This window comes from Kitasatospora sp. DSM 101779, from assembly GCF_025655475.1.
In the GTDB taxonomy this organism is placed as follows: Bacteria; Actinomycetota; Actinomycetes; order Streptomycetales; family Streptomycetaceae; genus Kitasatospora.
The window spans coordinates 3,251,490-3,297,568 of the sequence record NZ_JAHTIK010000001.1 but is presented as its reverse complement, the minus strand read 5'-3'; the positions used below and the strand labels follow the sequence as shown (position 1 = coordinate 3,297,568).

At 71.9% G+C, this 46,079-nt stretch carries 38 protein-coding genes; 12 read left to right on the top strand and 26 right to left on the bottom strand.

Annotated features, from left to right (window positions below; all coding sequences use genetic code 11):
* Positions 1 to 47 precede the first annotated feature (47 nt).
* The 7 genes from mctP to KSNIM_RS14960 form a co-directional block, all read right to left on the bottom strand.
* Complete coding sequence (gene mctP / locus KSNIM_RS14990) at positions 48 to 1,673, bottom strand: monocarboxylate uptake permease MctP (RefSeq protein ID WP_263103714.1); 1,626 nt, start codon at positions 1,671 to 1,673, stop codon at positions 48 to 50.
* The gene (locus KSNIM_RS14985; RefSeq protein WP_263103713.1) at positions 1,673 to 1,945 is read right to left on the bottom strand and encodes a DUF3311 domain-containing protein; all 273 of its coding nucleotides are present in this window, start codon (positions 1,943 to 1,945) and stop codon (positions 1,673 to 1,675) included. Before KSNIM_RS14985 ends, mctP begins: the two co-directional genes overlap by 1 nt.
* 279 nt (positions 1,946 to 2,224) lie before the next feature.
* Complete coding sequence (locus tag KSNIM_RS14980) at positions 2,225 to 3,028, bottom strand: GntR family transcriptional regulator (protein ID WP_263103712.1); 804 nt, start codon at positions 3,026 to 3,028, stop codon at positions 2,225 to 2,227.
* Positions 3,029 to 3,379: 351 nt separating this feature from the next.
* Positions 3,380 to 4,957 carry a glycoside hydrolase family 3 protein gene (locus KSNIM_RS14975; protein WP_263103711.1) on the bottom strand — a complete coding sequence of 526 codons (1,578 nt, stop codon included), beginning with the start codon at positions 4,955 to 4,957 and terminating at the stop codon, positions 3,380 to 3,382.
* A gap of 63 nt (positions 4,958 to 5,020) precedes the next feature.
* On the bottom strand, positions 5,021 to 5,932 hold the full coding sequence (locus tag KSNIM_RS14970) for a carbohydrate ABC transporter permease (RefSeq protein ID WP_263103710.1): 912 nt from the start codon (positions 5,930 to 5,932) through the stop codon (positions 5,021 to 5,023).
* On the bottom strand, positions 5,929 to 6,918 hold the full coding sequence (locus tag KSNIM_RS14965) for a carbohydrate ABC transporter permease (RefSeq protein ID WP_411543713.1): 990 nt from the start codon (positions 6,916 to 6,918) through the stop codon (positions 5,929 to 5,931). The genes KSNIM_RS14970 and KSNIM_RS14965 overlap by 4 nt, the downstream gene beginning before the upstream one ends.
* Before the next feature lie 92 nt (positions 6,919 to 7,010).
* Positions 7,011 to 8,324 (bottom strand): extracellular solute-binding protein, encoded by a 1,314-nt coding sequence (locus KSNIM_RS14960; protein ID WP_263103708.1) that lies wholly within the window; start codon positions 8,322 to 8,324, stop codon positions 7,011 to 7,013.
* A 555-nt stretch (positions 8,325 to 8,879) separates the two neighbouring features.
* Between KSNIM_RS14960 and KSNIM_RS14955 the strand changes: the two genes are divergently transcribed.
* The 3 genes from KSNIM_RS14955 (at position 8,880) to KSNIM_RS14945 (ending at position 13,368) form a co-directional block, all read left to right on the top strand.
* A complete protein-coding gene (locus KSNIM_RS14955) occupies positions 8,880 to 10,181 on the top strand; it encodes an extracellular solute-binding protein (RefSeq protein ID WP_263103707.1) in 1,302 nt (433 codons plus the stop codon).
* A 154-nt stretch (positions 10,182 to 10,335) separates the two neighbouring features.
* Complete coding sequence (locus tag KSNIM_RS14950) at positions 10,336 to 11,388, top strand: SIS domain-containing protein (RefSeq protein ID WP_263103706.1); 1,053 nt, start codon at positions 10,336 to 10,338, stop codon at positions 11,386 to 11,388.
* A 462-nt stretch (positions 11,389 to 11,850) separates the two neighbouring features.
* Positions 11,851 to 13,368: a sensor histidine kinase gene (locus KSNIM_RS14945; protein ID WP_263103705.1), complete on the top strand. Its 1,518-nt coding sequence runs from the start codon at positions 11,851 to 11,853 to the stop codon at positions 13,366 to 13,368.
* Between the two features lie 324 nt (positions 13,369 to 13,692).
* On the opposite strand, the gene KSNIM_RS14940 is transcribed toward KSNIM_RS14945, so the two are convergent.
* Both KSNIM_RS14940 and KSNIM_RS14935 read right to left on the bottom strand, forming a co-directional pair.
* On the bottom strand, positions 13,693 to 13,944 hold the full coding sequence (locus KSNIM_RS14940) for a WhiB family transcriptional regulator (RefSeq protein ID WP_030267905.1): 252 nt from the start codon (positions 13,942 to 13,944) through the stop codon (positions 13,693 to 13,695).
* Between the two features lie 345 nt (positions 13,945 to 14,289).
* Positions 14,290 to 15,261: a diacylglycerol/lipid kinase family protein gene (locus tag KSNIM_RS14935; RefSeq protein WP_263103704.1), complete on the bottom strand. Its 972-nt coding sequence runs from the start codon at positions 15,259 to 15,261 to the stop codon at positions 14,290 to 14,292.
* 51 nt (positions 15,262 to 15,312) lie between these two features.
* Between KSNIM_RS14935 and KSNIM_RS14930 the strand changes: the two genes are divergently transcribed.
* Entirely contained in the window at positions 15,313 to 15,768 is a 456-nt protein-coding gene (locus KSNIM_RS14930) for a hypothetical protein (protein ID WP_263103703.1), read from the top strand.
* Positions 15,769 to 15,864: 96 nt separating this feature from the next.
* On the opposite strand, the gene KSNIM_RS14925 is transcribed toward KSNIM_RS14930, so the two are convergent.
* The 4 genes from KSNIM_RS14925 to sodN form a co-directional block, all read right to left on the bottom strand.
* Positions 15,865 to 16,884 (bottom strand): RNA polymerase sigma factor SigF, encoded by a 1,020-nt coding sequence (locus tag KSNIM_RS14925; protein WP_263103702.1) that lies wholly within the window; start codon positions 16,882 to 16,884, stop codon positions 15,865 to 15,867.
* Positions 16,885 to 17,018: 134 nt separating this feature from the next.
* A complete protein-coding gene (locus KSNIM_RS14920) occupies positions 17,019 to 17,432 on the bottom strand; it encodes an anti-sigma regulatory factor (RefSeq protein WP_030267909.1) in 414 nt (137 codons plus the stop codon).
* 231 nt (positions 17,433 to 17,663) lie between these two features.
* A complete protein-coding gene (locus KSNIM_RS14915; RefSeq protein ID WP_263103701.1) occupies positions 17,664 to 18,146 on the bottom strand; it encodes a GNAT family N-acetyltransferase in 483 nt (160 codons plus the stop codon).
* A 344-nt stretch (positions 18,147 to 18,490) separates the two neighbouring features.
* On the bottom strand, positions 18,491 to 18,889 hold the full coding sequence (sodN, locus tag KSNIM_RS14910; RefSeq protein ID WP_030267960.1) for a superoxide dismutase, Ni: 399 nt from the start codon (positions 18,887 to 18,889) through the stop codon (positions 18,491 to 18,493).
* 178 nt (positions 18,890 to 19,067) lie between these two features.
* On the opposite strand from sodN, the gene sodX reads away from it, so the two are divergent.
* Positions 19,068 to 19,511: a nickel-type superoxide dismutase maturation protease gene (gene sodX / locus KSNIM_RS14905; RefSeq protein ID WP_263103700.1), complete on the top strand. Its 444-nt coding sequence runs from the start codon at positions 19,068 to 19,070 to the stop codon at positions 19,509 to 19,511.
* 187 nt (positions 19,512 to 19,698) lie between these two features.
* Here the strand turns inward: sodX and KSNIM_RS14900 are convergent, their stop codons facing one another.
* The 5 genes from KSNIM_RS14900 to KSNIM_RS14880 all read right to left on the bottom strand — a co-directional run bounded on the left by KSNIM_RS14900 (position 19,699) and on the right by KSNIM_RS14880 (position 24,452).
* Entirely contained in the window at positions 19,699 to 20,289 is a 591-nt protein-coding gene (locus KSNIM_RS14900) for a CGNR zinc finger domain-containing protein (protein WP_263103699.1), read from the bottom strand.
* A gap of 115 nt (positions 20,290 to 20,404) precedes the next feature.
* A complete protein-coding gene (locus KSNIM_RS14895) occupies positions 20,405 to 21,157 on the bottom strand; it encodes an amino acid ABC transporter ATP-binding protein (RefSeq protein WP_263107964.1) in 753 nt (250 codons plus the stop codon).
* 38 nt (positions 21,158 to 21,195) lie between these two features.
* Entirely contained in the window at positions 21,196 to 22,170 is a 975-nt protein-coding gene (locus KSNIM_RS14890; RefSeq protein WP_263103698.1) for an amino acid ABC transporter permease, read from the bottom strand.
* A gap of 33 nt (positions 22,171 to 22,203) precedes the next feature.
* Positions 22,204 to 23,133 carry an ABC transporter substrate-binding protein gene (locus KSNIM_RS14885; RefSeq protein WP_263103697.1) on the bottom strand — a complete coding sequence of 310 codons (930 nt, stop codon included), beginning with the start codon at positions 23,131 to 23,133 and terminating at the stop codon, positions 22,204 to 22,206.
* A 395-nt stretch (positions 23,134 to 23,528) separates the two neighbouring features.
* A complete protein-coding gene (locus tag KSNIM_RS14880) occupies positions 23,529 to 24,452 on the bottom strand; it encodes an ABC transporter substrate-binding protein (RefSeq protein ID WP_263103696.1) in 924 nt (307 codons plus the stop codon).
* 687 nt (positions 24,453 to 25,139) lie between these two features.
* Here KSNIM_RS14880 and KSNIM_RS14875 point away from each other — a divergent pair.
* Positions 25,140 to 26,336 carry an NADP-dependent malic enzyme gene (locus KSNIM_RS14875; RefSeq protein WP_317634019.1) on the top strand — a complete coding sequence of 399 codons (1,197 nt, stop codon included), beginning with the start codon at positions 25,140 to 25,142 and terminating at the stop codon, positions 26,334 to 26,336.
* 139 nt (positions 26,337 to 26,475) lie between these two features.
* Positions 26,476 to 27,438 (top strand): zinc-binding dehydrogenase, encoded by a 963-nt coding sequence (locus KSNIM_RS14870; protein WP_263103695.1) that lies wholly within the window; start codon positions 26,476 to 26,478, stop codon positions 27,436 to 27,438.
* A gap of 116 nt (positions 27,439 to 27,554) precedes the next feature.
* Here the strand turns inward: KSNIM_RS14870 and KSNIM_RS14865 are convergent, their stop codons facing one another.
* The 7 genes from KSNIM_RS14865 to KSNIM_RS14835 form a co-directional block, all read right to left on the bottom strand.
* Positions 27,555 to 28,565 carry a PadR family transcriptional regulator gene (locus KSNIM_RS14865; RefSeq protein WP_263103694.1) on the bottom strand — a complete coding sequence of 337 codons (1,011 nt, stop codon included), beginning with the start codon at positions 28,563 to 28,565 and terminating at the stop codon, positions 27,555 to 27,557.
* Positions 28,566 to 28,568: 3 nt separating this feature from the next.
* Positions 28,569 to 29,474: a DUF4097 family beta strand repeat-containing protein gene (locus KSNIM_RS14860; RefSeq protein ID WP_263103693.1), complete on the bottom strand. Its 906-nt coding sequence runs from the start codon at positions 29,472 to 29,474 to the stop codon at positions 28,569 to 28,571.
* 188 nt (positions 29,475 to 29,662) lie between these two features.
* Complete coding sequence (locus tag KSNIM_RS14855; protein WP_030267971.1) at positions 29,663 to 29,842, bottom strand: DUF6104 family protein; 180 nt, start codon at positions 29,840 to 29,842, stop codon at positions 29,663 to 29,665.
* 52 nt (positions 29,843 to 29,894) lie between these two features.
* Entirely contained in the window at positions 29,895 to 31,715 is a 1,821-nt protein-coding gene (locus tag KSNIM_RS14850; RefSeq protein ID WP_263103692.1) for a serine/threonine-protein kinase, read from the bottom strand.
* Positions 31,716 to 31,884: 169 nt separating this feature from the next.
* On the bottom strand, positions 31,885 to 35,613 hold the full coding sequence (locus KSNIM_RS14845) for a multifunctional oxoglutarate decarboxylase/oxoglutarate dehydrogenase thiamine pyrophosphate-binding subunit/dihydrolipoyllysine-residue succinyltransferase subunit (RefSeq protein WP_263103691.1): 3,729 nt from the start codon (positions 35,611 to 35,613) through the stop codon (positions 31,885 to 31,887).
* A 304-nt stretch (positions 35,614 to 35,917) separates the two neighbouring features.
* Positions 35,918 to 37,063 carry an ATP-binding protein gene (locus KSNIM_RS14840; protein WP_263103690.1) on the bottom strand — a complete coding sequence of 382 codons (1,146 nt, stop codon included), beginning with the start codon at positions 37,061 to 37,063 and terminating at the stop codon, positions 35,918 to 35,920.
* A 75-nt stretch (positions 37,064 to 37,138) separates the two neighbouring features.
* On the bottom strand, positions 37,139 to 37,870 hold the full coding sequence (locus tag KSNIM_RS14835) for a response regulator transcription factor (RefSeq protein ID WP_030267975.1): 732 nt from the start codon (positions 37,868 to 37,870) through the stop codon (positions 37,139 to 37,141).
* Between the two features lie 587 nt (positions 37,871 to 38,457).
* Between KSNIM_RS14835 and KSNIM_RS14830 the strand changes: the two genes are divergently transcribed.
* From KSNIM_RS14830 to KSNIM_RS14820, 3 genes are all read left to right on the top strand, one after another.
* Complete coding sequence (locus KSNIM_RS14830) at positions 38,458 to 39,186, top strand: rhomboid-like protein (protein WP_263103689.1); 729 nt, start codon at positions 38,458 to 38,460, stop codon at positions 39,184 to 39,186.
* Between the two features lie 116 nt (positions 39,187 to 39,302).
* On the top strand, positions 39,303 to 41,696 hold the full coding sequence (gene lon / locus KSNIM_RS14825) for an endopeptidase La (RefSeq protein ID WP_263103688.1): 2,394 nt from the start codon (positions 39,303 to 39,305) through the stop codon (positions 41,694 to 41,696).
* A gap of 155 nt (positions 41,697 to 41,851) precedes the next feature.
* Positions 41,852 to 42,346, top strand: coding sequence for a GtrA family protein (locus KSNIM_RS14820; protein ID WP_263103687.1), 495 nt, complete (start codon positions 41,852 to 41,854; stop codon positions 42,344 to 42,346).
* Positions 42,347 to 42,413: 67 nt separating this feature from the next.
* Here KSNIM_RS14820 and xylA read toward each other — a convergent pair whose 3' ends face one another.
* Positions 42,414 to 43,574, bottom strand: a complete 1,161-nt coding sequence (gene xylA, locus KSNIM_RS14815) for a xylose isomerase (RefSeq protein WP_263103686.1) — start codon at positions 43,572 to 43,574, stop codon at positions 42,414 to 42,416.
* Between the two features lie 96 nt (positions 43,575 to 43,670).
* Between xylA and xylB the strand changes: the two genes are divergently transcribed.
* Both xylB and KSNIM_RS14805 read left to right on the top strand, forming a co-directional pair.
* Positions 43,671 to 45,107 (top strand): xylulokinase, encoded by a 1,437-nt coding sequence (gene xylB, locus KSNIM_RS14810; protein WP_263103685.1) that lies wholly within the window; start codon positions 43,671 to 43,673, stop codon positions 45,105 to 45,107.
* 189 nt (positions 45,108 to 45,296) lie between these two features.
* On the top strand, positions 45,297 to 46,079 hold a 783-nt coding region (locus tag KSNIM_RS14805; protein WP_263103684.1), incomplete at its 3' end, for an ROK family transcriptional regulator.

Here is a 46,079-nt window from a genome sequence, read left to right as displayed (position 1 = left end):
CCCGGCGGGGCCCCGGAGCGATGCGGTGCGTCGCCCCGGGGGCCGCCTCAGTGCGCGGCTGCGGGCTGCGGAGCCTTCGCCACGGCCTCGTCGCCGGCATCGGCGGTGTAGTCGCCGGTGCTGGTCTCGTCCGTGCCCTCGGGGGCCTTCGCGGCCTTGAGCACGAGCGTGAGCACCACCGCGACCAACAGGTTCAGCACGAAGGCGGTGAGACCGATGAAGCCGATCTCGCCGATGACCGGGATCTCGGCGGTGTTCCCGCCGAAGTGCTTGGTCGCCTTGGAGGAGATCCCGTACGCCGTCCAGGTGCCGTAGGCCATGCCGGCGGCCCAGCCGGCCAGCAGTGCCCAGCGGTGGAACCACCGGGTGAACAGGCCGCCGACGATGGTGACGAAGGTCTGCAGGATCCACAGGCCGCCGAGCAGCTGCAGGTTGATCGCGAACTGCTTGTCCATCGCCAGCACGAAGACCAGCGCGCCGACCTTCACCAGCAGCGAAGCGATCTTGGCGACCCGGGTCTCGTCCGCCGGAGTGGCGTCGGGCTTCAGGAACTCCTTGTAGATGTTGCGGGTGAACAGGTTGGCCGCGGCGATCGACATGATGGCCGCAGGTACCAGCGCGCCGATGCCGATCGCGGCGAAGGCCACGCCGGTGAACCAGTCCGGGAACATGTTCTCGAACAGCTGCGGCACCGAGAGCTGGGCGTTGAAGCCCTGGACGCCCTTGCCGATGCCGGCCGCGATCGCCATGAAGCCGAGCAGTGCCAGCAGGCCGAGCATCAGCGAGTACGCGGGCATGATCGCCATGTTGCGGCGCACGGTGTTCCGCGACTTGGAGGCGAGCACGCCGGTCACCGAGTGCGGGTACATGAAGAGCGCCAGCGCCGAGCCGAGGGCCAGGGTGGCGTACGTCCAGTGCGAGCTCGGGCCGAGCACCAGCGAGCCGGTGGGCTTGCCGGTGGCCGGGTTGACGGTGGAGAACTTCTGGGCGGCCGCGTCGAAGATGTGGCCGTACCCGCCGAGCCGCATCGGGATGTAGATCACCGCGACGATGATCACGACGTAGACCAGGGTGTCCTTGACGAAGGCGATCAGCGCCGGGGCCCGCAGGCCGGAGGAGTAGGTGTAGGCCGCGAGTACCGCGAAGGCGAGGAACAGCGGCAGGTCCTTCATGAACCAGTTGCCCGAGCCGCCGACGCCGAGCACGTCCAGCACCGCCTGGATGCCGACCAGCTGCAGCGCGATGTACGGCATGGTCGCGAGGATGCCGGTGAGCGCCACCACCAGGGAGAGCGCCTTGGAGCCGTACCGGCCGCGCACGAAGTCGGCCGGGGTGACGTACCCGTGCACCCGGGAGACCGACCACAGTCGCGGCAGGAACAGGAACACCAGCGGGTAGGCGATGATCGTGTACGGGACGGCGAAGAAGCCCGCCGCACCGGTGCCGTAGATCGCCGCCGGAACGGCCACGAAGGTGTACGCGGTGTAGAGGTCGCCGCCGAGCAGGAACCAGGTCACCCAGGTGCCGAAGCTCCGGCCGCCGAGGCCCCACTCGTGCAGGTGCAGGGCGTCGTCGGCGCGGCGCCACCGGGCGGCCAGGAAGCCCATCACGGTGACCAGGGCGAAGAACAGCAGGAAGACCGTCAGTGCGGTCACGTTGACGCCGGTGTGCATCACGCGTCACCGCCCCGGGCGGCCTTGCGGGCCTTCTCGTCGCGCTTGATCAGCAGGTAGGCGCCGACCGTGAAGAGTGCCGAGACCGGCACCCAGAGCAGCTGGTACCAGTAGAAGAACGGCATCCCGCCGAGCTCGGGGTCGGCCTTGGTGTACGAGGACACCCACAGGGTCGCCACGATCGGTACGGCGAGGCAGATCCCGGCCAGCACGCGGGCCGGGGTGACGGCGGGGAGGGGGCCGGCGGCCCCGTCCTCGGTGGGGGGTTGCACTTCTGACGACATGTCGCGGCTCCGGCTGAAGAGGGCTCACCTCGTCGGCGCCGCAGCGTGCGGGGTTGTCTCCCGCACGCCCGCCGAGCAGCACCTTTGGTGATCGGCAGTCAGTACGGGAGCGAAATGTAGGGCACGGACGTGACCTGTGTCACCAGTCCGCACGGAAACGGCCTGATTCGGTCGGCGGAAGGCCAACCGGATCAGGCCGTCGGAGCGGGCGGGGCGGTTCCGCGGCAGGGCGGTACGTGGGCAGAGCGGTCCGTGGGCGGAGGGGGCTCAGGCCTGCGGCTGCTGCTCGGGCCGCTGCAGGCGGGTGATGAACTTGTACCGGTCGCCGCGGTAGATCGAGCGCACCCACTCCACCGGGGCGCCCTCCGCGTCGAAGGAGTGCCGGGAGAGCTGGAGCATCGGCAGGCCCAGGTCGGAGCCGAGCAGGCCGGCCTCGCGCGGGTTGGCGAGCGTGGTCTCGATGGTCTCCTCGGCCTCGGCCACCGTCACCCCGTACACCTCGCGCAGCGCGGTGTAGAGCGAGTTGTGCTTGACCAGGTTGCGGCGCAGCGCCGGGAAGCGCTTGGCCGACAGGTGCGCGACCTCGATCGCCATCGGGTCGCCGTTGGCGAGCCGGAGGCGCTCGATCCGCAGCACCCGGCTGCCGGGCTTGATGTCCAGCAGCGGGGCGAGCCGCTCGTCGGCGCTGATGTAGCCGACCTCGATCAGCCGGGAGGTCGGCTCCAGACCCTGGGCGCGCATGTCCTCGGTGTACGAGGTGAGCTGCAGTGCCTGGGCGACCTTGGGCTTGGCGACGAAGGTGCCCTTGCCCTGGATGCGCTCGAGCCGGCCCTCGACGACCAGCTCCTGCAGCGCCTGCCGGACGGTGGTGCGCGAGGTGTCGAACTGGGCCGCCAGAGCCCGCTCCGGCGGCACCGGGGTACCGGCCGGCTGAGTCTCGGTCAGCTGCAGCAGGTGGCGCTTGAGCCCGTAGTACTTGGGCACCCGCGCGGCCGTACCGGTGGCCGCCGTGGACTGCGCCGGCACCGTGGTGCCCTCCGGGAGGGCCGCCGTGCCTCTGTCGCCGCTCATGGCCGCTCTCACTCCTCGCCCTGCAGCCGTCACCGGCTCCTCCGTCGTTGTATCAGCACATGGTCGCACGCGGGGGCCGCCGAATGTGAGCTCCCGCGGTCCCGGGTTCGGCCGGACGGTCCCCGGCCTGTCGGTCCCGGGTTCGGCCGGACGGTCCCCGGCCTGGAGGTCCCCCGCCGGCCGGAGCCGAACGCGACTGAGCCCCGTGCCCCCGTCGGCCCAATGCCCCCCCGTCGGCCCCGAAGCCATCCGGGCCCCGAAGCCCCCTGGCCTCGGAACCCTCGGGCCCCGCACCGCCCCGGCCCCGCACCGCCCCGGGCCCGCACCGTCCCGGGCCCGCACCGCCCCGGGTCAGGCGGACGCCGCGCCCAGCACCAGCCCGGCCAGCGCCTCGGCAGCGGCCACACCGCAGACCCGGGCGCCGCCGTGGGTGGCGAGCACGGCCGTGCCGCGGCCGCCGAAGGTGTCGGCCAGGGCGTGCGCCGTGCCGATCTCCACCACCACCGCGTCGGGACGGACGGCGGTCATCGCGAGCGCGGCCCGCAGCATCCACGGGTGCCGGTGCACGTCGCGGACGACGATCACCAGCGGGCGGTTGACCGCGGCGCCGAGCAGCGGCCGGACGTCGACGTCCGCGCCCTCGGCGGCGACCGCCACGTGCAGCAGGCCGGAGCCCTCGATCCGGGTGGCGGGCGCCCCGACCCGGGTGTGGGTGGTGCCGGGGACGAGTTCGGTGAGCGGGCCGGAGACGCCCCACGGGGTCTGGTCGCCGACGGCGATGTTGGCACCGGGGGAGAACTCCACCACGTGCGGCACACCCTCCAGCGGGCGCAGGTCGCCGTGGATGCGCAGCGCCCGGCGGGCGGCGGCCAGTCCGATGCCGACCTCGCCGTGCGAGCCGGCCTGGGCGGCCCGCTCGGCGGCGGACCAGCGGGCGACGGCCCGGTTCCGCTCGGCGGCCTCGTGCAGTCGCTCGGCGGAGAGCCGGCCCTCGCGGACGGCCCAGACCAGGGCGTCGCGGAGGTAGAGGAAGGCCGCCTCGTCCTGCAGTCCGCCGCCGACGCAGATGGTGTCGGCACCGGCCGCGATCGCCTTGACCGAGCCGGCGGCGACGCCGTGGGTGCCGGAGATGGCGCCCATCTCGATGCCGTCGGTGACGATCAGCCCGGTGTAGCCGAGTTCGCCGCGGAGCAGGCCGGTGAGGATCTCCCGGGACATGGTGGCGGGCAGGTCCGCGTCGTAGGCCGGGAAGAGGATGTGCGCCGTCATGATCGATTTCACGCCGGCCGCGATGGCGGCGCGGAACGGCTTGAGGTGCTCCTGCACCTGCTCCGAGCTGAGGTCGATCCGCGGCAGTCCGAGGTGGGAGTCGCCGGCGGTGTCGCCGTGGCCGGGGAAGTGCTTGGCGCAGGCCGCCACCCCGGCGGACTGCAGGCCGCGGACCCAGGCGGCGGTGTGCCGGGCGGCGAGGTCGCCGTCGGCGCCGAAGGAGCGGACGCCGATCACCGGGTTGTCCGGGTTGGAGTTGACGTCCGCGTCGGGGGCGTAGTCGAGGTTGATGCCGACCGACGAGAGGTCCAGGCCGATCGAGCGGGCGACCCGCTCGGTGAGGTCGGTGTCGTCGACCTCGCCGAGCGCCAGGTTGCCGGGGTAGGAGGAGCCGCTGGAGACCTCCAGCCGGGTGACGTCACCGCCCTCCTCGTCCGTGGCGATCAGCAGCTCCGGGTTGAGCGCGTACATCTCGGCGGTCAGCGCGGCGACCTGCTGCGGGGTACGGATGTTGCGGCCGAACAGCGCGACGCCGCCCAGCTCGCCCGAGCCCAGTCTGCGGCGCAGCCACTCGGGGGCGGTGAGCCCGGCGAAGCCCGGCTGGAGCACCGCGCCGGCGTCCGTGAGCAGTTCGACGCTTTCCGTACCGGGAATCGCCATGGTTCCTTCCCTGGGTGGGGTGCGGGAGGTGAGGGGGTGCGGGGCGGGACGCGCCTGTGGACGTCAGCCCTTGACCGCACCGGCGGTCAGGCCCGCCGACACCTTCTTCTGGAAGATCACGAAGAGCACGATCACGGGCAGCGAGACCAGCAGGGCGCCGGCCATCTGCGAGCCGTAGTCGGCGCCGCGGGTGGGGGTGGTGGCGTAGAAGGTCAGCCAGATCATCGAGGTCTTCTGGCCGCCGGTGGACAGCAGCACGTTGGCGACGACGAACTCGTTCCACGCCTGGATCCAGCTGTACACACCGGTGGTGATCAGGCCGGGCAGGGTGAGCGGCAGGATGACGCGGAAGAACGCGCCCCACTGGGTGCAGCCGTCGACCATGGCGGCCTCGTCGAGCTCGGCCGGGATGTTGACGATGAACGAGCGCAGTGTCCACACCACGTAGGGCACGGTGAAGACCAGGTAGGCCAGCATGGCGCCGAAGAGCGTGCCGGTCATGCCGGCCTTGTTCATCACCACGAACAGCGGGACGATGATCGCCAGCAGCGGCACCATCTGGACGACCAGCATGGTGACGATGAAGAAGTTGCGGCCGCGGAACCCGAACCGGGCGACGGCGACGGCGGCGAGGAAGCCGACGACCAGGCCGAGCACCACGGCGCCGAGCGTGATGACGACCGTGTTCTGGAGCCCCGGCAGGCACTCCTTGTCGTCGAAGATCGTCTTGTAGCTGTCGAAGGAGAACGCCTGCGGCCAGAAGGTCGGATCCTTGGCGATCAGGTCCTTGTTGGTCTTGAAGGTGGTGATGATCATCCAGTAGATCGGGAAGCCCATCACCACCGCGAAGCCGAGGCCGAGGGTGTTCCAGACCCAGGTCATCACCGGGTTCTGGCCGGTGGCGCGGACCTTGGCCCGGACCTTCGGCGCGGCGGCCGCGGCGCCCGCGGTGGCCGTGGTGTCGACGGTGGTCATCGGTCCTGGGCTCCGATCTTGAGCATCTGGCGGATGTAGAAGACGAGCACCGCCAGCATGAGGAGGATCATGGCGATCGAGATCACCGAGGAGTCGCTGTACTTCGAGGCGACGATGCCCTTCTGGAAGAGGTAGGTGCCGATCGTCCAGTAGCCGGGCTCGGGCGAGGTGTTGCGCAGCGAGAAGATCTGCGCGAAGACCTGGAAGTCCCAGATGAAGCTCAGCGCGGCGCTGATCATCAGGAACGGCTTGATGACGGGGATCACCACGTGCCGGAAGGCCTGCAGGCCGGTGGCGCCGTCCAGCTTGGCGGCCTCCAGCAGCTCCTTGGGCACCTGGGTGAGCGCGGCGTTGAGGCCGAGCACCAGGAAGGGCAGCGCACCCCAGACGATGACCGCGGCGCCGACCACGTAGAGGCCGACGGTGGGGTCGGCGAACCAGTCGTAGTGCTTGGTCTTCTCGTCGCCGGTGAACAGGTAGCCGATGTAGTCGACCACGCCGCCGTTGGAGGCGAAGAGCCAGCGGAAGATGGTGCCGGTGACGAGCGCGGGGATGGCCCAGACGAACATCATCACGGTGATGCAGATGACCTTGACCCAGCCGGAGACCCGGTTGAGGAGCAGGGCGAACAGCATGCCCAGGACCATGGAGAGGACGACCAGCTCCAGGGTGAACCAGATCGAGCGGAGCACGACCTCCCAGAACTGGTCGTCGCCGAGGACCTTGCCGTAGCCCTCGAACCCGATGTACTTCGACAGCGCCGGGTTGACCAGGTACGAGTACCGGTTGATGTTCTGGAACGACAGGTCGAACAGCTGGTACAGCGGGTACGCGAGGACGCCCACCAGGGCCGCGACGGCCGGCAGGATCATCGCGTAGGGGATGTAGTGGCCGCCCGCCAGGAAGCCGCGCCTGCGCGGCGGCGGGGCGGCGGCGGCCGCGGTCTCCTCGACCGCCACCGGCGTTTCGTTCGTTGTCACGCTCATCAGGGTCCTTCCCGGCCCGCGGAACTGATCGGTACCTGCGCGGGTGGGCAGTCCGCGCTTCCGCACGGACTGCCCACCCCCTGCACGCTTCGTCAGCCGTTCAGGTCCTTGAGGACGGTCTCCTCGACCTTCTTGAGCTCGGCCGCCGGGTCGCCGCCGGCCGCGATCGCGCCGAAGGCGTTCTTCAGCGCGGTCTCGTCGGCGCCGGACCACATCGGGGAGTTCGGGATGAACCAGGTCTGGCCCTCGGCGGCGTCACCGGTCGCCTTGTTGGCCGGCGCGGCGGCCTTGTAGGCGGCGACGAGGTTCTTGGCGTTCGGGATCGCGAACTTCGCCAGCTCGGTCTGCTGCTTGGTGTTGGTGAAGATCTGCAGGAAGGTCGCGCCCAGACCCGGGTTGGCGGACTTGGCCGGGACGGCCAGGTCGGAGCCGCCGAGGAAGGCGGGGGTGGGCTGGCCGGCCGCGGTGCCCGGGAGGGCGATGCTGCCGAGCTTGTCCTTCAGCGACGGGTCGCCGGTCTTCGGGTCCGCGACGGAGCCGAGCTCCCAGCCGTTGCCGACGATGGCGGCGATGTTGCCCTTGGCCATCAGGGCGTCCTGGGTGGCCTCGTCGGTGGTGGTGCCGCCGACCGAGAACTGCTTCTGCAGGTCGTTCCAGACCTTGACGCCCTCGACGAACTTGGGGTCGGTCAGGGTGCCGGTCCACTTGTCGCCGTTGCTCTTGGCGACGATGTTCTTCACGCCGAAGGTGCCGGCGCCGAAGGAGGCGGCGGTGTACCAGTTCTGGCCCGGGAGGTACAGGGCGGAGAAGTTCGGCACGGAGGCGTTGGCGGCCTTCACCTTGGTGAGGGCGTCCTTCAGCTCGGCCAGGGTGGTCGGCGGGTTGGTGACGCCGGCCGCGGCGAACAGGTCCTTGCGGTAGATCAGGACACGGGCGCCGGCGTAGTACGGGACGGCGTAGGTCTTGGAGCCGTCCGGGGTCTGGCCCGAGGCGGCCAGCGAGTCCAGGTACTTGTCCGAGTTCTCGAACTGGGACTTCACACCGGTCAGGTCGACGAAGGAGCCGGCCTCGATGTACTTGGCGGTCTGGGTGTTGCCGAGCTCGATGACCTCGGGGGCGTTGCCGGAGAGCAGGGCGGTGTCGAGCTTGGTGGTGTAGTTGGTCCAGGTCTGCCACTGGATGTCGACGTCGGCGCCGGTCTCCTCCTTGAACTGCTTCTTGGCAGCCTCGACGACCGACGGCCAGCCCTTCTGGGCGTCGTCCATCAGCCAGACCGTGATCTTCTTGCCCTTGCCGTCCTTGCTGAGGGTGGCCTGCTTGGCGTCGCCGGAGGAGCCGGACGAGGAGCAGGCGGACGCGACGAGAACGGTGGCAATGGCGGCCACGGCGGCGAGCTTGCGGTTCAAACCATCCTCCAGAGGGATGAGCAAGGTGTGGCACCGGGCTGTGGGGGCGTGGCCCTGAAGCGACGTGCCGGGGGAGTGTCACCGGTGATTGCGATGGGGGAACTGCAGGGGTGGAGCGGCAACCGGCCTGGTGGAGTAGACCATTGGTGTAGACCAACTGCCCTGGAGATTGGCACGTACCAAAGAAGACCGTCAAGGGCTCGCGAGGGCTCGGGGCACACCGTTATCAACGCTTGACACTGCCGTGGGCATCTGGTGGTCGACGGGGCTTGGACTGGACCATCTCGGCCGGCGAATCGGGCGAATCCCCCATGAACGGTGATAGATGGCGAGCGATCCTTCGCCGGACCTAACCCGCCCTCAAGTGGGCCTTAAGGGAGCCCTAATGGAGCCTGTGGTGAGTGTGCGCTCACCCTGCGTGCCTGCTTGACAACGGCTCTGCAACGACTGGTGCGTACGCCCCCACGCGCCGTTGACGCGACCGGTGGTCTGGTCCAGTCTCGGCGAACTGGTCTGTACCAATGCGCAGACCTTCCCCGACCCTCCGGAGGAAGCGTGAAGCGGCAGTTGACGGCGGCGATCGGCATGGCGGCCCTGCTGGCCACCGCGGCGGGGTGCGGCAGCGGCAGGTCCCCCGGCCAGGACCAGGCGGCCTCGGCCGCCGCGGCGAGCGGAACCATGACCGTCTGGCTGATGGGCGAGGCCCAGACCAGCTGGCCCGAACTGGTGCAGCAGGTGAACGACGAGTTCGCGGCCAAGTACCCGAAGGTCGAGCTCCGGCTCCGGTACCAGACCTGGAAGGACAAGATCGCCAACCTGGACGAGGCACTGAAGGGCGAACGGGTGCCCGACGTCGTCGAACTCGGCAACACCGAGACGATGAAGTACATCCTCAACGGCTCGCTCGCACCGGTGGACCGCACGACCTTCGACAACAACCAGACCTGGATCCGCGGTCTGGTCAACACCTGCACCTACCAGGACAAGCTCTTCTGCGTGCCGTACTACGCGGGCGCCCGCGTCGCCATCTACAACTCCGCGATGTTCCAGGACGCCACCGGCAGCTCCGCCGTCCCGGCCACCGAGGACGACCTGCTCGCGGCCCTCGACAAGGTCCAGGCGAGGAACCGCGGCACGAAGAACTTCTCGCCGCTCTACCTGCCCGGCCCCTACTGGTACGCCGCGATGTCCTACGTCGCCGCGTACGGCGGCGCCATCGCCCGCTTCGACAACGGCGGCCGCTGGCACGGCACCCTCGGCGAGGAGAAGGCGCAGCAGGGCATCCAGCACTTCGTCGACCTGGTGAAGCGGTACAACCACGACGACCTGACGGTGAACGAGCTCGACCAGGCCGCGGTGCTCGGCAAGCACCGCACCGCGATGCTCTACGGCAATGGCTGGGAGGCCGCCGCCGCGCTGGAGCCGCTCTCCGGCGACCCCAAGCTCAAGGACGTCGTGAAGGTCGCCGGCATGCCCGGCCCGAACGGCAAGCCGCTGCCCTCCTTCATCGGCGGCTCGGACCTCGCGGTCACCGCCAAGTCGCAGGTCCAGGATCTCGCCAAGGACTGGATCCGGATGTTCACCAGCGCCAAGTCGCAGCAGGTGCTGGCCGACAAGGACACCCTGCCGAACAATCTCACCCAACTCGCCCCGCTGAAGAGCAAGCCGGCGACCGCGGCCGCGGCCAACGCGGTGCCGGACGCCTGGTTCACCCCGGTCGCGCCGGGCTGGGCGGCGATCGAGAAGCAGAACGTCCTCGTCGACATGCTGAACGACATCTTCCGGGGGACCTCGGTGGCGGCGGCGACGAAGGCCGCCGACGCCAAGATCGACGAGCTGATCAATAACCCGTCCTGAGCCGTCCGGCCGGGCTCCGGAGTTCGTTCCGGGGCCCGGACACCGTAGGATCGAGCGGCAACACCTTTGCAGCGAGTGTGCGGACTCGCCGCCGTGAGGACCCGCCGGGCCAGGAGCCCGCAGCGGGCAGAACCATCTCAACGGAGGCACACCGATGTCCGACCCGCAGACCGTCCCCGGCAGGATCATGGCGGCGGAGATGGCCGAGCAGCCGGCCGTCCTGCAGCGCATCCTCGACGAGGGCGCGCCCAAGATCCGCGAGATCGCCGCCGAGATCGCCGCCCGCAACCCGCGCTTCGTGCTGCTGACCGCCCGCGGCACCTCCGACAACGCGGCCCTGTACGCGAAGTACCTGATCGAGGTCCTGCTCGGCAAGCCGGCCGGCCTCACCTCGATGTCCACGACCACCGCGTACGGCGCCAAGCCCGACCTGCGGGACTGCCTGGTCGTCACCGTCAGCCAGTCCGGCGGCTCGCCGGACCTGGTGGCCTCCACCAAGGCGGCCCGCGAGGCCGGCGCCATCACCCTCGCGGTGACCAACAACGCCGGCTCCCCGCTGGCCGAGGTCTCCGAGTTCCACATCGACGTGCTGGCCGGCCCGGAGAAGGCCCTGCCCGCCACCAAGACGTACACCGCCGAACTCCTCGCGCTGTACCTCTTCGTCGAGGGCCTGCGCGGCGGCGACGGCTCGGCCGCCAAGTCCCTGCCCGGTCTCGCCGCCGGCATCCTGGAGCGCCAGGCCGAGGTCAGGTCGCTGGCCGAGCGCTACCGCTTCGCCCAGCGCCTGGTCATCACCTCGCGCGGCTACGGCTACCCGACCGCCCGCGAGGCGGCGCTGAAGCTGATGGAGACCACCTACATCCCGGCCTCGCCGTTCTCCGGCGCCGACCTGCTGCACGGTCCGCTCGCCATGGTGGACAACGTCTCCCCGGTGATCGCCATCGTCCCGGACGGCAAGGGCGGCGAGGCGCTGCAGCCGGTCCTCGACCGGCTCCGCGGCCGCGGCGCCGACCTCGTCGTCATCGGCCAGGAGGCCCAGGTCGAGGCCGCCTCGGCGGGCTTCGCCCTGCCGGCCGGCGTGCCGGAGGAGGTGCAGCCGATCCTGGAGATCCTGCCCCTGCAGCTGCTCGCCTACGAGGTGACGATCGCCCGCGGCCAGGACCCGGACGCGCCTCGCGCCCTGGCCAAGGTCACCGAGACCCACTGACGCCCGGCGCGTCGGGCACGCGAGAGGGGCGCGCGGGGTGAGAGAACCCCGTGCGCCCCTCTCGCACGTCCTGGAGCTGCCGGCCCGGACTCCGGCGGTTGGAACACCGGCGGCTGGGAGGCCGGCTGGCCGGGAGCCCCCCGCCTTGGCGGTCCGCTCCGGAAGCCGCCCGGAAAGCACTACGGGCCACGGCGCCGACACAGGACCCTCAACCCGTGCGGCACCGCAGCCCGGAGCTGTCGCCGGCGGCCGGTGCGGCCGGGAGTTGTGCGGGACTCCCGGGCCACCGGTGCGCCGACCGAGGAGGGACCTCGCGCGGTCAGGGCAGTGTGCGCGGGGGCCTCTCCTTGGTGCGTTTCCCATTGTGGACTAGACCAATTGTGGTTGTCCAGGGGTCCGCCGACATTGGTCTGGACAACGCTGCGGAAGGTCCCGCGGGGCCGTTTTCGTTAGGCTCGCCCTGTGCCCTCGCTGAACGAACTCGTCCGCCGCCACACCACCCTCACCGGTGCCGACGTGGAGTGGCTGCACCTGCTGGTCTCGGAGTGGCAGCTGCTCTCCGACCTGTCCTTCGCCGACCTGGTGCTCTGGATCCCCACCTGGGACGGCATCCGGTACGTCTCGGTCGCCCAGATGCGCCCGAACACCGGCCCGACCTCCTACCAGGACGACATGGTCGGCCACCTGGTGCCGCGCGGCCGCCGCCCGCTGCTGGACGCCGCCTACGACGAGGGCCGGATCGTGCGCGAGGGCGATCCCGAGTGGCGCGAGGAGGTGCCCGTCCGGGTCGAGTCCATCCCCGTCCGGCGCGAGGGCCGGGTGCTGGGCGTGATCGCGCGCAACACCAACCTGTTGACCGTCCGCACCCCCAGCCGGCTGGAGCTCACCTACCTGCAGAGCGCCTCCGACCTGGCGCAGATGATCGCTGCCGGAACGTTTCCCTACCCGGCCGAACAGACCGACATGGACGCCGCGCCCCGCGTCGGCGACGGCCTGATCAGGCTCGACGCGGACGGCGTCGTCACCTACGCCAGCCCCAACGCGCTCTCCGCCTACCACCGGCTCGGCCTCACCACCGACCTGGTCGGCACTCACCTCGGACGCGCCACCGCCGAGTTGGCCCCGCCGTCGCGGTCCGCGGTGCACGAGGCGCTGGTGAAGATGGCCAGCGGCTGGGCGCCGCGGCAGACCGAGGTCGAGGCACAGGGCGGTGTGGTCACCATCCGCTCCATCCCGCTCAAGCCCAAGGGCACCCCCACCGGCTCGCTGGTGCTCTGCCGCGACGTCACCGAGCTGCGGCGGCGCGACCGCGAGCTGATGACCAAGGACGCCACCATCCGGGAGATCCACCACCGGGTGAAGAACAACCTGCAGACCGTCGCCGCGCTGCTGCGGCTGCAGTCCCGCCGGATGGACTCCGACGCCGGACGGGCCGCGCTGGACGAGGCGGTGCGCCGGGTCGGCTCGATCGCCATCGTGCACGAGACCCTCTCGCAGACCCTCGACGAGCAGGTGGCCTTCGACGAGATCGCCGACCGGGTGCTCGCCATGGTGATGGAGCTCTCCCAGGACGGGCTGGTCAGCACCAAGCGCACCGGCAGCTTCGGCATCCTCACCTCCGAGGTCGCCACCCCGCTCGCGATGATCCTCACCGAGCTGCTGCAGAACGCCCTGGAGCACGCTTTCGGCCCGAAGGCGGCCGGCAACCTGGAGGTCAGCGCGCTGCGCGGGCGGGCCCCGGCGACCGGCATGGGCTGGTCGGAGAGCTGGAACGGCGGCGCCAAGCCGGAGGAGTACCTGCTGATCACCGTGCAGGACGACGGCCGCGGCATGCCCGAGGGCTTCGACCCGCAGAAGGCCGGCAACCTCGGCCTGCAGATCGTCCGGACCCTGGTCACCGGCGAACTCGGCGGCACCTTCGACATGGTCGCCGCCCCGGGCGGCGGCACCAAGGTCGTCCTGGAGATCCCGGTGAAGTAGGGGCCGCCCCGGGGCACTGCCCCGGGAACGCCACGAGGCCCTGCCGACCGGGGGGGTGGGTCGGCAGGGCCTCTCAACCCGTTCCGGCCGTCGGGGGGAGTCGGCCGGAACGGGGGCTCTGTGGGTGCGACGCGCTCCCGTGCGTTGCACACGGTGAACGGCCCAGGTCCACAATATTGCTCTCAGTGAGCAGTATCAAGGCCCCTGGCGGCTCGGCGTCGTCCGGGTCGCGCCGTGGTGCGCGACCCCTCGTACGGAAGGTCCTGGGAACACTGGGAGACAGGACCTTTGATCATGAGTTGATCAGGTGGTGCTGGCGGCGTGTCAGGCGGTGCGGGCGCGGTTGCGGGCGGCGCGACGCTTCATCGCACGACGCTCGTCCTCGCTCATGCCGCCCCAGACGCCGGCGTCCTGGCCGGTCTCGAGCGCCCACTGCAGGCACTGGTCCATGACGGGACAGCGGCGGCACACGGCCTTGGCTTCCTCGATCTGCAGCAGAGCAGGACCGGTGTTCCCGATCGGGAAGAACAGCTCCGGGTCCTCTTCGCGGCAGACAGCGCGGTGGCGCCAGTCCATGGTCGTCCAACTCCTCCGGTCGGCGGGCGGTGGCCCGGGCCGACGCAATCGACGGCTTGTGAATGTGAACGCTTTCACGAATCCCGCAACAGCAAAAGTGACCAAAGGCCCATCGGGCCCGGGTGGTCTGCACTGGAGTGGGGTTCGGGCGATTCGAGGGAGTTCCGCGTGTCCCGCTGCGGCCCGTCCCGATCGCCATGTAGAGGTTCGCAAACCTGCGGCCCGGATACAACCCCCTTCGGCAAGGAATTTTTGATTCTTCGGTGTCGCATAGCTCACAGCCCGTACTTCTATGGGGTGAAGGGGGCTAGCGCGTTCGAGAAGAAGGGCGGGACCCCCTTCTGGTCACACAATCACACGCAGTGCCCGCCGAACGCCTGTGAAACTGACGCGACTCCTGTCTCCAAGGTGGTCCCCGTCGACCTGAAACGGGGCCGGTTCCTGTGAAACCAAGGTGAAGTGCCGGACGTCGTGATAGGAGACGACGTGCTTCCCGGTCGGCCCGGGGGCCGCGGCGGCGCCGTCCGCAGGGGTGTGCGACCGCAGAATCTGACGGACCGTTCGAGCCGTGCCGAACGCCGTCATTCGAGTGATGCCGAAGATGTCAAGGTGCGTCTCGAAGGACGCGGAGGGCGAGGGGTAGACCGGACGGTTCCCGAGGAAGGTCCACGGCGAGGTGTTGCTGATTATCGACAGCACCAGGCCCGGCACCGGCTCCTGCCCGTTGATCTCCAGGGTGATGGGGCCGTTCCGGCGGTGCTCACGCTCAGTGACGTAGTGCCGGAACGCCTGGTTGACGTAGAGGGCGTGCGTCGAGCGCCGCCCCGCCCTGCGCTGCTCCTCGACCCGGCCCACCACCCCGGCGTCGAAGCCCAGCCCCGCGGTGAAGGTGAACCAGCGGTCCGGCTGCCCCTCCGAGAGCGCCTTGCCCAGGCCGATGGCGCGCTCCCGCCGGACGGCCAGCGCGTCCAGCAGCGCACCGGTCGCCTCCACCGGGTCGTTCGGCAGCCCCAGCGCCCGGGCGAAGACGTTGGTCGAACCCCCCGGCACCACCGCCAGCCGCGGCACCCGCTCGGACGGGCCGTGCGCGAGCAGCCCGTTCACCACCTCGTTGACCGTGCCGTCGCCGCCCAGGGCGACCACCAGGTCCATCCCGCCGTCCTCCGTCGCGGCGCGCGCCAGGTCGCCCGCATGACCGCGGTACTGCGTCTGCGCGACCTCCAGCTTGAGGTCGCTGCGCAGCGCGTGGATCAGTACGTCGCGGGTGCGGGCACTGGTGGTGGTCGCCATCGGGTTCACGACCAGGAGAGCGCGCATGAACGCCAGCCTACGGGTCGGTACCGGAGGTGCGACGGTTACCCTGCTGGAGTGACCGCCAAGACCGCCCGCACCTCGACCGCCCCCGCCCCCGGCCAGGAGGGCGCTGCGAGCCCCGCCGGGGCCCGCCCGGCCCCACTGCTGACGGGTGCCGCGATCACCCTGCTGGAGGGCGCCGCGCTCGCCGGATGGGGCCTCTACGACGTCGTCTCCTCCCTCGTCGGGGACCAGGCCGCGGCCGGCCGCAGCGCCGCCGGCGCCGCCGTCCTGCTGCTGATGGGACTCTTCCCGCTGCTGGCCGGCCGGGCGCTGCTGCGACTGCGCCGCTGGGGCCGCAGCCCCGCGGTGCTCACCAACTCGATCTGCCTGCCGGTGGCCTACTACATGTGGCAGGGCGGCGGCGCCGTCCGGGTCGCCGCGGTGGCCGTCGGCCTGCTCGGCCTCGCCGGCATCGTCTCGCTGCTGAACCCGAAGGTCACCGCCGCCCTCTACGGCGAGCGCGACTGACGCACCCGCCCGAGCACGGGCGAAGGCGGAGGGGCGCGGTGTGAACCGCGCCCCTCCGCCTTCTGCGTCGAAGCCCCAGCCGTGTCCGGCCCGCCCTCACTCCTCGACGAGGAGCTTCTCCCGCAGCTGGGCGAGGGTGCGGGCGAGCAGCCGCGAGACGTGCATCTGCGAGATGCCCACCTCGGCGGCGATCTGCGACTGCGTCATGTTGCGGAAGAACCGCAGCACCAGGATCTTCTGCTCACGCGGCGGCAGCTGGGCCAGCAGCGGCTTCAGCGACTCCCGGTACTCGACGCCCTCCAGCGCCTCGTCGGTCGCGCCGAGGGTGTCCGCCACGGCGGGCGACTCGTCGTCGCTGTCCGGCACGTCCAGGGAGAGCGTGGAGTACGCGTTGGCGGACTCCAGGCCCTCCAGCACGTCCTCCTCGGAGATCCCGAGGTGCTCGGCCAGCTCGTGCACGGTGGGGGAGCGCCCGTGCCGCTGGGAGAGCTCGCTGGTCGCCGTGGTCAGCGAAAGCCGCAGCTCCTGCAGCCGGCGCGGCACCCGGACCGCCCAGCCCTTGTCGCGGAAGTGCCGCTTGATCTCGCCCACGATGGTCGGCGTCGCGTAGGTGGAGAACTCCACCCCGCGCTCGTGGTCGAAGCGGTCCACCGACTTGATCAGGCCGATGGTGGCGACCTGGGTCAGGTCGTCCAGCGGCTCGCCGCGGTTGCGGAAGCGCCGCGCCAGGTGCTCGACCAGCGGGATGTGCATCCGCACCAGCTGGTTGCGGATCTCCACCCGCTCCGGCGAGCCCTCCGGCAGCTGGGACAGCCGCACGAACAGCGCCCGAGCGGCCTCGCGGTCCGGCGCCGCCGAGCGGTGGCCCTGGGCGGGCACCGCACCGCGCACCACGGTCGCGGCGGACGACAGCTCCTCGTCCGCGGGCGCGGCCGCCGCGGCGGGCTGCTCCGGTGTCGGATCGGTGGGCTGGGTCATCCGCTGGGCGTCCTTCGGGTACGCGTCGTCGGTCGGGTTGGCGTCGGCGATGCGGGCAGCGCTCGCCTGGGGCGGTACGGCCACGTCTGCGGTGGCCGCCGGCACTGCCGCGGCCCCTGTGCGGTCCAGATCACTCACGGCGATCACCCGTTCCGTTCCGGGAGCACTTCTCACTGTCTGTACCGCAGCGGACTGCGGTACGGGGGAGCCGCACGCGCGGGACGCCGGCCCCGCCGGGCGGCACCTGCGCGTACGGCCCGAGGCGCACGGCGCTACGGCTGGGCAGGAGACCCGCCGCGCTTCTTGTGCAGGCTGATGACGACGGTGTTGTCCTCGCCCACGGACGAGTCCACCTCGCCGGCCAGCGCGGAGAGCACCGTCCAGGCGAAGGTGTCCCGCTCGGGGGCACGGCCGTCGGTCGTCGGCGCCGACACGGTCACCTTGAGCGAGTCGCCGACCAGCCGGAACTCGCAGCTCAGGACGGAACCCGGCACCGCCTGCTGGAGCAGGATGGCGCAGGCCTCGTCCACCGCGATGCGGAGGTCCTCGATCTCGTCCAGGGTGAAGTCCAAGCGGGCCGCGAGGCCCGCCGTCGCTGTTCGCAGCACCGAGAGGTAGGCACCCGCCGCGGGCAGCCGGACCTCGACGAAGTCCTTCACGTCGGGCTCACCGTCGATCTGGGACACCCTCACCTCCTGGGTGACGCGCGGTGCTTGCGGCCGGACGGCCGCGGCACTTCCTCTTGCTTCGCTCAACTGCTTCGCCCCAACTCGTCCGAGGGGTGGTGCGGTACGTACCGGTTCATACCCACCCGGGGGAGTCGGAACGCCGCGCATCCGCCCGAGACGTTACCGCTATCGGAGGGTCGATGTCGCGATCTCCGACCACGATCACGGGAACGGGCGACGGACGGCCGGTCACCGGCCCGCCGAGCCGCCCAGCTCGGCCAATGCACCGTCGGTCAGCCGGAAGACCGTCCACTCGTCCATGGGCACGGCGCCGAGCGACTTGTAGAAGCCGATCGACGGCTCGTTCCAGTCGAGCACCGACCACTCCAGCCGGGCGTAGCCGCGGTCGACGCAGATCCGCGCCAGCTCGGCCAGCAGCGCCCTGCCATGGCCGCCGCCGCGCGCCGAGGGCCGGACGTACAGGTCCTCCAGGTAGATCCCGTGGGTGCCGCGCCAGGTGGAGAAGTTGCGGAACCACAGGGCGAAGCCGACCGGCTCGCCGGCGTCGTCCTCGGCGATCAGCCCGAACACGGCCGGGTGCTCGCCGAACAGCGCGTCGTGCAGCTGCTCCGGGGTCGCCCGCGCCTCGTCCACGGCGCGCTCGTACTCGGCGAGCTCGCGGATCATGGCGTGGATGACGGGGACGTCGGCGGCCCGGGCGGTGCGGATCATACGGCGAGGGTACTCGGACGGACCCGCCAGGCGGAAAGGTTAATTGTGCGCACCCGCTCCGACCTGCGGTTCCGCCGGCTCCCGCACCCGCGGCGGTGGCCCCGACCTGGGTCCGGTCGGCGAGCCGGACCTCCGGCGGGTGCGCCGCCGGGACGGGTGGTGCCCGGGTGCCGCCGTGGTGCGCATCGCGGCCTCCCTCGCTCGGGGCGACGGGCCGGCCCGGGACGGCTCGACCCGTGCCACGAGCCTACGCCGACGGCCGCCGGGCGACCTGCCGGACGGCCCGGCACGCCGAGGGCCCGGCCGCGGGGTGCGCGGCCGGGCCCTCGGTTACTGATGCGTGATCAGGCGGCCTTCTTGGTCTCCCAGAAGATGCGGTCGATCTCGGCGATCAGGTCGAGCAGGGCCTGGCCGGTGGCCGGGTCCGTCGAGGCCTTGGCGGCCGAGGCGGCCTTGCCGGCCTTGTTGAACAGGTCGTGCAGCTGCGGGTAGGCCTCGAAGTGCGGGGCCTTGAAGTAGTCGGTGTGCAGCACGGAGAGGTGGTGCTTGACCAGCTCGGCGCGCTCCTCCTTGATGACGATGGCGCGCGCACGGAAGTGCGGGTCCTCGTTGGCCTGGTACTTCTCCTGAGTGGCCTTCACGGACTCGGCCTCGATACGGGCCTGGGCCGGGTCGTACACGCCGCAGGGCAGGTCGCAGTGGGCGTGCGCGGTGGCTCGCGGAGCAAACAGACGAGAGAACATGGGAGTCCTTCCTTAGATCGTCTTCCCGCGAGCGAGATTACCCCGCCGCCGCGGCCGTTTCGCGGTTGGCCCGGTGGCCTAGGGCAAAAGACGGAGCCACAACCGGTCGATATCGGGCGGGCGCCGGGCGTGCCGCCATGCTGGACACTGGACGGCGACACGGGCAGGGGAGAAGCGGATGGCCGAGGAGCGGGAGCCGGACGGCGGCGGGCTGCTGCCGCTCGGGGTGATCGACGTGGCGGGGCCCTCGATGCGGCCCGCGCTGCACGACGGGGACCGGGTGCTCGTCCGGTACGGCGCGCGGATCCGGCCGGGGGCGGTGGTGGTGGTCCGCCACCCGCTGCGGCAGGACCTGCTGGTGGTGAAGCGGGCGGTCGGCCGCCGCCCCGGCGGCTGGTGGCTGCTCTCCGACAACCCGCTGGTGACCTCGGACAGCCGGGAGTACGGGGCGGTGCCCGCCGAGCTGGTGCTCGGCCGGGTGCTGCTGCGGATGCGGCCCCGCCCGGCCTGGCTGGCGCCGCCGCGCGGCCTGGAGCGGGCCCTGAACGGTGCCGTACTGGGACGCCTCCCGGCCCTGGCGGCCCGCTTCGGCGTACACGCGCCACTGGACGTGGAGCCGTAGGCTGCCGTCCTCACGGCGTGCGGGTGCCTCGCAGGGGCGCGGGAACTGCGCGATCCGTGAGCGGTGTTCCCGAGGAGTCCGGATCACCCCTGGCCCGCACGGTGGCCCGCATCCCGATTGCGCAGTTCTCCCCCGACCTTCGGCCGGGAGGTCCCCCCACGCGCCCCCTGCGGGGTGCCGAGCGGCCTCAGCCGCGGGCGGCGAGGGCCGCGCGGGCGGCCTCCTCGCGCTTGCGGGCGCGGTAGGCGGCGACGTTGGCGCGGGTCGCGCAGCGGTCGGAGCAGTAGCGGCGCGAGCGGTTGGTCGAGGTGTCGAGGTAGGCGTTGCGGCAGGGCGCGGCCTGGCAGATGCCGAGCCGGTCGGCGCCGAGCTCGGTGAGGTGGATGGCCAGGCCCATGCAGGCCACGGCGGTGTAGTTGGCGGTGGCGGTGGCAGCGTTGTCGGCCAGGTGCAGGTGCCAGCGCGGCCGGCCGGCCTCGTCGAGGTAGTCGTGGCCGGAGACGAGCGGGCTGACGGGGTACTCGACCATCAGGCTGTTGAGCAGGTCGACGGCGCGGATCTCGTCGCCCTCGGCGGCGGCCTCGAAGACGCCGCGCAGCCGGGTGCGGACGGCCCGCAGCCGGGGCAGGTCGGCCTCGTCGGCGAGGGCGGCGGCCCGTCCGGACGTGCCGAAGAGGCCGCGGACGGCGTCCACCGAGGTGAGCGCGTCCCGGCCGCGCTCCGGCTCCTCGGTGTTCACCAGCCGGACTGCGTAGTCGGCGTACGAGGCGAGCTCCACGGATGGTCCTTCCAGGGCCGGTAACGGGCAAGCTGCCCCAAGGGTATTACCTCGGAGCCGGGACGCGAAGACGCCCGCCGCCCTCGGGGGCGGCGGGCGTCCTGCGGAGCGGGGGTCAGAGCACCTTGGACAGGAACAGCTTGGTCCGCTCGTGCTGCGGGTTGGAGAGCACCTCGCGCGGGTCGCCGGACTCGACGACCACGCCGCCGTCCATAAAGACCAGTGCGTCGCCGACCTCGCGGGCGAAGCCCATCTCGTGGGTGACCACGACCATGGTCATGCCCTCCTCGGCGAGGCCGCGCATGACGTCGAGGACCTCGCCGACCAGCTCGGGGTCGAGCGCCGAGGTGGGCTCGTCGAACAGCATCAGCTTGGGCTGCATGGCGAGCGCACGGGCGATCGCGACGCGCTGCTGCTGGCCGCCGGAGAGCTGGGACGGGTAGTTGCCGGCCTTGGCGGCCAGGCCGACCCGCTCCAGCAGCGCCATGCCGCGCTCCTTGGCGGCGGCCTTGGTCTCGCCCTTGACCTGCACCGGGGCCTCGATGACATTCTCGAGCGCCGTCATGTGCGGGAAGAGGTTGAAGTGCTGGAAGACCATGCCGATGTCGCGGCGCTGGCGCGCGACCTCGCTGTCCTTCAGCTCGTAGAGCTTCTCGCCCTTCTGCCGGTAGCCCACCAGGTCGCCGTCGACGTAGAGCCGGCCGGCGTTGATCTTCTCCAGGTGGTTGATGCAGCGGAGAAAGGTGGACTTGCCGGAGCCGGACGGGCCGACCAGCACGAACACCTCGCCCTGCTTGACCTCCAGGTCGATGCCCTTGAGCACCTCGACGAGGCCGTAGGACTTGTGGACGCGTTCCGCCCGGACCATCGCGCGGGTCGCGTCGGCGGGGGTCTTCTCCAGGTCGCTCACAGGTGACCGCCTCCTTCCAGACCCGGGACGACGTCGTGCGCGGTCGTCGGCTTGCGGCGGCCGGTGAACATGCCGCGGACGCGCTGCAGCGGGGTCGGCGGCAGGGTGCGGTTGGCGCCGCGGGCGTAGTGCCGCTCGATGTAGTACTGGCCGACGGTGAGGATCGAGGTCAGGACCAGGTACCAGATGCTGACCGCGATCAGGACCGGGATGGTCTGGAACGTGCGGGAGAAGATGTTGTGGCCGGCCTGGTAGAGCTCCTCCAGGGCGATGACGCTCGCCAGGGAGGAGGTCTTCAGCATCGAGATGGTCTCGTTGCCGGTCGGCGGGATGATCACCCGCATCGCCTGCGGGAGGACGATCCGCTTCATCGTCTGGAACTGGCTCATGCCGAGGGCGTGCGCGGCCTCGGTCTGGCCCTCGCTCACCGACTGCAGACCGCCGCGGACGATCTCGGCCATGTAGGCCGCCTCGTTCAGGCCGAGGCCCAGCAGCGCGGCGACGAAGACCGGGATCAGGGCGTTGGTCGAGCCCGAGACGAACTCGGGGCCGAACGGGATGCCGATCGAGAGCTTCGGCCAGATCGCGGCGAGGAAGTTCCAGAAGACCAGCTGCACCAGCACGGGGGTGCCGCGGAAGATCCAGATGTACACCCAGGCCACGCCGGAGAGCAGTGGGTTGGGCGAGAGCCGCATCACCGCGAGGATGATGCCGCCGACCACGCCCATCACCATCGCGAGGGCGGTCAGTTCGAGGGTGACGAGCAGGCCGTGCAGGATCTGGTCGTTGAAGAGGGTGTCGCCGACGACCGACCACTGGAAGGCCGGGTTGGTCACCAGGGCGTGGATCAGCATCGCCGCGAGGACGGCGACGACGACCGCTCCCGCCCAGCGTCCGGGGTGGCGGACCGGGACGGCCTTGATGGTCTCAGGCCGTCCCGTCTTCACCGACCCCTGATCGATAGGGTTCACGTTGAGTAGCCTCGGGGGGTTGGTTGGAGAACGTCAGCTCTTGGCGGCGTTGACCTCGGACGTGGCGATCGCGCCCGCCGAGACACCCCACTTGTCGAGGATCTGCTTGTACGTGCCGTCGGCGATCAGGGACTGGACGGCGCCCTGGATCGCCTTGGTCAGCTCCGAGCCCTTGGCGACGACGATGCCGTAGGGGGCGCTGTCGTAGGTGTCGCCGATCTTCTCCAGCTGCCCGTTGGTCTGCTTCAGCGCGTAGTCGACGACCGGGGAGTCGGCCATCATGACCTGGTCGCGGCCGGCCACCAGGGCCTGGGTGACGTCCGTCTGCAGCGAGAACTTGTCGCCGTCGCCCGGGATCGGCGCCTTGCCGGCCTTGACGCAGTCGGGGTTGCGGACGTCCTTGATCTCGTCGGCCTGGGTGGTGCCGGTCTGGACGGCGACCTTCTTGCCGCAGAGGTCCTTGGGGTCGATCTTGTCCGGGTTGCCCTTCTTCACGGCGATGGCGGAGCCCGCCGTGAAGTAGGTGATCATGTCGACGGTCTGCTCGCGCTCCTTGGTGTCCGTGAAGGAGCTCATGCCGAGCTGGTACTTCTTCGCGGCGATGCCCGGGATGATCGAGGTGAAGTCGGCGTTCTGGACGTCCGCCTGCAGCCCCAGCTTCGCGGCGATGGCCTTCGCCAGGTCGACGTCCATGCCGACGATGGCGCCCTTGTCGTCCTTGAACTCGTTGGGGGCGTAGGAGGCGTCGGTGGCGACGGTGAGCTTGCCGCCCGACTTCACGTCCGCCGGGACGAGAGCGGCGAGCGACGGGTCGGCCGACGCGGCCTTGACGGAGCTCGTCGGGGTCGCGGCACCCGAGCCGCTGCTGCTCGACGACGAGCTGCAGGCGGTGAGGAACAGGGTGCCGGCCGCGAGGGCGGCGCCTGCCGCGACGAGGCGGGGGCGCAGGGTGCGAGCGGTCATGAGGGGGATCTCCTCCTGGGGGAGAGACGAGCGAAGCGCTACGCCGGGGGGTGGCGGTCGCCCGGCCGTCGGTCGCACTCCGTCGTGCGACATCGGGCCGGCCGTTCACTTGTTCGAGATGTCAAGCCGTGCATGTCGCCACCCTCCGCCGAGGTGAGCGCACGTCGGACCGCCTCGTGGAGAGGGGCGCCGCCTCCGGGGAGGCAGTGTTCGATCCGAGTTGGGTGGAATCCTGCCACTCACGGACGGTGAACGGGCCCCGATTCAGATCAAAATCGGATAACGAGGGGCCTTCTTGTCCGCTATCCGGACGAATTCCGACCTCCTGTCACCCTGCGTATAAGTATGCAGACTTGGCGGCGCCCGGCCGGGAAACCCGGCCGGAGCGTCCCGGCTTAGAAGCCGCCGTTGACCACCGCGTTCTGCGCCGCACCTGCGGCGACGCCCCACTTCTGCAGGATGTTCTCGTAGGAGCCGTCGCGGATCATCTGGTTCAGCGCCTTCACCAGGACATCGCGCAGTTCTGTGTTCTTCTTGTCGACGGCGATTCCGTAGGGTGACGGCTGGAGCTGCGAGCCGGCCAGGTCGAACTTGGCGCCGTTCGGGCCGCCCTTCGCGGCGACGTAGGCGGCCACCGGGTAGTCGTTGAGGTCCGCTTCGGCGCGGCCGGCGGCGAGCTCGGCGAGCGCCTCGGTGTCGTTGTCGAACAGCTTCACCGTGAGCGGCTTGTGCGCCCGGGCGCAGGCGCCGACCTGCCGCTCGACGATCGCGTCCTGGGTGGTGCCGCGCTGCAGCGCCACGGTGTGGCCGCACAGGTCGTCCAGCTTGGCGATCTTCTCCGGGTTGCCCTTCGGCACGAGCATCTGGGTGCCGGCGATGAAGTAGTCGACGAAGTCGACGCCCGGGTTGACCGCCTTGCCGTTGTCGTCGGTGCCCTCGCGGCGCTGCCGGTTGTCCGTCATCGCGGACATCGCCAGGTCGAACTCGCCGGCCTGCAGGCCCGGTATCAGCTTGTCGAACGCGGTGTCGGCGATCTCCACCTTCACGCCGAGCTGCTTGCCGAGCTCGGTCGCGATGTCCGGGTCGATGCCGACCGGGGAGCCGTCCGAGGCCTTGAACTCCACCGGCGCGTAGTTCAGGTCGGAGGCGATCTTGAGGACGCCCTTGGTGCGGACCTTCTCCGGCAGCCGGGCGTGCAGGTCGTCCTCGCTGGGCTTGCCAGCGCCGGAGCTGCCGCACGCGGTCAACAGCATGGTTCCCGCCAGGAGGGCCGCCCCCGCGGCGAGCGTGCGGGCGGGGCGGGGCGCGAAGGCGTGCATGCGGTGGGTCCTCCTGTGGGAGCGGTGGTGCAGGCGAGGGTGGGCGCTGCTGGCTGGAAGGTACCGTCCGCGAGCGGAACGGGAGCGTCCGGATGCCGGTGTGGGAAATGTGATCCTGCCATCCCGCCCTCCTGCCCGAGGTCGCGGGTATGTCAGAATCTGGTATCGGGTAACCCCCGACGAAACGAAGGCAGACCGCCGATTCCGCTGCTCACAATCGAGCGACGCGGATTCGGGGTGCGCAGGACCGGAAGTCGACGACGCCGACTCCGTAGCCGAGGCACCAGCTCCCCTCCGTGTCTGCGTTCACTCCTGCGGGTGCGTGTACCGTCCTGCCGCAGGCCGGTCCGGGCGGTCGGATTCCACCGGGATCCGGGCGCTGTCAAGGGCCGCCGTGCGGTGAACGGTGCACGACGAGGACGAAAAGGCACAGGTGCGGTGCCTTTGTCCCACCTAGGCTCGCCGGTGTGTCACCGTCCGTTCCGATGCGGATGCGCCTGGGCACCACCGGACAGCACGCAGAACCCAAAACCCTCATTCGAGGGCGCCGCCCGACGGCCGCGCCCCGACCCCGGACACCGGGTACGCCTCGCGTACCCGGCGTCGCCGTCCCTCGCGTCGGCCTCCGCGGTGTCGATCGACCGTCGGTCCGAGCGTCCTCGCTGATCAATTGACGAAGAGGTCAACGTGGCAGCGGAGATCATCCACCCCAACACCCAGGACACCGACGATCCGGTCGACGCCGTCTTCGCGCTCCACCGCGGCGGCAAGATGGAGGTCCGGGCCACGGTTCCGGTGCGCGACGCGGACGACCTGTCCCTCGCCTACACCCCCGGTGTCGCCCGGGTCTGCACCGCCATCGCCGAGCAGCCCGAGCTGGTCAACGACTACACCTGGAAGTCCAACACCGTCGCCGTGGTCACCGACGGCACCGCCGTGCTCGGCCTCGGCGACATCGGCCCCGAGGCCTCGCTGCCCGTGATGGAGGGCAAGGCGATCCTCTTCAAGCAGTTCGGCGGCGTCGACGCCGTGCCGATCGCGCTGGCCTGCACCGGGGTGGACGAGATCGTCGAGACCGTCGTGCGGCTGGCCCCGTCCTTCGGCGGCGTCAACCTGGAGGACATCTCCGCGCCGCGCTGCTTCGAGATCGAGCGCCGGCTGCAGGACGCCCTGGACATCCCGATCTTCCACGACGACCAGCACGGCACCGCGATCGTGACCACCGCCGCGCTGTGGAACGCCGCCAAGGTGACCGGCCGCGAGGTCGGCAGCCTGCGCGCCGTCATCTCCGGCGCCGGCGCCGCCGGCATCGCCATCGCCAAGATGCTGCTCGCCGCCGGCATCGGCGACGTCGCCGTCTGCGACCGCCGCGGCGTCGTCCACCAGGGCCGCGAGGACCTCACCGACGTCAAGGCCGAGATCGCCGCCCTGACCAACCGGACCGGCCTCAAGGGCTCGCTGGCCGACGCGCTCGCCGGCGCCGACGTCTTCATCGGCGTCTCCGGCGGCACCGTCCCGGAGGACGTCGTCGCCACCATGGCCGAGGGCTGCTTCGTCTTCGCGATGGCCAACCCGAACCCGGAGATCCACCCCGAGGTCGCGCACAAGTACGCGGCGGTCGTCGCCACCGGGCGCAGCGACTTCCCGAACCAGATCAACAACGTGCTGGCCTTCCCCGGCATCTTCGCCGGCGCCCTGCAGGTCCGGGCCACCCGGATCACCGAGGGCATGAAGCTCGCCGCCGCCCAGGCGCTCGCCGCCGTGGTCGCCGACGAGCTGACCCCGCAGAAGGTCATCCCCTCGCCGTTCGACGAGCGGGTCGCGCCGGCGGTGTCCAAGGCCGTCGCCGAGGCCGCCCGCGCCGAGGGCGTCGCCCGCGCCTGACGGCCCATCGCCCGGGCGTACCACCCAGGGGGCGCGCGGAGGCAATGCCTCCACGCGCCCCCGGTGCGTTCCTGCGGTAGCGCAGGTCACACGGTTGCGTGGTACCGGCCGCCCCGCCCGCGCCGATATCGTCCGGACCATGTTCGCTGCCTACGCCGCCCGCATCGATCCGGACGACCCGCTGAGCGCACTGGAGTTGGGCGAACTCCCGGAGCCCGAGGCCCGCGAGGGCTGGAGCGTCGTCACCGTCAGGGCCGCCACCCTCAACCACCACGACCTCTGGTCGCTGCGCGGAGTCGGCCTGCCCGCCGAGCGACTGCCGATGATCCTCGGCTGCGACGCCGCCGGCGTCGACGAGCACGGCAACGAGGTCGTCATCCACTCCGTCGTCGGCCAGAGCGGTCACGGGGTCGGCCCGGACGAGCCGCGCTCCATCCTGACCGAGCGCTACCAGGGCACCTTCGCCGGCAAGGTCGCCGTCCCCACCTGGAACCTGCTGCCCAAGCCGGCGGAGCTGACCTTCGAACAGGCCGCCTGCCTGCCCACCGCCTGGCTGACGGCCTACCGGATGCTCTTCACCAACGCCGGCGTCAAGCCCGGCGACACCGTCCTCGTCCAGGGCGCCGGCGGCGGTGTCTCCACCGCGCTGGTCGTCCTCGCCAAGGCCGCCGGCCTGCGGGTCTGGGTCACCGGACGGGACGAGGCCAAGCGCGCCCGCGCGGTGGAGCTCGGCGCCGACGCCGCCTTCGAGAGCGGCGCCCGGCTGCCCGAGCGGGTGGACGCCGTGATGGAGACGGTGGGCGCCGCCACCTGGTCGCACTCGGTGAAGTCGCTGCGCCCGGGCGGAACCATCGTCATCTCCGGCGCCACCTCGGGCCCGAGCCCGAAGGCCGCCGAGCTGAACCGGATCTTCTTCCTGGAGCTCAAGGTGGTCGGCTCCACCATGGGCACCAAGGAGGAGCTCGCCGGCCTGCTGGCGCTCTGCGCCAACACCGGGGTGCGGCCGGTCATCGACTCCGTCCTGCCGCTCACCGAGGCCCGCGACGGATTCGCCCGGCTCGCCAAGGGCGACGTCTTCGGCAAGATCGTGCTGACGCCCTGACCCTGCGGACCGCGCCCTGACCCTGCGGACCGCGCCCTGACCCTGCGGACCGCGCCCTGACACCACGGAGGCCCTGGCGGACCGCAGTCCGCCAGGGCCTCCGCCGTGCCGTGTGCTCAGCCGAACAGCCGCTTGGCCGCGGCGGTCAGCGTCGCCTGTGCGCGGGCCAGCTGATCGCCGGTCACCCCGCTGTCGCGGGCGGTGTCCCGGACGTGGTCGCGGAAGCGGTCGAGCAGCCGCTCCAGCTCGCGGGCCGGGTCGGCGTCCGGATCGGTCCGCGCCCAGCCGGGCAGTTCCTCGGTGCCGTCGTCCGCGCCGTCCTCGTCGAGGTCGATCCGGGTGATCCGGACCTCCTCGGCCGGGGCGGGGTGGCCCCAGCGGGCGGCGTCCGCCAGACCGCCGAGGCTGCGGGTGAGCTCGGCCAGACCCTCGGCCAGACCGGTGGACCATTCGCCGCGGGCCGTGTGCTCGCGGACCTGCTCCTCCACCCGCCGCTTGATCCGCAGCGCCTCCTGCTGGGCGGCGGTGCGGGCGGCCCTGGACTGCTCGCGCAGCCGGCGGGCCTCCGCCTCGGCGGCCTTCGCCTTGGCCTTGGCGGCGCGCTCCTGCTCCTTGGCGCGCTTGGCCTGCTCCTTGGCCTGCGACTTGAACCGCTCGTACTCCTCCTTGGCGCGCTGCCAGGCCTCCTTGTCGCCCCAGGGGCCGGCCCACGGGTCGCCGCCGGGTGCGGTCTCCGGGCGGGGGGCCTTGCGGGCGGCGCCCCAGAGCTCCTCGCGGAGGTCCTTGGCGGTGTCCCGGACGTCCTCGCGGATCGCGCCGGCGAGGTGGGCGACCGAGTCGCGGATCTCCACCTCCAGCTCGGCGAGCTCGTCCTGACGGGCGGCCAGCTCGGCGCGGCCCGCGTCGGTGAGCCGGTAGATCTTGCGGCCGCCCTCCGTGCTGTGGGTGACCAGGCCCTCCTTCTCCAGCTTGGCGAGCCGCGGGTAGACCGTGCCGGCGGACGGCGCGTAGAGGCCCTGGAAGCGCTCCTCCAGCAGGCGGATCACCTCGTAGCCGTGCCGCGGGGACTCGTCGAGCAGCTTGAGGAGGTACAGCCGGAGCCGGCCGTGGCCGAAGACGGGGGACATCGCTCAGGCCTCCTTGGTCAGGTCGGGCTTGGTCAGGTCGGGGCCGCCGGTGAGCTCCTTGGCGGGGGGCGCGTCCTCGTCCTCCGGCCGGTGCAGCACCGTGATCGCGCCGGAGACCGTGGTCACCTGGAGGCGGCCGGTGCCGCTGCCGAGCTGGCCGGAGAGCCGCTTGGCGCCCCAGCTGCCGGCCACGGTGAGCTCGGCGAAGGTGGAGGTGACGTCGCCGGTGGTGGTGCCGGCCTCGACCTTGGCGTCGGCCACCGACGGCAGCCGGACGCCGACGGGGCCGCTGACCGTGCTGACGGTGATGTCGGTGGGCGTCTGGACGTCGAGGTCCAGGGTGACCGCGCCGCTGACCGTCCTGGCCTGCACCTTGTCGGCGGTGCCGGCGACCACGGTGAGCTGGCCGGACACGGTCTTGACCCGCAGCTCGCCGGAGACCGACTGGGCGTCCACGTCGCCGGAGACGGTGTTGGCCTGGATCCGGCCGGAGAGCCCGACCAGGGTGGTGGCGCCGCTGGCACCGTGCACGGAGACCGGGCCGGTGATCCCGGAGACCGTGGTGTCCGCGGAGGCGGAGCCGATCCGGACCTCGGTGCCGGCCGGTACGGCGAGCGAGACCACGGCGCGGCGCTTGCGGCGCAGCGAGGAGAGGAAGGCCTTCACCGACTGGACGGACTTCACCGTCTCGCTGAGCTCGTTCCAGTCGAAGTCCTTGTAGGCCACGGTGAGCACGCCGTCGGTCAGGTCGACGTTGAGGGGCTCGCCCTCCAGCTCGGTGACCTCCAGGCGGGCCGGGCCGTCGGTGGCCACCACGTTGACCGCGCCGCTCATGATCCGTACGTGCAGGGCCTCGACGGGCTCGTCGATGGTGATCCTGTCGGGCTGTTCGACCGTCCACTCGCTCATGGTTCCCCGTCCTCCCGTTTCGCGATGTATATCGCGTCGACTGATAGACACGATATATCGCGAGGTGGCGAAGTCAACCCCGACTCGACCCCGACTCGACCCCGACACCGCGACCCCGAGACGGGTGAGGGCCCGGAAGGCGGATGCCTTCCGGGCCCTCGTCACGCGGGTGCGTGCGGTGCTGCGGATCAGTCCTCGTCCTCGTCGTCGAGCCGGGCCAGCCAGGTGGCCAGCCGCTCGACCGGGATCTCGAAGTCCGGGTTGAGGTCGACGAACTCCCGCAGCCGCTCGGCCAGCCACTCGAAGGTGACCTCCTCGTCGCCGCGACGGCTCTCCAGCTCCTCGATGCCTCGGTCGGTGAAGTACACGCTGTGCTCCGGTCCGGTGGGGTGTGACCCGGTCAGAATAGTCCGCCGCAGGTCAGCCGTTGCGGCGGAAGTAGCTGATCGAGACCTTCGCCCGCGCATTGCTGGTGCTGCCCTGCTCGACCGTCCTCACCACGACGATGCCGCCGTTCTCCCGGTTGCGCAGGCAGAACAGCCCGCCGACCGGCAGCGCGTCGTACTTCACGTCGGCCACCGGCTGCTGCTCGACGCCCGCCGCGCACTCGGCCGGGGTGAGGTGGCTCTCGGTGGTCAGGAAGGCGTCCGAGCCGCTCGACCAGTTGAAGTGGCCGTAACTCGGCTCCAGCACCCAGGCCGGGGAGGTCGAGGAGGACACCACCTTGCCGGCCGTCAGGTCGAAGACGTACGAGTAGTCGGGGCTGGACAGCACCTGGTCGGTGTAGACCGCCGTGTACCCGCCGGCCGGCTTCCCGGTGGACCCGCCCTTGGCGCCCTGCGCGGCAGTCGGCGCCGCCGAGTCCTGCGAGCCGCCGGCCGTCGCCTGACCGGCCGTGCGGGTGCCGCCGGCCTGCACGGTCGGCGTGCCGCCGCCGGTGCCGCCGTCGTCGTCGCCGGAGGTCAGGGCCACACCGACGGCCGTGCCCACCACCGCCGTCGCCGCGGCCACGACCAGCAGGGTCCGCCAGGAGACGCCCCGGCGGACGGGCTCGCCCGGAGCGGGCCGGCCGGGCTGCGGGCCGGGCGCCACCGGCGCGGTCGGGGCGCCGGCCGGCTGCGGCGGCCCGAACACACCCACCGGCGGCGGCACCGCACCGGCCGGCACGGTCGGGTACGGGGCCGCCGGGTACGGGGCCGTCGGGCGGTGGGACTGCGGCGCCGGGTACTGCGGGGCGGCGGCCGGCGGGGCGCCGATCGCCGGCGCGGTGGCCGGGACGGTCGGCATCGGCGGCGTGGCGGGCGGCGCCGGCAGTGGGGTCGGCGGGGTGCGCGGCAGGTCCGAGCGGCGCGTGATCTCGGTGTTCACCTGGACGGGCAGCCAGTCCTCGGCGAACCGCAGCTGGCCGCCCACCGCGGGGTGGCTGCGCGCCGCCTCGATGACCTCGGCCGGAGTGGGGCGCTGCGCCGGGTCCTTGGCCAGGCAGCTGGCCATCAGCTCGCGCAGGCCCGCGGGGACGGCCGCCAGGTCCGGTTCCTCGTGCACCACCCGGTAGAGCACCGCGGTGTCCGGGCCCTCGCCGAACGGCGGTGCGCCGCCGGCCGCATACGCCGCCAGCGCACCGAGCGCGAAGACGTCGGTGGCGGCGGTGACCGGTCCGCCCTGCGCCTGCTCGGGCGACATGAACGCGGGGGAGCCGATCCGGTACCCCGTCCCGGTGAGCGCGGTGGCGTCCGCGGCCCGGGCGATGCCGAAGTCGATCACCCGCGGGCCGTCCGAGGCGACCAGCACGTTGGCCGGCTTGAGGTCCCGGTGCACCACCTGGACGCTGTGGATCGCCTGCAGCGCCTCGGCGATGCCGCCGATCAGCAGCAGCACGGTGCGCGGCGGCAGCGCGCCGTGCTCGCGGATCACCTGCTGCAGCGAGGGGCCGGGCACGTACGCGGTGACCAGCCACGGCGCACCGGCGTCCGGACCGGCGTCGATCACCTGCGCGGTGTACAGGCCGTGGATGCGCTGGGCGTTGGCGACCTCCTGGGCGAAGCGCCGCCGGAACTCCCCGTCCTCGGCGAACTCCGCACGGACCACCTTCAGCGCGACCGGCCGACCGCCCGGGGTGTAGGAGAGGTACACCCGGCCCATGCCGCCGGCGCCGAGCCGGGCGAAGACCCGGTAGCCGCCGACCTCCCTCGGGTCCTCCGGCTGCAGCGGCTGGAACACGGACGGCAGATCGTTGGACATGCGGCGGCTCCCCCGAAGGTGCGGTACGACGCGCCCTACCGTAGCGACCTGACGGCCCGGCAGGTGAGCCGGGGCGTCAGGGGCCGCCGCGTTCGTGGGGAAAGGCAGGGCCCGGCCCCGCCTGGACGGCGGGACCGGGCCCGGGTGACGCGGTGTCAGTGACGGTGCGTCAGAGTGCGAACACCTCGTCGACGAGGGCCTGCTGCTCGGCGGCGTGACGCTTGGCCGAGCCGACCGCGGGGGCCGAGGAGGCCGTCCGGGCGACGCGGCGCAGGCGGGCGCCGTTGGCGTTGCGGCCCACGACGACCTGCAGGTGGTCGACCAGGTTCATGGCGATGAACGGCCAGGCACCCTGGTTGGCCGGCTCCTCCTGCGCCCAGACGAACTGGACGTCGTCGCCGTAGCGGGCCAGCTCCTCCTGGAGCTCGGCCACCGGCAGCGGGTAGAGCCGCTCGACGCGGACGAGGGCGGTGTCGGTGACACCCCGCTCGGTGCGGGCCGCCTCCAGGTCGTAGTAGAACTTGCCGGAGGTGATGACGACCTTGCGCACCTGCGACGGGTCCACCGTGGTGTCCCCGATGACCGGCCGGAACGAGCCGGACAGGAACTCGCCGGTACCCGACGCCGCGGCCTTCAGACGCAGCATCGACTTCGGGGTGAAGACGACGAGCGGCTTGTGGTGCGGGTTGTGGGCCTGCCAGCGGAGCAGGTGGAAGTAGTTCGAGGGCGAGGTCGGCATGGCGACCGTCATGTTGTTCTGCGCGCAGAGCTGGAGGAATCGCTCCGGGCGGGCGGACGAGTGGTCCGGGCCCTGGCCCTCGTAGCCGTGCGGCAGCAGCAGGACGACGCCGGAGTGCTGGCCCCACTTCTGCTCGGCGGAGGCGATGTACTCGTCCACCATGGTCTGGGCGCCGTTGACGAAGTCGCCGAACTGGGCCTCCCACATGACCAGCGCGTTCGGGCGGGTCAGCGAGTAGCCGTACTCGAAGCCCATCGCCGCGTACTCCGACAGCAGGCTGTCGTAGACGGTGAAGCGGGCCTGGTCCTCGGTCAGGTACAGCAGCGGCGTGTAGTCCTCGCCGGTGTTGCGGTCGATGAGGACGGCGTGGCGCTGGCCGAAGGTGCCGCGGCGGCTGTCCTGGCCGGCGAGGCGGACGGGGTGGCCCTCCATCAGCAGCGAGCCGATGGCGAGGGTCTCGCCCATGGCCCAGTCGATGGTGTTGTCCTCGACCGACGCGGCGCGGCGCTGCAGCTGCGGCAGCAGACGCGGGTGGACGGTCAGCCACTCCGGCAGGTTGACCTGCGAGGCGGCGATCCGCTTCACCATCTCCTCGGAGATGCCGGTCTGGATGGAGACCGGGAAGTCGGCGACCGGCTTGCCGTTGGTGGCCGGAGCCGGCGCGGTGGCCGCCTCGCGCACCTCGGCGAAGACCTTCTCCAGCTGGCCCTGGAAGTCCTGCAGCGCCTGCTCGGCCTCTTCCATGGTGATGTCGCCGCGACCGATCAGGCCCTCGGTGTACAGCTTGCGCACCGAGCGCTTCTTGTCGATCAGGTCGTACATCAGCGGCTGGGTGAACGACGGGTTGTCGGCCTCGTTGTGACCGCGGCGGCGGTAGCAGATGAGGTCGATGACGACGTCCTTGTGGAACTCCTGGCGGAATTCGAAGGCGAGCCGCGCGACGCGGACGACGGCCTCGGGGTCGTCGCCGTTCACGTGGAAGATCGGCGCCTCGATCATGCGGGCCACGTCGGTGCAGTACATCGACGAGCGCGAGGACGCCGGGGCGGCGGTGAAGCCGACCTGGTTGTTGACCACGAGGTGGATCGTGCCGCCGGTGCGGTAGCCGCGCAGCTGCGACATGTTGAGGGTCTCCGCGACGACGCCCTGGCCGGCGAAGGCCGCGTCGCCGTGGATCTGGATGGGGAGCACCGGGAAGGTGGTGCCGCCCTGGTCCAGGACGTCCTGCTTGGCGCGGACGATGCCCTCGACGACCGGGTCGACCGTCTCCAGGTGCGACGGGTTCGCCGCGAGCGAGACCTTGATGGTCTCGCCGTCCAGGCCGGTGAAGGTGCCCTCGGCGCCCAGGTGGTACTTCACGTCGCCGGAGCCGTGCATCGACTTCGGGTCGAGGTTGCCCTCGAACTCGCCGAAGATCCGGGCGTACGGCTTGCCGACGATGTTCGCCAGCACGTTCAGACGGCCGCGGTGGGCCATGCCGATGACGGCCTCGTCCAGGCGGTGCTCGGCGGCGGCGTCGATCGTCGCGTCGAGCAGCGGGATCAGGGACTCGCCGCCCTCCAGCGAGAAGCGCTTCTGCCCGACGTACTTGGTCTGCAGGAACGTTTCGAAGGCCTCGGCGGAGTTGAGGCGGCGCAGGATGCGCAGCTGCTCCTCGCGCTCGGGCTTGGTGTACGGCTTCTCCAGGCGCTCCTGCAGCCACTTGCGCTGCTTCGGGTCCTGGATGTGCATGTACTCGATGCCGACGGTGCGGCAGTAGGTGTTGCGCAGCAGGCCGAGGATGTCGCGGAGCTTCATCATCTTCTGGCCGCCGAAGCCGCCGACGGCGAACTCGCGCTCCAGGTCCCACAGGGTGAGGCCGTGCTGGACGACGTCCAGGTCGGGGTGCTTGCGCTGCTTGTACTCCAGCGGGTCGGTGTCGGCCATGAGGTGGCCGCGCACGCGGTACGCGTGGATGAGCTCCATGACGCGGGCGGTCTTGTTGACCTCGTCGTCGTGGGTGGCGGCGACGTCGGTCGCCCAGCGCACCGGCTCGTAGGGGATGCGCAGCGACTCGAAGACCTCGTCGTAGAAGCCGTGCTCGCCCAGCAGGAGCTGGTGGATCGTGCGCAGGAACTCGCCCGACGCGGCGCCCTGGATGACGCGGTGGTCGTAGGTCGAGGTGAGCGTCATGATCTTGGAGACGCCGAGGCGCGCGAGGGTGTCCGGGGAGGAGCCCTGGAACTCGGCCGGGTACTCCATGGCGCCGACGCCGACGATGGTGCCCTGGTTCTGCATCAGGCGGGGCACGGAGTGGACGGTGCCGATGCCGCCGGGGTTGGTCAGCGAGACGGTGACCCCGGTGAAGTCGTCCATGGTCAGCTTGTTGGCGCGGGCGCGGCGGACGATGTCCTCGTAGGCCTGCCAGAAGCCGAAGAAGTCGAGGGTCTCGGCCTTCTTGATCGCGGCGACGACGAGCTGGCGGTCGCCGTTCGGCTTGACCAGGTCGATCGCCAGACCGAGGTTCACGTGCTCGGGCTTGACCAGGTAGGCCTTGCCGTCCTCGACCTTGTAGCTGTGGTTCATGCCCGGCGAGGCCTTCACGGCCTGAACGAGGGCGTAGCCGATCAGGTGCGTGAAGGAGACCTTGCCACCGCGGGCGCGCTGCAGGTGGTTGTTGATGACGATGCGGTTGTCGATCAGCAGCTTGGCCGGGACGGCACGCACCGACGTCGCGGTCGGCACCTCCAGCGAGGCGTCCATGTTCGAGGCGACGGCCTTCGCCGGACCGCGCAGCTGGACGAGCTCGGTTCCCTGCGCGGCCGGCGCGGGCGCAGCCGGAGCGGCGGCCTTCGGCGCGGGCGGCGCGGCAGGGGCTGCTGCGAGCGGCGCGGCGGCCGGCTGGACCGGCGCGGCCGGTGCAGCGGGCGCCGGCGCGGCGGGGGCAGCAGGAGCAGCAGGAGCAGCAACGGGGGTCGGCGCGGGGCCGACCTGGGTTGCGGCCTGGGTCACTGGAGTCACCTCGGTACCGGGCTTGTAGTCGGCGAAAAAGTCCCACCAGGCTCGGTCGACCGAGTTCGGGTCCTGGAGGTACTGCTGGTAGATCTCGTCGACGAGCCACTCATTGGGGCCGAAGCCAGTGGAGCTTGCCGAGCTGGGGGTTTCAGGGTGTGGCGACATCGGGGCAACCGCCCTCTTCCGCTTCCTTTTGGGATGGTGGACAGCGGGGATTAAGGCTACGCCTCCGACCAGTGATCGCGCAGTCCCCCCTGGCCAGGCGTCGCCCAGATCACAGTGATCGGCCGGAATTTGGCCGGTTGTGCGCGTTAGAAACCCGCAGACGCGGGTACCTGGACACGTTCGGTCCGCTCCATTATCCCCACAAAATCAGACAATATGGACACTTTGCGAGGTGAAGGGCCGGTCCGACATCGGACCGGCCCCCCTGTGTCCCAGTTGTGTGACAACGTTCGGATACGGCGTGTCACCCCGTGGGGAGGGCGGCCTCGCCGGGCAGCGTGACCTCGATCCGGCAGCCCCGGTCCGTCTCGGCGACGCGGATCTCGCCGCCGTGCAGATCCACCGCCCAGCGGGCGATGGCGAGGCCGAGTCCGGTGCCGCCGTCGCTGCCCGGGCCCTGGGCGGTCGCGGAGCCGCTGCGGCCGAAGCGCTCGAACACCCGCGCGCGGTCCTGCAACGGGATCCCCGGGCCCTGGTCCTCGACCTGCAGCAGCAGCGCACCGCTCTGCTCGCCCGACCGGGCCCGCACGGTCACGGTGCCGCCGGCGGGGGAGTGCTTGCAGGCGTTGTCGACGAGGTTGGCGACCACCTGGTGCAGCCGCTCCTCGTCGGCGACGGCGGTCAGGCCGTCCGGTTGCACGTCCAGGCTCAGCTGCACGTCGCCGCGGCGGCCGTAGGCGCCGCCCGCGGTGGCGCCGTCCACCGTCACCCCGCGCAGCACGCCGTCCAGGAACGGCCGCACCTCGAACGGGCGGGTGTCCAGCGGCACCACGCCGTCGTCGAGTTTGGAGAGGTCCAGCAGGTGGGTGATCAGCCGGCCCAGCCGCTCGGTCTGCTCCAGTGCGGCGCCCAGCGTCCTGGGCTCCGGCTGGACGACGCCGTCGACCACGTTCTCCAGGACGGCCCGCAGCGCCGCGATCGGTGTGCGCAGCTCGTGCGAGACGTTGGCGATCAGCTCGCGGCGGTGCCGGTCGGCGGCCTCCAGATCGGCCGCCATGCGGTTGAAGGAGTCGGCGAGCTCGCCGATCTCGTCCCGGGAGGAGGTGTCCACCCGGGTGCTGTAATCGCCGCGGGCCATCGCCCGGGCCGCGGCGGTCATCGCGCGCAGCGGCGCGGTCAGTCCGTGCGCGAGGAACTGCATGAACAGCAGTGACGCGATCATCGAGAAGATCATGATGATCCGGATCTGCGTCTCGGACCGGATCGCCACGACCACCATTCCGGTGGCCAGGAAGACGGAGACGATCACCAGCAGGGCGAGCTTGCCCTTGATGGACCGCACCGGGTCGAACGGTCGCATGTCGTCCCACACCCGGCGGGCGGCCCGGCCGGCCAGGCCGGGGGCGGGACGCTCGGCGGCGTCCCCTCTGCGTTGCTGTGGAAAGGTCATCGTGCCCCTGCGGTCGGAGCGGCGCATCGGCTGAAGGCGTGGGCCCCCCGGCGGCCCAGCCCTCGGTGCACCGGCTCAGGAAAGGGGTGCCTCCAGGGCGTACCCGACGCCGTGCACCGTGCGGATCCAGCTGGCGCCGATCTTCCGGCGCAGCGCCTTGACGTGGCTGTCGACCGTGCGGGTGCCCGAGGCGTCCGTCCAGTCCCAGACCTCCGCGAGCAGCTGCTCGCGGGTGAGCACCGCGCGCGGCTGGGCGGCGAGGCAGGCCAGCAGGTCGAACTCGGTCGGCGTCAGGTGGACGTCGCCCGAGCCGAGCCGCACCCGGCGCTGCACGTGGTCGATCTCCAGCTCGCCGAAGCGCAGCGAGCCGAGCGCCGGCGTCCTGGCCGCCTGCTGGGCGCGCTCCACGCGGCGCAGCAGCACATTGACCCGGGCCGCCAGCTCGCGCATGGAGAAGGGCTTGGTCATGTAGTCGTCCGCACCGACGCCGAGGCCGACCAGCAGGTCCGTCTCGTCGTCCCGCGCGGTCAGCATGAGCACCGGCACCGGGCGCTGCGCCTGGATCCGGCGGCACACCTCCAGGCCGTCGAAGCCGGGCAGCATGATGTCGAGCACCACCAGGTCGGGCTGCCAGGTGTGGAAGCCGTCCACCGCGCCGGGGCCGTCGTGCGCCACGGCGACCTTGAACCCCTCCGCGCCGAGGCGGGCCGCGATGGACTCCGCGATGGTCGGTTCGTCCTCCACCACCAGCACTCGCCGCTGCGTACCTACCGGGCTGCTGCCGGTCTCTTGCTGAATCTCTGTCACGGTCACGCCACCGCCCCCAGGGCTGCGGGCCGACACCTGTGGGGGTGGCGGCGCCGCGTCGTAGTCGTCTCGGTCCGTATGTGGGCTGTGCCCGGCCTGCCGCGTCGGCTGGGTGCCGTTCCGCCGTCGGCCCCCTGCGCGGCGTGGATGCGCCGTGTGTGGTCCGCACACCCGACCCGCACTCCACGCAGAGTACGGACACCGGGGGCGTTCCGGCAGGTGGCCCGGACACATCCGGGCCACGGATCGATGCCGATCCCCGTCGGGACCGGGCACGGGGCGATACCTTACCGGGCGAAATTCGCAGCTGTAACGATCCGTATGGTCGTGAATGCGGATTCTGCCCCTTACTTTCGGGTCGCTCCTCCGTGAACGGAGGGCAGGTACGGACCAAGGAGTGCAGCCGATGCGAGGAAGCTCAAGCATTCTTCACAGCTCTTCCCCAGCGGGCTCCCAGCCTCAGAACGTATCGTGGTCACGACAAGGGCCACCGGTGTCTCCGCGGGCACCGTCCGTGCGGATCGCCGCGCGCCCTCGACGCGTTGCACACGGGGGCGGGTGACGGCAGTCCGGCGGACGGAGGGCCCATGGCAGCGAGCGGTACGGGTCGCGCGGCGGTACGCCGCGACCGGATCGCCGACCGTGCGCGCGGCCTGCGCCGCAGCCTGGTCGCCGCGGTGCCCGCCCCGCGCCGGAACCCCTTCGCGCTCTGCTACCTCGCGCTGCTGCTCGGCACCACCCTCTTCGCCCGGTTCGGGGATCCGCAGCTGGTGCACCGGCTGCAGTCGCTCTCCTCGACCGACGTTCACAACCTCGCGCACCACCCCGTGCTCGCCCTCACCGCGAGCGGCCTCTGGGTGGCCGGCCCGGTCTGGACCCCTTATCTGTGGGCCTTCCTGCTGACCGTCGCCCCGCTGGAACGCCGGGTCGGCGGCCGCCGGGCGGCCGGGGTGTTCGCTGCCGGGCACGTCGGCGCCACCCTGCTCTCCCAGGCGGTCGTGCTGGCCGCCGTCGCCGTCCGCGCGCTGCCCGTCGACGCCCTCGGCGACCTCGACATCGGCGTCAGCTACGGCGTCCTCGCCAGCCTCGGCGCCCTCGCCGGACTGCTGCCCCCGGCCGGCCGGAACCTCGCCCTCGGCATCGCGGCCGCCCTCGTCGGCGAGCAGTTCCTCGACGGCACCGACCTCGTCACCGGCATCGGCCACCCGGCGGCCCTGCTGATCGGCATCGCCCTCTGGCGCCCGCTGCGGCGCGGCCCCCGGCGCCCGCTCCGGCGCCGCCGGACCGCCCCGGCCCCGCTGCCCGCCCGCGCCTGACCGGCGTGCTCCCGCCTCCCGCCGGTGATCGCTCAGAGCGAACGACGTCGGGGGAACATTCACGGCTCGCCAATCCTTAGTCAGGTCAGCTCAACTTCGCTGACTGGGGAGAGATCATGGCATCGACGTCCGTTCCGCTCACCCTGCCCGTGCTGCCGCTCGACGACGAGGTGGTGCTCCCGGGCATGGTCGTCCCGCTCGACCTGTCCGACGCCGAGGTCCGCGCCGCCGTCGAGGCCGCCCGGGCTGCGGCGACCGGCCCGGGCAAGCCCCAGGTGCTGCTGGTGCCACGGCTCGACGGCTCGTACGCCGCCGCCGGCACGCTGGCCACCGTCGAACAGGTCGGCCGCCTCGCCGACGGCGACCCGGCCGCGCTGGTGCGTGCCGTCCGCCGGGTGCGCATCGGCGCCGGCACCACCGGCCCCGGCGCCGCCCTCTGGGTCGAGACCACGCCCTTCCGGGAGTCCTCCGCCGGCACCGCCGTGGCCGGACGGGCCGCCGAGCTCGTCAAGGAGTACAAGGCGCTCTCCACCCAGTGGCTGCGCAAGCGCGGCGCCTGGCAGATCGTCGACCGGGTGGCCGCCATCGACGACGTCGGCGAGCTCGCCGACAACATCGGCTACGCGCCCTTCGCCACCGCCGAGCAGAAGCTCAAGGTGCTGCTGGAGGCCGACCAGCTGGCCCGCCTCGAGTACGCGCTCACCCTGCTGCGCGACCACCTCGCCGAGGAGGAGGTCAACGACACCATCCGCAAGGACGTGGAAGAAGGGGTCGCCAAGCAGCAGAAGGAGTTCCTGCTCCGCCGCCAGCTGGAGGCCGTCCGCAAGGAGCTCGCCGAGCTGAACGGCGAGTCAGCCTCCGAGGAGGACGACTACCGGGCCCGCGTCGAGGCCGCCGACCTCCCGGAGAAGGTCCGCGAGGCGGCCCTCAAGGAGGTCGACAAGCTGGAGCGGTCCAGCGACCAGTCGCCCGAGGGCTCCTGGATCCGCACCTGGCTGGACACCGTCCTGGAGCTGCCCTGGAACGAGCGCTCCACCGACTCCTACGACATCGCCGGCGCCCGCGCCGTGCTCGACGCCGACCATGCCGGCCTCGCCGACGTGAAGGACCGGATCGTCGAGTACCTGGCCGTCCGCAAGCGCCGGGCCGACCAGGGGCTCGGCCTGATCGGCGGCCGGCGCGGCGGCGCGGTGCTCGCCCTGGTCGGCCCGCCCGGCGTCGGCAAGACCTCGCTCGGCGAGTCCGTCGCCCGGGCGATGGGCCGCTCCTTCGTCCGGGTCGCCCTCGGCGGCGTCCGCGACGAGGCCGAGATCCGCGGCCACCGGCGCACCTATGTCGGCGCGCTGCCCGGCCGCATCGTCCGCGCGATCAAGGAGGCCGGCTCGATGAACCCGGTCGTCCTGCTCGACGAGATCGACAAGGTCGGCTCCGACTACCGCGGCGACCCGGCCGCCGCGCTGCTCGAAGTCCTCGACCCGGCCCAGAACCACACCTTCCGCGACCACTACCTGGAGGTCGAGCTGGACCTCTCCGACGTGGTCTTCCTCGCCACCGCCAACGTGCTGGAGGCCGTCCCCGAGCCGCTGCTCGACCGGATGGAGCTCGTCCGGCTCGACGGCTACACCGAGGACGAGAAGGTGGTCATCGCGCGCGACCACCTGCTGCCCCGGCAGCTGGCCAAGGCCGGACTGAAGGACGACGAGGTGGCCGTCGACGAGGGTGCGCTGCGCAGGCTCGCCGGCGAGTACACCCGCGAGGCCGGCGTGCGGAACCTGGAGCGGTCGATCGCCCGCATCCTGCGCAAGGTCGCCGCGCAGAGCGAACTCGGCGAGCGCGAGCTGCCCGCCGCGATCGGCGCCGACGACCTGCGCGGGCTGATCGGCCGGCCGCACCACACCCCCGAGTCCGCCCAGGAGCCCGCCGAGCGGCGCACCGCCGTCCCCGGCGTCGCCACCGGACTCGCGGTCACCGGCGCGGGCGGCGACGTCCTCTACATCGAGGCCTCGCTCGCCGACGCCGAGACCGGCTCCACCGGGCTTACCCTGACCGGTCAGCTCGGCGACGTGATGAAGGAGTCGGCGCACATCGCGCTCTCCTACCTCCGCTCGCGCGGCGCAGAGCTCGAACTGCCCGTCACCGGGCTGCGGGACCGCGGCATCCACCTGCACGTCCCGGCCGGCGCCGTCCCCAAGGACGGCCCGAGCGCCGGCATCACCATGACCACCGCGCTCGCCTCGCTGCTCTCCGGGCGGAAGGTGCGGACGGACGTGGCGATGACCGGTGAGGTGTCGCTCACCGGGCGGGTGCTGCCGATCGGCGGCGTCAAGCAGAAGCTGCTCGCCGCCGACCGGGCCGGGGTCACCACGGTGATCATCCCGCGGCGCAACGAGGCTGACCTGGACGACGTGCCCGCCGAGGTGCTGGAGCGGCTCACCGTGCATGCCGTCGCCGACGTCAGGGAGGTGCTGAAGCTGGCCCTGGAGCCGGCGGAGGTGCTGGTCGCGGCCTGACGGCGGCAAAGTAGAGGGGTGCGGGGCGCCGAGCGGCGCCCCGCACCCCTGCGGCGTACCCCCGGGACGCCGTTACCTCGTGCGGACGCCACGAGTACGCCGCAGAAACCTCTGCGTGCGAGACTGCCGAAATGCCCTCCCCTACGCAACGCGCGTTGGCCCGAGTCCCGGAGCGGTACCGGCCGTTCCTGGTGCAGCACCGCAAGCTGGTGAAGTTCCTGCTGGTGGGCGGCACCTGCTTCGTGCTGACCACCGTCGTCGACCTCGGGCTGAAGTTCACCGTGCTGCAGCACAAGCCGGTGGTCGCGCTGACCGTCGCGACGGTGATCGCGACGGTGGTGTCCTACGTGCTCAACCGCCAGTGGTCGTTCCGGGCGAACGGCCGACACCGCGAGGCGATCCTCTTCTTCGTGGTCAGTGCGCTCGCGGTGGTCGTCAACGACCTGCCGCTGATCTTCTCCCGGTACGTCCTGGACTTCCGCGAGCCGGACGTCACCCCGCTCGCGCAGGAGGTCGCCGACTTCCTCAGCGGCATGATCGTCGGCACCTTCCTGGCCATGATCTTCCGCTTCTGGGCGATGAACCGCTGGGTCTTCACCCGCACCCGGCTGCGCCCCTCCTCGGAGGACCTCGAACCCGAGCGGGTGTGAGTCCCGGCGGGCGGCGGAAACCGCCCGCCGGGGGGAACCCCGCGGGACGGGGAAGCGACCGGACGGCTCAGCGGACGCCGAGCAGGTGCTCCATGGCGAGCTGGTCGAGCTGCTCGAAGGCCATGCCGCGGGCGGCCGCCGCATCCACGTCGAAGTCCTCGAACGCGCCGCGGTCGGCGAGCAGCGCCGCCAGGCCGTCGCCGGCGGTCGGCCGGGCGAGCTCGTCCAGGCGGGACGCCCGCAGGGCCTCCTGCACCGCCGGGTCGGCACGGAACGCCAGGGCCTTCTCCTTGAGCATCAGGTAGTTGCTCATGCAGGCGGCGGCCGAGGCCCACACGCCCTCGAAGTCCTCGGTGCGCGGCGGCTTGAAGTCGAAGTGCCGCGGGCCGTCGTAACCGGCCGACTCCAGCAGGTCCACCAGCCAGAAGGCGCTGCGCAGGTCACCGGCGCCGAAGCGCAGGTCCTGGTCGTACTTGATGCCGGACTGGCCGTTCAGGTCGATGTGGAAGAGCTTGCCGTGCCACAGCGCCTGGGCGATGCCGTGCGCGAAGTTCAGCCCGGCCATCTGCTCGTGGCCGACCTCCGGGTTGAGGCCGACCCGCTCCGGGCGCTCCAGGCTCCCGATGAAGGCGAGGGCGTGGCCGACGGTCGGCAGCAGGATGTCGCCGCGGGGCTCGTTCGGCTTGGGCTCGATGGCGAAGCGCAGGTCGTAGCCCTGCTCCTCGACGTACTCGCCGAGCAGGTCGAAGGCCTCCTTCAGCCGGTCCAGCGCGACCCGGACGTCCTTGGCGGCGCCGTGCTCGGAGCCCTCGCGGCCGCCCCAGGCGACGTAGGTGGTGGCGCCGAGCTCCACCGCGAGGTCGATGTTGCGGATCGTCTTGCGCAGCGCGTAGCGGCGGACGTCGCGGTCGTTGGCGGTGAAGGCGCCGTCCTTGAAGACGGGGTGGGTGAAGAGGTTGGTGGTGGCCATCGGGACCTTCAGGCCGGTGGCGTCCAGGGCCGTCCGGAAGCGCTTGACGATCGCGTCGCGCTCCGCGTCCGAAGAGCCGAACGGAATCAGGTCGTCGTCGTGGAAGGTCACGCCGTGGGCGCCCAGCTCGGCCAGCCGGTGCACGGTCTCCACCGGGTCGAGGGCCGGGCGGGTGGCGTCGCCGAAGGGGTCGCGGCCCTGCCAGCCGACGGTCCACAGGCCGAAGGTGAACTTGTCCGCGGGGGTGGGGGTGGGCATGACGAGCTCCAGGGGTCTATTCGTCAGGGCAGAAAACAAACTAATATGCCCAGGCACGGAAGGGAAGTCCCGGCGCGGGCGGACGGAGAGGAAGTCATGGCAGGGATCGTCATCGGGGTGGACAGCTCCACCCAGTCCACCAAGGCGCTCGCGGTGGACACCGCCACCGGCGAGGTGCTCGGCGAGGGCCGGGCGGCGCACACCGTCACCGGCAGCGGCGGCGCCCGGGAGAGCGACCCGCGGCAGTGGTGGCAGGCCCTGCAGGACGCGATCGCCGGCACCGGCTGCGCCGACCGCGCCGACGCCCTCGCGATCGGCGGGCAGCAGCACGGACTGGTCGCCCTGGACGCCGACGGCGTCCCGGTGCACCCCGCACTGCTCTGGAACGACACCCGCTCGGCCGGGCAGGCGGCCGCCCTGGTCGACGAGCTCGGCCCGGACACCTGGGCGCGGCGCACCGGCAGCGTCCCCAACGCCTCCTTCACCGTCACCAAATGGGCCTGGCTGCGCGACCACGGCCTCACCGGCCGGGTCGCCGCCGTCCGGCTGCCGCACGAGTACCTCACCGAGCGGCTCACCGGCCGGCCCGCCGCCGAACGCAGCGACGCCTCCGGCACCGGCTGGTGGGGCGAGCACGGCTGGGACGCCGACATCCTCGACCTCGTCGGCCTCGACCCCGCCCTGCTGCCGCCGCTCGCCGAACCCGGCGCCGCCGCCGGCGAGACCACCGGCCGCTTCGGCGGACTGCGCCCCGGCACCCCCGTCGCCCTCGGCGCCGGCGACAACGCGGCCGCCGCCCTCGGACTCGGCCTCGGCGGCGGCAACGGCGCCGTGTACGGGCAGCCCGCCCTCTCGCTCGGCACCTCCGGCACCGTCCACGCCGTCACCCGCGGCCGGCCCGCCGACCCGACCGGCACCGTGGCCGGCTTCGCCGCCGCCCACGGCGACTGGCTGCCGCTCGCCTGCACCCTCAACTGCACCCTCGCCGTCGACCGGTTCGCCACCCTGCTCGGACGCGACCGGCAGGCCGTCGAACCCGGCGGCGAGGCCGTCGTCCTGCCCTTCCTCGACGGCGAGCGCACCCCCGCCCTGCCGCACGCCGCCGGCCTCGTCCACGGCCTGCGCCACGACACCACCCCCGGGCAACTGCTCCAGGCCGCCTACGACGGCGCCGCATACGCACTGCTCACCGCCCTCGACCTGGTACTCGCCGCCGGCAGCGAGCAGGCCGGCGCGGAACCGCTGCTGCTCATCGGCGGCGGCGCCCGCGGACGCGCCTGGCAGGACACCGTCCGCCGACTCTCCGGCCGGGCCGTCCAGGTGCCCGCCGCCGGCGAACTCGTCGCCCTCGGCGCCGCCGCCCAGGCCACCGGCCTGCTCACCGGAGAGCACCCCGCCGAGGTCGCCCGCCGCTGGGGCACCGCGGCCGGACCCGTCCTGGACCCGGTCGAGAAGGACGAGGCCACCACGGCCAGGATCGCCGCGGTACTGGCCGCCGGGGCGCCGCTGCTCGGCGCCCGCCCCACCGGCTGACACCGCCCGGAAGGAACGGGCCGCCGCCCACGGCCACGCCCGCCGCCACGGGCCCCGGTGCAGGCCGGGGCCCACGGGCCGAGTACCGTTCGCGCGGCTCCGAGTGCCGCGCGAACGGGACGGGCGTACGCGGATACCCTGCAACCGGTCGGCCAGGTGTTCGGCCGTCGAACGAGAGGTGACGAGGGGATGCGGGACACGGACGTCAGACGGGCCCGGCCCGCGAGTCAGCAGGGCATGCGCCGGGCCAACCTGGCCCTCGTCCTCGGCGAGTTCGCCGCCGGACCGCGCTCCCGCGCCGAGGTCGCCGCCGCCACCGGCCTCACCCGGGCGGCCGTCTCCTCCCTGGTCGACGAACTCACCACGGCCGGCCTCGTCGCCGAATGCGGCCCCGCCGTCCCCAGCGGCAAGGTCGGCCGGCCCGGCACCGCCCTCGCCCTCGACCCGCAGGGCCCCGCCGGACTCGGCGGCGAGATCGGCGTCGAACACCTCGCCGCCTGCGTCGTCGACCTCCGCGGCGAGGTCCGCGGCTGGCTCCGCCAGGACGTCACCAACCGCGACCGCCCGCCCGGCGCCGTCCTGCGCGACCTCGCCGTCCTGCTCCGCGACGTCGCCGACTCCTGCGGCCTCACCCCGGCCGGCCTCGCCGTCGCCGTACCCGGCCTGGTCGGCGCGGCCGAAGGCGTCGTCGAACGCGCCCCCAACCTCGGCTGGTCCGACCTGCCGCTCGGCGCCGAACTCCGCCGCGCCCTGCGCGAGGCCGACGCCCACGCCCTCGCCGAACTGCCCATCGACGTCGACAACGAGGCCAACCTCGGCGGCCTCGCCGAACTCTGGCTCGGCGAGGGCCCCGACGACTTCCTCCACCTCTCCGCCGAGGCCGGCATCGGCGCCGCCCTGGTGGTCGACGGCCGGCTGCTGCGCGGCGCCCGCGGCTACGCCGGCGAACTCGGCCACGTCCCCGTCCACCCG

What these genes read in the sequence shown, in the direction of transcription:
- mctP (WP_263103714.1), bottom strand. Translation starts at nt 1,673, where the DNA reads ATGCACACCGGCGTCAACGTGACCGCACTGACGGTCTTCCTGCTGTTC.
- KSNIM_RS14980 (WP_263103712.1), bottom strand. Translation starts at nt 3,028, where the DNA reads ATGAGCGGCGACAGAGGCACGGCGGCCCTCCCGGAGGGCACCACGGTG.
- KSNIM_RS14975 (WP_263103711.1), bottom strand. Translation starts at nt 4,957, where the DNA reads ATGGCGATTCCCGGTACGGAAAGCGTCGAACTGCTCACGGACGCCGGC.
- KSNIM_RS14970 (WP_263103710.1), bottom strand. Translation starts at nt 5,932, where the DNA reads ATGACCACCGTCGACACCACGGCCACCGCGGGCGCCGCGGCCGCCGCG.
- KSNIM_RS14965 (WP_411543713.1), bottom strand. Translation starts at nt 6,918, where the DNA reads ATGAGCGTGACAACGAACGAAACGCCGGTGGCGGTCGAGGAGACCGCG.
- KSNIM_RS14950 (WP_263103706.1), top strand. Translation starts at nt 10,336, where the DNA reads ATGTCCGACCCGCAGACCGTCCCCGGCAGGATCATGGCGGCGGAGATG.
- KSNIM_RS14940 (WP_030267905.1), bottom strand. Translation starts at nt 13,944, where the DNA reads ATGGACTGGCGCCACCGCGCTGTCTGCCGCGAAGAGGACCCGGAGCTG.
- KSNIM_RS14935 (WP_263103704.1), bottom strand. Translation starts at nt 15,261, where the DNA reads ATGCGCGCTCTCCTGGTCGTGAACCCGATGGCGACCACCACCAGTGCC.
- KSNIM_RS14915 (WP_263103701.1), bottom strand. Translation starts at nt 18,146, where the DNA reads ATGATCCGCACCGCCCGGGCCGCCGACGTCCCCGTCATCCACGCCATG.
- sodN (WP_030267960.1), bottom strand. Translation starts at nt 18,889, where the DNA reads ATGTTCTCTCGTCTGTTTGCTCCGCGAGCCACCGCGCACGCCCACTGC.
- sodX (WP_263103700.1), top strand. Translation starts at nt 19,068, where the DNA reads ATGGCCGAGGAGCGGGAGCCGGACGGCGGCGGGCTGCTGCCGCTCGGG.
- KSNIM_RS14895 (WP_263107964.1), bottom strand. Translation starts at nt 21,157, where the DNA reads ATGGTCCGGGCGGAACGCGTCCACAAGTCCTACGGCCTCGTCGAGGTG.
- KSNIM_RS14885 (WP_263103697.1), bottom strand. Translation starts at nt 23,133, where the DNA reads ATGACCGCTCGCACCCTGCGCCCCCGCCTCGTCGCGGCAGGCGCCGCC.
- KSNIM_RS14880 (WP_263103696.1), bottom strand. Translation starts at nt 24,452, where the DNA reads ATGCACGCCTTCGCGCCCCGCCCCGCCCGCACGCTCGCCGCGGGGGCG.
- KSNIM_RS14870 (WP_263103695.1), top strand. Translation starts at nt 26,476, where the DNA reads ATGTTCGCTGCCTACGCCGCCCGCATCGATCCGGACGACCCGCTGAGC.
- KSNIM_RS14865 (WP_263103694.1), bottom strand. Translation starts at nt 28,565, where the DNA reads ATGTCCCCCGTCTTCGGCCACGGCCGGCTCCGGCTGTACCTCCTCAAG.
- KSNIM_RS14860 (WP_263103693.1), bottom strand. Translation starts at nt 29,474, where the DNA reads ATGAGCGAGTGGACGGTCGAACAGCCCGACAGGATCACCATCGACGAG.
- KSNIM_RS14850 (WP_263103692.1), bottom strand. Translation starts at nt 31,715, where the DNA reads ATGTCCAACGATCTGCCGTCCGTGTTCCAGCCGCTGCAGCCGGAGGAC.
- KSNIM_RS14845 (WP_263103691.1), bottom strand. Translation starts at nt 35,613, where the DNA reads ATGTCGCCACACCCTGAAACCCCCAGCTCGGCAAGCTCCACTGGCTTC.
- KSNIM_RS14840 (WP_263103690.1), bottom strand. Translation starts at nt 37,063, where the DNA reads ATGACCTTTCCACAGCAACGCAGAGGGGACGCCGCCGAGCGTCCCGCC.
- KSNIM_RS14830 (WP_263103689.1), top strand. Translation starts at nt 38,458, where the DNA reads ATGGCAGCGAGCGGTACGGGTCGCGCGGCGGTACGCCGCGACCGGATC.
- lon (WP_263103688.1), top strand. Translation starts at nt 39,303, where the DNA reads ATGGCATCGACGTCCGTTCCGCTCACCCTGCCCGTGCTGCCGCTCGAC.
- xylA (WP_263103686.1), bottom strand. Translation starts at nt 43,574, where the DNA reads ATGCCCACCCCCACCCCCGCGGACAAGTTCACCTTCGGCCTGTGGACC.
- xylB (WP_263103685.1), top strand. Translation starts at nt 43,671, where the DNA reads ATGGCAGGGATCGTCATCGGGGTGGACAGCTCCACCCAGTCCACCAAG.